The following is a 57,671-nucleotide window of genomic DNA, read 5'->3' as shown; positions in this document are numbered from 1 at the left end:
ACCAAATCTTTCACTCTTTCGTCTATCACTTCAATTTCGGCATCAGTGGCAAACTTGTTTTCTTTGATGATATCCAAAACCTGCGTAATTGGATCTATTTTTTTGTATTCGTCTACTTCTTCTTTAGAACGGTACAATTGGGCATCTGACATCGAGTGTCCTCTGTAACGGTATGTTTTCATTTCCAGGAAAGTAGGTCCGTCACCGCGACGCGCTCTTTCGATGGCTTCGTGCATGGCTTCGGCTACTTTTACAGGGTTCATGCCGTCTACCGGTCCGCAAGGCATTTCATAACCTAACCCTAGTTTCCAAATATCGGTGTGGTTGGCGGTTCTTTCTACCGAAGTTCCCATGGCATACCCATTATTTTCACAAATGAAAACTACCGGCAATTTCCATAACATGGCCATGTTAAACGCTTCGTGTAGCGATCCTTGGCGTGCCGCACCGTCACCAAAATAGGTAAGGGTTACACCGCCGGTATTAAAATATTTATCGGCAAAGGCCATACCGGCACCCACCGGAATTTGTGCTCCTACGATACCGTGACCTCCGTAAAATCCGTGTTCTTTAGAAAAGATGTGCATGGAGCCTCCCATACCTTTAGAGGTTCCGGTTACTTTTCCGAGTAATTCCGCCATAACCGCTTTGGGGTCAACCCCCATGCCGATAGGCTGAACGTGATTACGATAGGCCGTAATCATTTTGTCTTTAGACAAGTCCATAGCGTGTAAAGCGCCAGCTAAAACGGCTTCTTGTCCGTTGTATAAGTGAAGAAATCCTCTAACTTTTTGTTGAATATATAGTGCGGCAAGTTTGTCTTCAAACTTTCTCCAAAACAGCATGTCTTCATACCATTTTAAATAAACGTCTCTGGTTACTTCTTTCATTTTTTACTTTTTACTAAAGCGTTATTAAGTTCTAAATAGGATTCAACGCAAAATGGTTCACTCACTCACAAATTTGCGAATGGCAAAAGTAAAACATTCCCCGTAAGAAGTAAAATTTAAAACCGTAATTTTTACCTTTTCTACAGGAAGTTTTTATCGAAACTCAACGGGAGTAAATTTTTAATCGAATCCGATTTGTAGACTTCTCCGGTTTCGCCCATAAAATAAATTTCAATTGGAGTATCTTGTTTGAATTCATACTCCGAAATGGATTGTCGGCATGCTCCGCAAGGTGGAATCGGCGATTTGGTTTCGTTGGTGTCTGATGCGGCGGAAACGGCTAACTTCACAATCTTTGCATCAGGATAAATGGCGCCACTTTGAAAAATGGCTACTCTCTCGGCACAAAGTCCGGAAGGATAGGCAGCATTTTCCTGATTGGATCCTAAAACAATTTTGCCGTTATCCAAAAGCAAGGCAGCGCCTACACGAAATTTAGAATAAGGAGCATATGCTTTTTTTCTGATTTCTACAGCTTGCTGCATTAATGCCTGAACTTCCTGCGGCAATTCGGCTGCCGATGAAAATACCGTGAACGAAGTGTTGATGTTTATTTGTTTCATTCGAATTGAGAAATTTTTTTGTTGGTAAACGAAACAACTGTTGTTGCGCTTTGTTTTATGTTGCAAGATTTAAAAAGTTGTTTCATTATTGAGGAAAAAAAATCCAAATTTCAAAAGCAGAAATTTGGATATTGTTTTTTGTATTTATTGACTATTAATAATCATCGTATTTTTCACCAAAATTAAAGGTTAAGGAGAAGCGAAGTGTATTTTCCAGCGGATTTTTCACTTTGGATGCTGAGAACAAATAAGACACATCTACTTTTACCACATTATATTTGAATCCGGCTCCTAAAGAAAAGAACTGTCTGTATCCCTTGATAGGACTTTCGTGAAAATAGCCTAAGCGGAAAGCAAATGAATCTTGGTATAAATATTCGGCTCCTACCGAATAGGTGAATTCTTTAAGTTCTTCACTGAACCCGCCCGGCGCATCATTGAATGATTTGAAGATACCCGAAACCCAGTTGATTTTGTTGTAATCAATTTGCTGTTGTTGGTATAGTGCTGTTTCATCAGCTCCTGAAATCTGGCCATCTCCGTTGATATCGGCACTTTGCGGAGTTGGTACCAATAATTTGGCCAATTCTACGTTAAGCGAAACTTTGTTGTAATCGTCAAATATGAAATCATACCCGGCACCCAGTCTCATGTTGGCAGGAAGGAAGTTGGCACTATTGTCATCAGAGGCTCCGGCATCATAGTTGATTTTCGGACCTAAATTCTGAAAGTTAAACCCAAGTCGTAAACGCCCGTTGAAATCAGACAAAGCAGTTTCTTCACCCTGATAAAAACCGGCAATGTCTACGGCAAATGTTGAGGCCGGTTTGGCATCGCCACCAGCACTGGCATCAGCAATTCTAAGAGCAGAACGAATGTATCGTCCGGCTACAGCCATCGAAAAACGATCACTCAATTTCAAAGAGTATGAACCGTCAAAGGCCAATTCGCTTGGCTTTACTATTTGAGGTATATCATTAGCATTTTGTCTCAACTCTATCTCGCCTAAACCAAAATAACGCAAACTAACGGCAAAGGCACTTCGCTCATTGATGCGATTATAGTAGGTGGCTTGCCCGAGTGAAATGTCATTCACTAAATCGGTCAAATAGGGCGTGTAACTGGCCGTGAATCCTTGCTTGTCAGTAGCGAAAGCATATTTGGCGGGATTCCACTGTTGCGAAAAAGCATCTGATGAAGTAGCTACTCCCTGATCGGCTAAACCTGCCGCACGGGCATCAGCTGCTACTAAAAGGAAAGGAACTCCGGTTGTGATTACTCTGCTGTCCTGTTGGGCGTTGATAGATGGTATTGTGGTTAGTAGTAATAGTACTGCTGCAATTTTTTTCATTATCAATATTAATAAAAGTTAACAAATATAGTATTTTCCTAAAGGATTACAAGTTTTTCTATTTTTTCTGCTTTTTTATTCGACAAAGTGGACTTTACGGTCAGTTTATAGACATAAACTCCTTTTCCGATGCGGTCTCCGAAATCATCTTTTCCGTCCCAGGTTATTTCTCTTGAAAGAAAGCCGTCATTGGTCACGGTTTGGTTTTTGGTCCATACTATTTTTCCGGTTATGGTCATGACTTGTACCTGAACCTCCAGAGGTTCGAAAGGTTTGTTGTGAGAAAACCAAAATTCGGTATAATTCACAAACGGATTCGGGTAATTCAACACATGATCGAGTGTGACATTCTCATCGCCAACCACCACAAATTGTATTTCTGCAGTTATCGGATTATTGTATACATCCCAAGCTTTAAACGTTACAGTATGCAGACCCACTGCTAAATTTCGGAAAGGGAAATAGACGCGGCCTCGGGTGTAATCATTCAGTTCGGTTTGATAGTAATCATTCATGATGTAAGGCTTGGTTTCATCTCCGTCCAGTATGCCTACAATGTCATGTCCAATGCCGCTCGCGGTATTGATTCCGTGTTCGTCTTCCAACAATGCTAAAAGAAATGGGGATTTGTTAGTTATGCCTCCATTGACGAAAGTTTCATCATTCATATACAGTTTTACTCTGGGACCGGTGACATCGGCCACAGCGTTGGTATTGATGCCGCCTATTTTTATATCTGTATTAAAACCGGTGTTGTCCGATAAAGGTTGATTTCTTTTGGCATAAAAGCTGATTCGACCATTGGCCACCGGAATTCGGATGTCTCTCGGTACTACAAATCCAAATTCAAATTTACCGTTGGCAACGGAAGCATTACCTCTGAAAATGGTTTCGCCTAAATTGGTAAAATTAATAGGAGGGCTCATGCCATCATTGTTTAAAGTGGCACGGATGATGTTTTTGTCGAAAATATTTACCGAAAGGTCTCCGTTGTATGTGGGTAAAAGATTGTTGTTTTCATCCCGAACTTCACCCGTCAGTTTGACGTAAGCCAGCGATTGTAAATCATCAATCGGACCGGTAATCGGCATGTCGTTTACTTTGGTTAAAACCACTTTAGGTTTCGGAATGGCCAACATCAAAGCGGGATCGCCTAAATAAAAAACTACGTTTGTGGCGGTGTTAGAACCGGCTGCTTTGGCCAATCGCAGAGCCTCTGCTATGGTAGGGTATTCATTAGAATTATAAGCAAACAGATACTGGGCTATTTTGTCGTTGAAAATCTCTGCGTTCAACTGTCCGATAGACCGTACTGTGGTAATCATGGATATGGCTCCGCCTTTAGGGTTCCAGTAGGTGTATTCACCGGCAGTTGGTCGGTATGGATTATCAAATCTTGAAAAGTCACATGTAATGGTAATGAACAGTGGGTATTTGTATCGGTTGTTCAGGTTTTGTCCGTCTGATTTTTCCCAAATGCGTTCGCCCGACAGTCCGTCTTCACCACCGTGCCCCAAATAGTTAAAAACTAAAGCGCCTTTTTCAAAAGCCGCAAAAATTTCTTCACGGGCTTTTGGGTATCTTTTTCCGCCTGCAGAGGTTTCCTGCTCGTATGAATCTAAAAGGATTTTTTTAAAGTTGATAAATGGCTTTTGGTTGACAATAGTGTCCGTCAGATTGTTTTGTTTGTTTTGCAGTGAAGCATCTGAAGGTTTGTCGGTGTCATCTGCAATGGCCACATAGTTATTGCGCCAACTGCCAAATGATTTTACATCGTGGTATTCTATAACTTTATTAACCATTTCATCAGCTTGTTCCGGACTGCTCACAATCATCCTGCCCACGGCAATGTCGATTCCGCCTATGTCATAAGTAATAGAAATAGTTCCCGAAGCAGGAGTGGAGCCATAGTCGATTCTCCCTTCATCCGAATCCATCATGGTGTAAAAATCATCCGAAGCAAAAGAAGCTTCGCTCTCGGTGTAGCTGTTCAGTGCTTGATAGATGGGTACTATGTTGGTGTTGTTTCTCGTGCGGTCTTTAAAATCGTAAGAGGCATCGCCAAACAAGTTTACATATTTCACTCGCTTGTCGATATCAGAAGCGTTAAAATAAACATACTTGATGAAGTTTCTTATGGCGCCAATGTCTTGTTTGCCTGAGCCGAATTCCTGGTAAATGGTTTCAAGGTTCACCACTTTAACTTTCATATTTGAATGTCCTCTGTGAAAGTTGGCTAATTTCTCGGCCTGTGAATTTAGAATTTTAGGTGTAATGATTAAGTAGTCAATATCCTGAAACTGACCCTGGGCGTTTGTTAAAATTGTGCCTTTCAGATTTTGGTTGTCAACTTTGGTTTTGGAGTCTTTTAGCGGAGTAAAATAATCCTGTTTATCAACAACAATGTATTTTCTTATTTCTCCCAGATTTGATTTGAACGCGAAAGAGTTTTGAGCGGCATTGTCTGTTTTGGTTACATTATAGATGTCGGTGATGTCCCAAATTTGACTGATACTTGCAGCATTTCCAATTTGATATTCTCCAACCCCGAATAACGAAGCCGCCTGATTAAATTGAAATTTAAACTGTTTGCCGTTGCCTAGCAGGTTTCTTTTGGCATTGATGGTAATGTAATCCAGGTAACCGTTTGAGCTTGGAACGCCGCTGTTGTCGTAACTGATTTTTACAGTTATATCTTCTGAACTGACATTGGTGGTTGCCGAAAGATATTGGTCTAAAGCTTCGGTGCCTGAGTTGGCAGATAGTGCTCCGAAATTCATGGTTCCTAACAATTGACTGTTGGCTTCAATTTTAAATTTTGTTGCCACCGAAGCAGCTGTAGCAGCGTGTACGCTAACTGTGATAGGTGAAGAAGTTACAATGTTGGGGATTTTAAATTTGAATTCCTGTTCGTTGTTTATCCCGAATTGTTCACCAAACCAAATTCGTCCTAACTTTACAATATTGATATTGTCTGTTTCGTAAAACTGATAATCATCAAAAGTGTTTATAGTCGTCGTCGTGGCAGCACTTGGTTGAATCATATCGGTCATCCTTTTGCCCATGCCGCCTTGTGCAGTTACGTAGTAATAAGATTTGTCGGCATAAATGTTCAGATGACTTTTGTACTCATCATTCCAATTGTCCATCCCTTCGGCATAAAAGAGAATGTAGTCGGAGCTATCAAATTTGCCATCTTCTTCACCAATAAATTGTATAGCATTTTCGGCTAAATCCATCGGATAATTTTCTGCATTTTGTAAAGGCAGCATTCTTCCTCCGTTTCCGTAAATCTTTATCTTTCTGGGGTCTCCTCCGGTGTCAAGTCCTAAGCTTTCCAAAAATCCCTTGGTGATTTTATACACTCCCGATTTTTGCACATAAAAACGATACCAATTGCCGGTATTTAATACCGAATTTTCAATTGCAGTTACATTATTGGCAGTAATCGTGTTTTTGAAAGACGGACTCGATGAAACGGAATAAGTAAAAGACGTTAATTTCTTAAAAGAATTTCCTTCTCTGACTATTGGGGAGATGGTGATTTGGCCGTAATTTTTATCGCGTGCAGTGCTGTTTTTGAAGGAGTATTTGAACGATGTTGGAATGTCTTTGACTGAAAGATCACCCAGTTGGTTCTCTGTGATAGGTTCAAACACCGGATTACTGATTTGAAATGCACTTTCATTTATGCGATTGTTCAGCGGAATCCTGAGTGTAAATTTTACGGTTCTGGTATAGCTGTCAAAGAAAAAATTCTCACCGTTAAATTGAGGTACAGTAAACGAGTAATCGCCAAAGGATAATTCTTTTTTTTCGGTCCAGTTTACAGTTACAAGCCCATGTTCCTGAGCTATGGTCAGGCCGGTGTATAATAAGAATAGGAAGGTGGTAATTGTCTTTTTCATGTTACAAGTAAACGGATTTTTACTCAAAATAGTATAAGAGCATAAAAAAAATTTTTTTTTAAGTCGAAATACAATAAAACTTTTAATTTTGCGTTTCTATATGAAATCGCCTGCGAATGGCGAATTTAGTATTAATTTAAAAAAGGTGTTGCAATTTAATCGTTAATTCTTATATTGCGCCACGAAATTTATTACCTACTAAGAGTATGAAAGTAAACAAAATTATTGCTGTAAAATTATTGCTGTCATTAGTAATGATTGTTGGTTTTACAAGTTGTAGTAAAAAATCCGATTCTAAAGGCGGTTCAAAGGCTACCGGTTGGAAAATCAACGACAAAAAAGGTGGTTTTCAATACGCTTCTAAATTCAAAAAGCAAGCTACAGGACCTGGTTTAGTAATGGTAGAAGGAGGAACATTTACCATGGGTAAAGTTCAGGATGATGTAATGCACGATTGGAACAATACTCCAAATCAACAGCACGTAATGTCTTTCTATATGGATGAAACCGAAGTAACTAATTTAATGTATATGGAATACTTGGATTGGTTAAAAAGAGTATACCCTCCGGATCAGGAAAATTACAAAAACATCTATGAGGGAGCTTTGCCGGATACATTGGTGTGGAGAAACCGTTTAGGATATAATGAAACGATGACGAACAACTATTTGAGACATCCGGCTTATGCTGAATATCCTGTAGTTGGAGTTAACTGGATTCAGGCTACTGAGTTTTCTATCTGGAGAACAGACCGTGTGAACGAGAAAATTTTAGAAGAGCAACGTTATTTGAAGAAAGATGCAAAAGTTACTGATGTAAGCGCTGAGAAAGTGTTCAGTACTGAGGCTTACTTAGCTTCACCATCAACAGCGATGGGTGGAGATGATAAAATTGTGTTGAAAAAAGGACAAAAACCTGGAGCGGCTCCTAAGGCTTCGGCTTCAGGAAGTACTAATACTCAAGGGAACAGTCCTAGAAACGTATACGCACAAAGAACTTCCGGTTTAATCTTACCGGAATACAGATTGCCAACTGAGGCTGAGTGGGAATATGCTGCGGCAGCAGATGTGGGCCAAAGAGAATATAACGCCTACAAAGGACAAAAGAAATACCCTTGGTCAGGAAGCTACACCCGTTCAGGAAAAAGACAGGTTAGAGGTGATCAATTGGCTAACTTCAAACAAGGAAAAGGTGATTACGGCGGAATTGCAGGATGGTCTGACGATGGTGCTGATATCACTAACAAAGTTAAATCGTATCCGCCAAATGATTTTGGTTTATATGATATGGCAGGTAACGTAGCCGAATGGGTTGCGGATGTTTACAGACCAATTGTTGATGACGAAGCTAATGACTTCAACTACTACAGAGGTAACGTATACATGAAAAACAAAATCGGTGACGACGGAAAAGTGGAGTTAGTTACAGCTGAAACACAAAAATTTGATACGTTGCCAAACGGTAAAATTGTGGCCAGAAATTTACCAGGTCAAATCGCTCAAGTACCGGTTGATGAGAAAGAAACTTACTTGAGACAAAATTTTGACAAGTCTGACAACAGAAACTATCGCGATGGTGATAGACAATCAACAAGATATTTCAAGTTTGGTAACTCTGAAGATGGTGATGAAAAAGGAAAAATGAAAGATGATCAAAGAATGTATGACTCTCCTAAACACAATGTGTCTACAGATAGTTTAGGAAATATGATCAGAAAATATGATAAGTCAAATAAAAGAACGACTTTGATTAATGATGATGTAAGAGTATACAAAGGAGGTTCCTGGAGAGACAGAGCTTACTGGTTGGATCCTGCACAAAGAAGATACTTCCCTCAGGACATTGCAACAGACTACATCGGATTCAGATGTGCGATGTCGAGAGTAGGTCCTAAAGCCGACAAAAAGAAAAGAGCAAGAAACTAAGTTTTAGTTTGTGAATAACAAAAAAGCCCTTATTTTTAAGGGCTTTTTTATTTTAAAACCTTTTGATATATGACTATTCAGGAAATACACGAGTTATTTTTAACGTGTACTAAAGTTTCGATAGATACCCGTAAGATTGAGCCTAATTCATTTTTCGTAGCCCTCAAAGGAGATCGTTTCGATGCTAATACTTTTGCTGCTGAAGCACTTAAGAAAGGTGCTGCTTATGTTATAATTGATAATTCAGATTATTACATTGACCATAGAACCATTTTGGTAGAGAATAGTTTGGTGGCTCTTCAGGAGCTGGCTAAATTCCACAGAAACTACTTGAAATTACCAATCATCGCTCTAACCGGTAGTAACGGAAAAACCACCACTAAGGAATTGATTAATGTGGTGTTGTCAAAAAAGTTTACCACTGTTGCTACTGTTGGTAATCTTAACAATCATATTGGTGTTCCTATGACACTCTTGTCGTTTACCTCAAAAACAGAGATTGGAATTGTTGAAATGGGAGCCAATCATCAAAAGGAAATAGAGTTTTTATGTGAAATTGCTCAACCTGACTATGGCTATATTACCAACTTCGGAAAGGCGCACTTAGAGGGGTTTGGTGGAGTTGAAGGCGTAATAAAAGGGAAAAGTGAAATGTATTCTTATCTGAAGTCAAATCAAAAAAAGGTCTTTGTAAATCTGGATGATGCAATCCAAAATGACAAAACTGCCGGTTTTAATCGAATTACTTTCAGTCAAAAAGATGAAAAGGCCACGGTTTTTATAAAAAGTGTATCGGCTAATCCATTTGTCAAGATTGAGGCTTTGGGTGTTGTTATTGATTCTCATTTAATCGGGTTGTATAATGCTAATAATATCAACGCTGCCATTACCATAGGTGTTCATTTTGGAGTTTTGGTCAATGATATCAAAGATGCTATAGAAAGTTATGTGCCCGAAAATAATCGTTCGCAATTAATGACTAAAGGATCTAACGAAATCATATTGGATGCTTATAACGCTAATCCTAGTAGTATGAAGGTGGCTTTGGAAAATTTTATTCAGTTGGGTAAAACGAATCAAATGGTTGTTGTTGGTGATATGTATGAGTTGGGAGTAGAAAGTCTGGCAGAGCACAAGGAAATAGTCCGGTTTTTAAACGATCACAGTTCGTTTGAATGTCATTTTGTAGGAAAAGATTTTTTTGCAAATGCAGTGGATAACGAGCGTTTCCATTTTTACAGTTCTTTTGATGATTTTGCCCGGTATTTAGCAGACAACAGGATTGAAAATAAAATGCTGCTGATTAAAGGGTCCAGAGGGATGGCTTTAGAACGGACGTTAGATTATTTATAAAAAAGATAAACTCCTCAGGTTACTGAGGAGTTTTTTTATGTGGATAAAGATTTGATAAAAATAAAAAACCTCATCATTACTGATGAGGTTTTGATGGTGGGCGATGAGGGATTCGAACCCCCGACCCTCTCGGTGTAAACGAGATGCTCTGAACCAACTGAGCTAATCGCCCTAGTGCTTTAAGTCATTACTTCCTTATTGCGAGTGCAAAGATACACTAGTTTTTTACTTCTGCAAGGATTTTTTAAAAAAAAATTATAAAATTTCTGCAACGACGAAAGTACTTCCCCCAACATAAATAAAGTCGTCAAGGCTTGCTTTTTTTATAGCGTCCTGATAAGCATTTGATACAGAATTATATATTTCGCCTTTAAGTTTAAATTCTGCTGCTTTTTCTTTTAAAATTTCGGCATCTAATCCGCGAGAAATATTTGGCTTGCAGAAATAATATTTTGCTTTTTTGGGGAACAACGGAAGGATTTCTTCCAAATTCTTGTCGTTTACCATCCCCAAAACGATGTGAAGTTCATCAAATTTTTCTTTTTGCAGTTGGTTGAGTACAATTGAAAGTCCGTGGGCATTGTGTGCCGTGTCACAAATAATTGTTGGATTGCTTCCCAGTTGCTGCCATCTTCCCTGAAGCCCGGTATTTTTAATCACATTCAAAAAGCCATTTTTAATCGCCTTCTCCGGAATCGTTAAGAGTTTTTTTTCATTGAGTATTTTCAATGTTTGCAAAACCGTCTTTTTATTGTGGTATTGGTAATCGCCCAGCAAGGCAGACGGATATGTTTCCTGAATCAAATCAGATGCGAAATAAATTTCGGATTGGAGTTCTTTGGCTTTTGCTTCAAAAACCGGTTTGGTTTCTGGAACATATTCGCCAATCACAACCGGGATTTTACTTTTTATGATTCCGGCTTTTTCAAAAGCAATAGCTTCTAAAGTAGTACCCAGAAATTGAGTGTGGTCTAATCCGATGTTGGTAATAACAGAAATCAAGGGCGTGATGATGTTGGTAGAGTCCAAACGGCCGCCCATGCCAACTTCAATAATATTGATGTCGGTTTGCTTGTTTGCAAAGTAATCAAAGGCCAAGCCAACAGTCATTTCAAAAAAGCTCAATTTGTTGGCTTCAAAAAAAGACAAGTTTTTATTGATAAAGTTGCATACATATTCTTCGGTTATGTGTGTCCCGTTGATGCTGATGCGTTCCCGAAAATCTTTTAAATGAGGTGAAGTGTACAATCCTACACTATATCCGGCTTCCTGTAAAACGGATGCCAATAGGTGAGAGGTAGACCCTTTTCCGTTGGTTCCTGCCACGTGTATGCATTTCAAATGTTGTTCCGGATTTCCTATATGATTAGCTAGTAAAACAGTATTGGTAATGTCTTTTCGATAGGCCGTAGCACCTTGTGTTTGGTACATTGGCAGTTTGTTAAACATCCAATCAAGGGTTTCTTTGTAGTTCATAATTTTCGTAAAAAATTAACCAAGGGTTATACTTTTTTATCTATTTTTTCGTTTATATTGTCAGGCGTATTTGAGGAATACAAAATTGATATTATTTTCAGAATTAATAGCCAAAAAACAGATAAATATGATAAGTACATTTTTGCAGTTACAAGTTGATACTCTTGCACAAACTCTGCCTACAGCGACTCCGGCCAATCAGGCTTTAACCAATGAAGTTTCCGTTTTAGAGTTTATTTTTAAAGGAGGTCTTTTCTTAATTCCGATTGCTATTTTGTTATTCTATACGCTTTATATCATTTTTGAACGCTATTTGTACATACATAAAGCCGCTAAAATTGATGCACATTTGATGTCAGATGTTCGTAATCATTTGAATAATGCTAATATAGAATTGGCGGTCTCTGCTGCGGAAAGAAGCGGGAATGCGCAAGGAACCATTATCAAAGAAGGTGTGCTTACCATAGGAAGACACATCAATGAAATTGAGTCAAACATGGAGCGCGCTGCTAATATCGAAATCGGGTACATGGAGAAGAAATTAGGACAATTAGGCTTGATTGCCGGTATTGCGCCTACATTAGGATTCATCGGTACGATTTCGGGAGTTATTAAAATTTTCTACAGCATCTCAGTAACCGAAGACATCAGTATCGGTAATATCTCAGGAGGGTTGTATGAAAAAATGATCAGTAGCGGTGCCGGACTTATTGTTGGGATTATTGCCTACAGTGCTTACCATTTGTTCAACGGAAAGATTGATAATTTTTCCCTGGCAATTCAAAAACAAGTGTTAGAATTCATCAATATAATTCAAAGACCAAATGGCTATAAAGCGAAATAAACGATTTCACGCAGAAGTCGCTACTTCCTCTTTGAGCGACATTATGTTCTTCTTGTTGTTGTTCTTTTTGATTATTTCAACTTTGGCCAATCCTAATGTTATCCGAATGACATTGCCAAAATCAAAAACAAATGAAAAGACCAACAAACAACTCATTACGTTATCAGTAACAGAAGAAAAGCGGTTTTTTGTAGATAAAGAAGAAGTAGGTTTTGATCAGTTAGAGGCCAAACTTTTGTCGAAAATGGATCCTGCCAAAGATCAAACCGTGGTTATCCGAATTCCGGCCACCATGCAGGTACAGGATTTGGTTGATGTACTTCAAATAGGGGTGAAGAACAAACTTAAATTTGTGATTGCTACCAGTCCGAAATAAACCACTAAAACAGCATACTATGAAATTAAAAGCACTCTTGTTATTGGCTTTTGTCAGCTTGACAACTTTTGCACAGGATACCGAATTTAAATTTGCAAAAGAAGGATTGACCGATTTTATTGTCGGTAAATACGAAGGTTCAGCCAAAGAACTGTACGGCCGTACAATGGGATGGATAAAGGAAAATAAAGGATACAGTGTAGTGTCTTCTGTTGAAAATGAGAAGATAACTTTTAAGGGCAAAAAAGATCCTTTTATTTGCAGCAAAGCAGGCGGAACCAATGTGTGTACAATTGCCACGTTTGTTATCGAAATCACCTTTAAAGAGGGAAAATATAAATTTGACCCGATTAGTTTGGAAGAGTTTGACCGAAAAGAAACTACGACTCCGCAAAATCTGAATGATTTTTCTAATTATTATAATAAAGACGGTTCGTTAAAAAAATACAAAGACAACGTGCCGGCTGCCTATGAAGATTTGTTCAACGGTGTAAATAAAAATTTATTAGACTATATGGACAAAAAGAAGAAAGCTGAAGAATGGTAATGGTCTAAAAAAGCAACAAAAAATCCCGATGTTAATCGGGATTTTTTGTTATGGTTAATTCAAACTGAACGTATAGATTATTTTACCAACTTGTTTTTCCGGTGCATCGGCGTCGGGTTGCCATTTGGTGTTCATGGCTGCTATTCGGGCTTGATCAAGTAAACATTTTGCCGTATTGGTCGTTCCTTGTACTCCGGCCGTTACGCTGATGGTGTTGCCATTTCGGTCAACTGAAACCTGTACTGCTACTCTTCCTTGTTCTTGGCAAGTATAATCGGGTTGAGGTTTACTGAGCGCTTTTCGGTTTCCTAAGGAATAACCTGAGCCGCTGCCGTTTCCGCCACCATTTCCACTGCCGTTTCCTGAACCGCTTCCGCTTCCGGTGCCCGTTCCGTTTCCTGAACCGTTTCCTCCGCCTGTACCTGTTCCGCTTCCGTTACCATAATAGCCTTTGGAGTTTAAATTGCCGTTAGCACTTCCTTTGTTACCGCCTTTATTGTCATCACCGTCTCCACCTTTATTACCCAATAAGCTCGATAAAGCATCGTTGGCATTTTTCGAAACTTTTGGTTTTTCAGGTGTAGGTTTTGGAAGGTCTTTTTTAACCGTTACCGGCGTTTTTTTTACAGTCTCATGTTTGGGAATCACAGCGTCATTTGCATCAGAATTGTCGTCGGCAATAACATCTTCCTCCGGGGTTGGCACCACAGGGGTAGCTTTGGCTTGGTCTTTCACATTTAAAACTTCGCTTTTATAATTGTCGCCCATGCCGTAATCGCTATCGCCGAAATTCATCTCGATGCCACCACCACCGCCACCGCCCATGATTTTCATATCGGCAGGAGGCCAAAAGCGCAAAAAGAAAAGCAACAGAATCAACAAAGCATACACCACGGTTGTGATGCCTAAAGATTTTTTGTCTTCGTTTGACAGTTCAAAACTCATAACTATTCTTTGTTCGTTTACTTAATAACGCTTAAAAATACTAAATATTGTGTAAACTTTGTTGTTAATTGTTTACTAAACTAATTGTTTCAGTGCAATTTCGAATGCTGTAGCACTGATATTTTTTTTATCAGCATTCAAAGCATGAGCTTTATCCAGCGCTTTTTTGATGGTTTCCGATATGTCGTAAAAAATAGCTTCGTCTGTCATTTGTACTTTCTTTTCCATGAAATAAGCAAAAACGCGGGCCATACCGCAATTTGAAATAAAGTCAGGAATCAAGCTTACTTTGCTGTCAGTTTCTTCCATAATAGGTCCGAAGAAAATTTCTTTGTCGGCAAACGGTACGTTAGCTCCACATGAAATAACCTCCAAGCCATTTGTAATCAGATTTTCAACTTGTTCTTGGGTTACCAATCTGGAAGCAGCACAAGGAGCAAAAATATCGGCTCCCAGGGTCCATATTTTTTCATTGATTTCGGCAAAAGGAATCATGTTTTGGGCTACCAATTTGTTGCCGTTTTTATTCAAAAACAATCGTCTGATTTCATCAAAAGTAAAGCCTTCTTCGTTAATAATACCTCCATCACGATCAATAATTCCAACGATTTTAGCGCCCATTTCCGCAAGATAGAAAGCCGCAGCAGAGCCCACGTTTCCGAATCCCTGAACGATGGCTTTTTTGCCGTGTACATCTCCGCCGTAAATGTGGTAGTAATGACGTACGGCTTCGGCTACTCCATAACCGGTAATCATATCGGCTACAGTATATTTGCGCAATACATCGGGAGAGAATTTCGGATTTTCGATTACTTTGATAACACCCTGACGTAATTGTCCTATTCGGTTGATTTTGTCTGCTTCTGTAGGTTTGAAATGGCCGTTGAAAACACCTTCCTGCGGATGCCAAACACCACATTCTTCGGTAAACGGAATTACTTCATGTATTTCGTCTACGTTCAAGTCGCCACCTGTGCCGTAATAACTTTTCAATAAAGGAGAAACAGCTTTGTACCAACGCTGCAAAACTCCCTTTTTACGAGGATCATTCGGGTCGAAATTGATGCCCGATTTTGCTCCTCCAATTGCCGGACCCGAAACCGAGAATTTTACTTCCATGGTTTTGGCAAGCGATAAAACTTCGTTCATGTCCAGTCCTTTTCGCATACGCGTCCCACCACCGGCAGCTCCGCCACGAAGCGAATTGATTACGGTCCAACCTTCGGCTTCTGTTTCTGAATCCTTCCAATTAAAAATTATTTCAGGTTGTTTGTTTTCAAATTTTTTAAGTAAATCTTTCATTTCAGTTGCATGTTGTTTTATTGTTTGGGATAAAAAAGACCGGATTTTAAAGCTGAATTCCTATAGGTCTTTTTGGTGGCGCAAATATAAGAATAAGGAATTAGGATTGAGGAATAAGAATTTGGGAAATTGACTAAAAAAAACGCCACTTATACAGTGGCGTTCGGATTGTTATTTCTTTTTGTTTTCTTTGAAACGTTTGTCAGGAGTTCCGTCTTTTTTGAGCGGACCTTTTGGTTCTTTGTTTTCTTTGAAACGCTTGTCCGGAGTGCCGTCTTTTTTTAGAGGTCCTTTAACTTCTTCTTTTTTCGTTGCCGGCGCTTTAGTTTCTTTGACCGCTTTGTCTGCCTTTTTTGGAGTTTGTTGAGCGTTTGCGGATAGCGTAAATCCTATCAAAGCCATCATGGCTAACATTAATTTTCTCATTTTTATTTTTTATTGGTTTGAATAGCTAAGTTATGTAAAAGTTAAATAAATTCTACTTAATTAATGCTTAAAAATGACGCCAGACGAATGATTTTGAGTAGCTCCGGTTACACTGCTCAGGACATTAATTTCATGACGTAATCTGAGCACACCCAGCAATCCGAAAATCAGAGCCTCTTTGTATTCTAAGGTTTTTAAATCGGGGATGATGAGTTGTAATTGCGGCAAATGATGTTGCATCCTTTCTGTCAAAAAATCATTGTAGGCACCCCCGCCGGTGATGAGCATTTTACCCCTTTGATTGGGCAAAGCCAGAGAAGTTTGTGCAGCAATATGTTCAATAAAAGTACGCATTTTATCTGCTGTTGCTATTGTATATTTTTCCATCAAGGGCAATACAACTGCTTTTACAAATTCAAAACCCAACGATTTCGGGTGGGGTTTACTGTAATAATTCAGTGAGTTCAATTCGTCAAACAAATCCGTATTAACCTTTCCCGAACGGGCGATGTTTCCTTTGTCATCATAATCAAATCCCAACAGATTTGCATAAAAATTTAAAACGGTATTGACCGGAGAAATGTCAAAAGCAATACGCTTTCCGACTTGTTCAAAAGATACGTTTGAAAAGCCTCCCAAATTCAGGCAGTAATCATACTCTGTAAATAGGATTCGGTCGCCAATAGGAACCAAAGGCGCCCCCTGTCCGCCTAATTTTACGTCCTGTACCCGAAAATCACAAACGACAGTTTCACCAACAATTTCAGCAATGTTGGACAGATTGCCTATTTGAAGCGTCAATCCGTTCTGAGGCTGATGCAAAATGGTGTGTCCGTGACTGCAAACCGCATCAAGATTTCGGATGGCGTGTTTTTGAATGAAGTTGTGAATCACAGTTCCTAAAAGCAGTGTGTATTCTTCGTTTAATTTTTTCAGTTGTTCATTAGAAAAATCAACCGCAGTCCTCAGTTTGTTTAACCAATCGGCATCGTACGGAATGGTTTCACTTTCGTGAATGGTGTACCTCCATTTGGCTTCATTAACTGTGAAATGAATATGTGCTAAATCAATGCCGTCCAGGGAAGTTCCCGACATGACTCCGATAACTTGATAGGTTTCTTTAAACATTGGCTAAATTTACGAAAACGTTTGAAATTTTAACTTTATTATCATACTTTTGGGCACCAAAATTAAAGAAACAACAATCATAATTTTTTACAAGTATGGATTTTAATTTAACCGAAGAACAGTTAATGATTCAACAAGCTGCCAGAGATTTTGCTCAGGCCGAATTGTTACCGGGTGTTATAGAAAGAGACGAACATTCAAAGTTTCCGACAGAACAAGTCAAAATGATGGGAGAACTCGGGTTCCTTGGGATGATGGTAGATCCTAAATACGGAGGTGCCGGATTGGACAGTGTTTCTTATGTTTTGGCCATGACCGAAATTGCAAAAGTGGATGCTTCTGCTGCAGTAATCATGTCGGTAAACAACTCTTTGGTGTGTGCCGGTATGGAAAAATACTGTTCAGAAGAACAAAAAATGAAATATTTAGTGCCTTTAGCCAAAGGAGAAGTTATCGGGGCATTTTGTTTGTCAGAACCTGAAGCCGGTAGTGATGCTTCTTCGCAAAAAACAACCGCCAAAGATATGGGCGACTACTATTTGCTGAACGGAACTAAAAACTGGATTACCAACGGAGGAACCGCTTCAACGTATTTGGTAATGGCACAAACCGATGTGGAAAAAGGACACAAAGGAATCAATGCTTTCATCGTAGAAAGAGGTTGGGAAGGTTTTGAAATTGGTCCGAAAGAAAAGAAAATGGGAATCCGCGGAAGCGATACACATTCGTTAATGTTTACCGATGTAAAAGTCCCTAAAGAAAACCGAATTGGTGCCGATGGTTTCGGATTTAATTTTGCCATGAATGTATTGAACGGCGGAAGAATCGGAATCGCTTCACAAGCCTTAGGAATTGCCACTGGTGCTTACGAATTGGCTTTGAAATATGCCAATGAAAGAAAAGCTTTCGGAAAAGAAATTTTCAAACACCAGGCCGTTGCCTTTAAATTGGCTGACATGTATGTAAAAATTACTGCTGCCAAAATGCTAATCATGAAAGCAGCCTGTGAAAAAGACGAAGGAAAAGATATCGCTCATTCGGGTGCTATGGCTAAATTATATGCTTCTGAAATTGCTTTGGAAGTTGCTAATGAGGCCGTACAAATCCATGGAGGTAATGGTTATGTTGCCGAATACCACGTAGAACGTATGATGCGTGATTCTAAAATTACACAGATATATGAAGGAACTTCTGAAATTCAAAGAATCGTAATTTCAAGAGGTTTGACGGTTTAAATTTTTCATATATTTGAATGACATAATTTTAAATTGTAAATAGTATTACTCATTGAACCCTTTCGGCATGAAAGGGTTTTTTGTTTGAAAAATTGCAATGGACTTATGTTGTTGACTCAAGTTCAAAACACTGTGTTTAGTCTAAAGCGGAAAAGCTGATTTCATTTCATGACTTTTAATATCTTTACAACAAGAATCGCAAAATAGAATCACAGATTCATAAACACGAAAACAATCTCTTCAATTGTGAATAAAAATATCATCATCACCGGAACCTCTCGGGGTATAGGTCACGAATTGGCACTGCAATTTGCCAATGCCGGTCACAACGTTTTAGCCGTTTCCCGCAAAACCCCACAAACTTTATTGGGAAATGCCAATATTACCTGTTTAACCGTTGATTTGTCTCAGGAAGATGAATTAGCCGAAGTGGAAAAATTTCTTTCTTCCGCCTGGAAAAAGATAGACATCATTATTCACAACGCCGGGAGTTTAATCCATAAGCCTTTTGCTCAAACTACTCAGGAAGATTTTGAAAAAGTATACCGTGTGAATGTTTTTGGAGTAGCCAATTTGACCCGGACGTGTTTGCCGTTTTTGCCCAATGGAAGCCATGTGGTTTCCATCAGTTCTATGGGAGGTATACAAGGCAGCATGAAGTTTGCCGGACTGGCCGCTTACAGTTCGAGCAAAGGAGCTGTAATTACACTTTCGGAACTTTTGGCAGAAGAATACAAAGAACAAGGCATTGCTTTTAACGTGCTTGCGCTCGGGGCTGTGAATACCGAAATGCTACAGGAAGCTTTTCCGGGTTACGAAGCACCACTCTCGCCCAAAGAAATGGCTGATTATATTTTCAATTTTGCCTTAACCGGAAACAAATATTTCAACGGGAAAGTGCTTCAGGTTTCATCTACTACACCTTAAGTTTTGAGTGAGGTTTTAGCCAAATACCTGCCCGAACACGCGGTTTTGCCTTGCTTTGAGTTAATCAAAGACAATAACGTGCATCTGAAAATTGTCAACGAACGACAAACCCGTCATGGCGATTACCGGAGGGCTGTTGGCGGCAAACATGAAATTACGGTAAATGCTAATTTAAATAAATACCGTTTCCTCATAACACTGGTACACGAAATAGCACATTTGGTAGCCTATGAAAAATACGGTCGCTTAATCAAACCGCACGGCAACGAATGGAAACACACCTTTCAACGGTTGATGGTGCCGTTCATTCGTCCTGAAATTTTTCCGCATTCTGTGTTGCCCTTGGTGGCCAATCATTTCCGAAATCCTACCGCCAGTAGTGATACAGATGCCCGATTAGCCTTTGCCTTAAAACAATTTGACGAAAGAAAAGCCGACATTCATTTCATACACGAGGTGCCCAGCGGTAGTTTGTTCCGAATAAAGAATGGCAGGATATTTCAAAAGAAAGGACTTCGTGTAAAGCGTTATGAGTGTCTTGAAATCAAAACCGGACGACTGTATTTGTTTAACGCAAACGCTGAGGTTGAAATAATTCCGGGATAAATACAAAATAACTTTAGGGCTTTGTACCTTTGCCAGTCAAATCAGATACTGACATTCTGAAATCAATTCAGAAAAGTAATAACAGCATATCATGAATAAAAATTATTACGCAATATTAATGGCCGGCGGTGTGGGTTCACGCTTTTGGCCGGTTTCTACCACCGATTTCCCCAAACAGTTTCACGATATGTTGGGCTCGGGGAGCACATTGATTCAAAAAACGTTTAGTCGTTTGTCGTGGTTAATTCCGGCCGAGAATATTTTTATACTGACCAATGAGCGTTACAACGGATTGGTGTTAGAACAATTGCCTATGGTCAAACAAGAGCAGGTTCTGTTAGAGCCCGCCATGCGAAATACAGCCCCTTGTATTTTATATGCTTCCTTGAAAATTCAGAAGATGAATCCCAATGCGGTGATGGTGGTAGCTCCCAGCGATCATTGGATTGAAGATGAATCCGAGTTTACCAAAGATTTGCAACAGTGTTTTGATTTTTGCCAAAAGGAAAATGCGTTGATGACTCTAGGGATTCAGCCTACTTTTCCTAACACGGGTTTTGGTTATATTGAATTTGATGAAAAAGATGCCAACCCCATAAAGAAAGTCAACCAGTTTCGGGAGAAACCCAATTATGAAACGGCTAAGGCATTTTTAGAAGCCGGTAACTTCCTTTGGAACGGGGGTATTTTTATTTGGAGTGTTCAAGCTATTACTGAGGCTTTTGCCAAATTCCAGCCTCAAATGGAAGCGCTGTTTCGTCAGGGGTTGGAGAGCTACAATACCTCTTCTGAAAAGGAATTCATAGATGCCCATTATGCCAAAGCAGAGAACATTTCTATTGATTATGCCGTAATGGAAAAAGCACAGAATGTATACGTATTGCCAGCCACTTTTGATTGGAATGATTTGGGAACCTGGGGTTCGTTACATGAAAAATTAGATAAAGACGAACAAAACAATGCGGTGGTCAATGCCACGGTTATTTTAGAAAATGCCTCCAATAATATCATTCGTTCAGATGCCAAAAAACTCGTTGTGATTGATGGGTTAGATGACTATATCATAGTAGATAATGAAAATGTGTTGATGATTTATCCGAAAAGTAAGGAACAGGACATTAAGCGAATTACGACCAAAGCCAATGATTTGTAACAGAAAAGGAGCTCAACGAGCTCCTTTTTTATTCTTCTCTGTTTTGCGCTTTTCTGATTTTTTTGAAAAGGTTGGACGAATAGACAAAGTCGGTGATGGCTTCGTTATCCGTTTTGAAGATGTCTTTTTTGGTGCCTTCCCAAGCCAGGATTCCTTTTTTAAGGAAGACAATCTTTTCGCCAATCTCCATAACCGAGTTCATATCGTGGGTGTTGATTACAGTAGTAATGTTATATTCTACAGTGATTTCGTGAATCAGATTATCGATGATGATAGAGGTTTTCGGGTCGAGGCCTGAGTTGGGTTCATCACAAAAAAGATACTTCGGATTGTTTACAATGGCGCGTGCAATGGCTACCCGTTTCTGCATCCCTCCGGAAAGTTCCGAAGGTTTTTTGTGATGGGCATCTTCAAGGTTTACTCTGTGAATAACAAAGTCAACGCGCTCTTTAATCTCAGCGGCCGTTTTGTGTGTAAACATTTTTAACGGGAAACCTACATTTTCCTCTACTGTCATGCTGTCAAATAAAGCACTGCCCTGAAATACCATGCCTATCTCTGTTCGTAACGCTCTTTTTTCGTCATCGCTCAGATTAGAATAAATTCGGCCGTCAAAAGAAATGGTTCCTTTATCCGGTTTGTGAATTCCCAATAAACTTTTGAGTAATACCGTTTTTCCCGATCCGCTTTGTCCTATGATTAAGTTGGTTTTACCGGTTTCGAATACGGTAGAAATTCCTTTTAAAACTTTGCTGTCGCCAAATGACTTTTCTATGTTTTTAACTTCTATCATTAGGTCAATAGTAATTGGGTTAGTATATAATTGCTCAAAATAATAGTAACGGCAGTCCATACAAACGAAACCGTACTGGCTTTCCCTACTTCAAGTGCTCCTCCCTTCATGTAATACCCGTGAAAAGAGGGGATGGTAGCTAATAAAAAGGCAAAAACAAAAGTTTTGATAAAGGCGTAGGTAATGTGAAACGGAATGAATTCCTGCTGAATACCGGTGATAAAATCGTTACTCGATGCAAATCCGCCGTATACAGCTGCCATCCACCCGCCTAATATCCCCAGAAACATACTGATGCCGATAACAAACGGATACAGCAGTAAGGCAATTAATTTGGGGAATACCAAATAGTTCAACGAGTTTACTCCCATTACTTCAAGCGCATCAATTTGCTCGGTAACCCTCATGGTTCCTATACTCGAAGTGATGAATGAACCCATTTTTCCGGCCATGATGATAGATATGAAAGTGGGTGCAAATTCCAGTATGACCGATTGTCTGGTGGCAAAACCGATGAGGTATTTCGGAATCAAAGGGTTGGTAAGGTTCAAAGCAGTTTGAATAGAAACAACTCCTCCCACGAAGAACGAAATAAAACAAACAATTCCAAGTGAATCTATAATCAAATCATCAATTTCTTTGAGAATGAGTTGTCGCATCACCGACCATTTGGTGGGTTTGTTAAAGACTTCTTTCAGCATCAAGAAATATTTTCCTATTTGGGATAAATAGCGAATTAGCATCATGGCATTAAAATATTGTCAAAAATAGGTATAATTAATTTGAAAATGTACCAATTTGAAAATTTGAAAATCACTTGCTGCTGAGCTTTGGTATTTTCAGGTTTTTAAATCTTCAAAGTAGCTTTTCTTTCATTTTTTGCCAACGGTACTTGCGGATGAATCGGGCTTGTTCAGCGGTTACCAACAAAGGTTTTTTTGCCGATTTGGCTTTTAGGAATCCTTTGATGTAATCTATAAAGAGCAGAGGTTTGCCTTTGCGCATGGCCAGTTTTAGTGAGGCAACACAAGTGATGATAAAACCATAGCCCAAGCTGTAAAATGCTTCTCCTTGTTTGTATCGGCTGGCTTTGTTGTAATTGGCTCCGGTGGGTTTGAGGTGTTTTACTTGTAATTGTTCATCGGTTACGACTTTCCAATGGTAAAATTTGCACAACAATTCGTCTACAGTGTCCCAGCCCATAGCCGGTCTTAATCCTCCGATTTGTTTAAAGGCCTCTTTTCGGTAGGCTTTGAAAGCGCCCCGAATGTGGTCTTTATCAGTGAGGTTCTCCAAAATCCAATGACCGTTTTTTTCAATATAGGCAAATCCTCCTGCCATTCCTATTGTTGCATCCGCTTCAAAATGACGGATGATGGTTTCAAAATAGTTGGCAGGAAAAATCAAATCAGCATCTGCTTTTACTATTACATCATAGTTGTCGTCTAAGGTTTCCAATCCTTTTTGAAAAGCCTGAATGACTTTGCTTCCGGGCAGGTGAACAGCATCGGAAGTTTTGTTAACCAAATGAATGAACGGATGCTGTTGGGCGAAAGCCGATACAATCTCGGCCGTTTTGTCAGTCGAATGGTCATTGACCACCACTATTTTTTGAGGCAAAACGGTTTGGTCTATTAACGATTGCAGTGTCAACCCGATAAACTGCTCTTCATTGTGCGAAGGAATGACAATATAATAGTTCATTACTTTACTTTTTCAGCATAAACGATGTAGTATCTGGGGGTGAAAGAGCGCAATAGGGGTCGTAAACCGATTTTTTTGACCGGATGTGTGAATTGCTGTCGGTCGATAATTTTCCAGCCGGTTTTTTCCAGCAACCAGTCGAGCTGCCAATCTTCAAACTCATGGTAGTGCCTGTCCCACATATCGGTTTTACTTCGATACGCTGCAGAAAACCATAAACGGAGCGGGATAGAAATTAATATTTTATCAGCTTTTATGTTTTGCAATACCGTGTAGGGGTTCAATAAGTGTTCAAAAATTTCAAAAGCGGTCACAACACTGTAGTTTTCTTGCTGCAGGTTCGTTTGGTCGTTGTCTAAATCTTCGCCTTTGGTGTTGATTACCGTATAGCCGTTCTCTTCCATGATCTTAGAAAACGGATTGGGAACTCCCAGGTCCAGTATGGTTTCGGTAGTATGGATGTGCTTTTTTAAAAAAGCTAATGTTAAATTGAATCGCTTGCTCGGATAGGTCTTCTCGTACATGGAAACGTCTTATGGTTTTAATGGGTCAAAAGTAACCTTTTTACCGTTTTGATGCTTTAAACTTATACTACATTTTATAGACTATGGCATTTATGTTCATACCGGCTCCGACAGAAGCCAGTAAGATAACATCGCCTTTGTGCAGTTTTTGATTTTCAATTTTGCCCCTTACCAGTAAATCGTATAGTGTAGGAACGGTAGCCACGCTCGAATTGCCCAGTTTGTGAATGCTCATAGGCATGATGCCTTCGGGCGGTACTTGTCCGTAGAGTTTGTAAAAACGATGGATGATAGCTTCGTCCATTTTTTCATTGGCTTGATGAATCAGTATTTTTTTGACAGCATCAATGGGAATACCGCTTTTGTCTAAACACGATTTCATGGCTTTGGGAACCTGGCTCAAGGCAAACTCATAGATCTTTCGACCGTGCATTTTGATATAGCGAACATCAGGGTCGTGTGATTTGTTGAACGAATTGGCAAAATACAAATAGTAAGCCTCATCATAAGTAAAGGAAGCGGTTTCATGAGCTATGATTCCCTCTTCTTCAGAGGTAGCTTCAATTACAGTGGCGCCGGCTCCATCGGCATAAATCATGCTGTCGCGGTCGTGCAAATCAACCACTCTCGAAAGTGTTTCGGCACCTATGACCAAACATTTTTTAGCCATACCCGCTTTGATAAATGCCTGTGCCTGTATGACACCCTCTATCCAGCCCGGACAGCCAAAAAGCATGTCGTAGGCAACGCATTTCGGATTTTTAATTCTTAAGTTGTATTTGACTCTGGCAGCTAAACTAGGGACTAAATCGGTTTGAATGGCTCCTTTTCTGACATTACCAAAATTGTGGGCCATAATGATATAGTCAAGTGTTTCGGGGTCTATACCGGCATCCTCGATAGCGTTTTTTGCAGCTATGGTAGCTATGTCAGAAGTGAGCAGATCATCAGAAACATAGCGGCGTTCTTCGATACCGGTGATGTCATAAAATTTTTCAGTAATTTCCGCATTGGGCAGCGGAAAAGGGGAGCCGTCATCATTCAGGAAAACATGTTGGGCAAAATCTTTATTGGTTACTGTTTCGGTAGGAATATAACTTCCGGAACCGGTTATCTTACTGTTCATGGCGGGGTGATTTTTGACTAAATTAGGAATAAAAATTACAACTTATTTAAAGTGAATTCATAATTCTTGGCGAATTGCAAATATGGCAATAATAGTGGAGCAAAATTTTGAATTTCAAAATATTAAGTATTTTTCTGCTTGATTTTGATTTGCATGATGGTCGACAGGTTATGGGCCATGTTCTTCATGCGTTCACAAGTAATGCCACAAAAGTTCTCGTTGATGGAGGCTTCAAAATGGTGCAGCCAAATGTCAAAATGTTCCTTGGTTAAAGGCGAAAGGGTGTCTACATCAAGATGCATCTGGGTGAGATTGTTGTAATACCCTCCGGTGCCCAATAAGGATTGTGACCAAAACTTAACCAGCATTTGCAGGTGTTCCTCAAGCTTGGTGTGTATAGGGACAATTTCGGTGAATATATAACTGATGCGCTCGTCGGCAAACAACTTTTTATAAAATTCAGCTACAATTGTATAAAGGTCTTCCTGAGTTTGAATGTCGTTCATCTTTTTTATTTGTCACAAAAGTAATCTTCTCTTGCGGTTAAATTCCTGATTAAAGTCAGTTTTTAACTTGAAAAGATGAGAGGTTTACAAGGTGATGGATGTCTTTATAATAGCGTCAGTCTTTATTTTTAGTTAAACTGTTTGGTCTTTTTTAAGAAACGCTGTTTCACTACTTTCAGCAATTCCAGCACCAGCAGTAATACAGATGCTCCGGCAATGGCAGGAATAAAGTGTTGGTAACCCGGAAAGTCAAAGCTGAAAATGTTCTGCAGAAAAGGAACAGCAATAGCCGCCAGCAGTATGACCAAAGCCATAATGGTAATGATAAATACGGCACTGTTTCTTTCAAGGATGACCGAAACAAAATTACGGGTTTCGGACAAAGAGGTGAGGATGACGAATACATTGCCTATGATGAGAGCCGAAAAGGCGATAGCTCTGACCTCGCCTTCGGTGTGGCCTTCTTTTACCGATAAGAAATACACTATGAGGACCATAACAAAAAGGAGAATCCCTTTAAATAGACTGAACGTTATTTTACGCCATCCAAAGAAAAGCTCATCGGGTTTTCGGGGCGGGCGTCTCATGATGCCTCTTTCTTCCTGCTCTGATTCGAAAGCAATGGAACAAATAGGGTCAATAATTAATTCCAGAAAAACAATATGCAGGGGCATTAAAAGAATGGGTAAGGTATTGAAAAATGCAGGCAGGAGTACCAAACCTATGATGGGTATGTGTATAGCTATAATGTAGGACATTGCCTTTTGCAAATTGTCAAAGATTCTTCTGCCCGAACGAATGGCGTGTACTATAGAAGCAAAATTGTCATCCAGTAAAACCAATGAAGAAGCTTCCCGGGCCACATCGGTCCCTTTTAATCCCATGGCTACTCCTATGTCAGCGGCTTTTAAGGCAGGTGCATCGTTTACACCGTCGCCGGTCATGGCTACAATTTCACCATTAGATTTGAGTGCTTTAATGATTTGCAATTTTTGCTCAGGAACTATTCGGGCAAATATAGAAGTGTGTTTGATTTGCTCTTGCAAACCGGCTGCAGTCATTTTTTGAAGGTCAGTGCCTGTCAATACACGGTAATTGTGCGGCAGCCCTATTTGGTTGGCGATGCTGATGGCCGTTGCAGGAAAATCACCGGTAATCATGATGATTCTTATACCTGCTTCGTCGCATTCTTCTATGGCCTGAGGAACTTCGCGGCGAATGGGGTCTTCAAAAGCTACCAACCCCGTTAAGGTAAAAGCAAACTCCTGTTGACTTTCGGGCAGCACATCACCTTGCCATTGGGCTTGTGCGGCGGCCAGTACTCTGTACCCCCGTTCTGCCATTTGGTGTACGGTTCGGGTATAGTTTTTTAGTTCCATTTCCGGTAATTGGCACAACGTGAACAGGGCTTCGGGTGCTCCTTTACAGTAAGCCGTGCAAATGTCCTTAGTTTCCGATTCAAATACCCGGGTCATGGCAAACAACGACCGACTCAGCGGATATTCCCGAAGCAAGTGCGGGTTTGTTGTGGTTGTTTTATGTTTTTCATACACTTGGGCAATCGCTTTTTCCATCGGGTCAATCGAATTGTTTTGCGAAGCGCGGTACAACACTTCTAAAGCCGGAAAGATAGTCTCGCTGTTGGTTTTGAACTCGTATTTTGAGTAGATGGTGTCGTTTACGCGCAGCGCGGCAATTTCCATTTTGTTTTGGGTAATGGTTCCGGTTTTGTCTGTACATAATACAGTGGCTGAACCCAGCGTTTCAATAGCCGACGGTTTTCGGGTGAGTACTTTGTTTTTGGATAATCGCCAGGCACCCAATGCTAAAAAGATGGTGAGTACTACCGGGAATTCTTCGGGCAAGATGGCCATGGCCGCCGAGAGGCCGGTGAGTAATGAATTAAGAATACTGCCGCGGGAGATGTAAAATGCAACCACAACCCCAATGCAAAGCACAGCGCCTCCTATAAACAAATTGCGAATTAGTACTTTCATTTCGCGCTGCAAGCGGGTTGACTCCTGTTCAATGCTTTGCAGGGAAGTACCAATTTTACCAAACTGAGTATTGGTGCCTGTAGCTGTAACTTTTGCCATTCCTTTGCCCTGAACGACTAAGGTTCCGCTGAAAACAGACGGTTGTTGGTTTGTGGCTTCTGATCCGGCATTTTTGAGCACCGGAACAGATTCTCCTGTTAATAATGATTCATCAACGGTTAGATTGTCACTATTTATAACCAATGCATCAGCGGGGACACGGTCGCCCTCGTGCAGAATAATAATGTCATCGGGCACTACCTCTCTGCCTGCTATTCGTATTTCTGTACCATCTCTAATGACTAAAGCGCGGGGGGAGGAGAGTTGTTTTAATGCCTCTAACGATTTTTCGGTTTTTTGATGCTGATAAAAGGTGATGAAAATAATGACCGAAACAGAACATACCATACTGATGCCCTCCAGATAGTCGCCCAAAAGCAGGTAAACCAAACTGCAACCAATCAGCAGGATGAACATTGGTTCCTTAATGACTTCAAAAGCTATTTGCATTATACTCTTGGGTTTTGCCGAAGGCAATTCGTTGTACCCATGTTGTTTCAGTCGTTTGGCGGCCTCTGCGCTCGTTAGTCCCGGTGGTGTCATTAGATTTGATGCTGTTTTGTGTTGTACTGTCTGATGTGCCCTTTTTGTGGGGTTAAGGTAAAGATAATAAAAACTGCTTTGTGTGGGTCTGACAAATAATTGACTTTTGGTTTTTTTAGGGTTGTGTCCGATATGTGTCCGATGTGTATGCGATGTGTGTCCGATATAAACAGTATTTACATCGGATATACATCGCATGTATATGGGTGGTATGTGGGAAACAACTGCTGTATGATTGGGATAGGGCTCAAGTGTAACGGGTAGTATATTAGTCTTTAACTGCACATAATTTCTGTTTAATTGTACGTAAAAACCGAAATAAATATGTAATTTGCAGTATTTAATACGTATCGGTATGGCGCGACTCAATGCAAAACAACAGCTGCAAGGACTTGTAGGCAGTGTGTATATACGGAATATGAACGGTATGAAAGTGCTGCAAACCCGTCCGGTGAAGCCCAAACAAACGAAAGGTACCCGAGCCAGTGCCGCCGATTTTAAATATGCGGTAGCACAATCACAGACCATCCGGAAGGCATTTCAGTCGTTATTGGCACTGGGAACTCATCCGTACACCAGTCAACGCTTGACGGGTGAATTGCACAAAGGGTTTCATATTCCTCAGGGGTATACGAATCATTTGACTTTATTTACCGCAGATTTAGCCCATTTGATTGGGTTTGAGTTTCATAAAACCTGTCCGTTAGAGCTTTTGCTTCCTGTAATTTTTCCTTTTGAGGTGTCGGATGACGGTAGTTTGTGCCTGGCTCCAACATTGGTCCCTGCTGTTCATTCTAAATTGCTGCCCGATAGTAAAGCTTCCTGCGCTTTGGTTTTTGTGGTGGCCTCTTGGCACCCTGACCGAGGACCACAGGCGGATACTGTAGTTTTTAGTTTTGAAATGAAACAACATATTCCAACGCCTATAGCCTTGCAGACGGATGTTTACCCGGCCGGCACCCGACTTATAGTGGCCGCGCAATTACTGGTATGGAACAGCCGTACCGCACTGGGAGACAAGAATTTTTGCAATAACAAACAGTTTAACCCGGTACAAGTGGTGTTTACGGGAGTGGTGTAGGAGAGTTGTTGGTTTTGCAATAAACCGCCTTTGTAGCCGGTTATTTTTCTGTTTTTTAGAGCTCTTTTGTTAAAAAAAGACATAAAAAAAGGTTTCAAATTGTACAACTTGAAACCTTTTGTGGGTGTAGTGAGTAGTTCTTACATGTAAGCCTCGATAGGCGCACACGAGCACACTAAATTTCGGTCGCCATAGGCATCGTCTATACGGCGTACGCTTGGCCAGAATTTGTTGTCGTGAATATAAGCCAACGGATAGGCTGCCTGCTCACGGGTGTAAGGCATGGTCCAAGTGTCTGCCGTTACCATGGCTAAGGTATGCGGAGCGTTTTTCAGTACGTTATTAGCGTCTTCAGCTGAGGCGGCTTCAATTTCTTTACGGATGCTGATCATGGCATCGCAGAAACGGTCTAACTCGGCCAAATCTTCGGATTCGGTTGGTTCTACCATTAAAGTTCCGGCTACCGGGAACGATACTGTAGGGGCATGGAATCCGTAATCCATTAAACGTTTGGCGATATCGGTTACTTCGATGCCGTTTTGTTTGAAGGCACGACAGTCTAAGATCATTTCGTGAGCGGCACGACCCATTTCTCCGGAATATAAAACCGGATAGTGGGCTTCCAATCGCGCTTTCATATAATTAGCATTCAAGATGGCGAATTGAGTGGCGTTTTTCAATCCTTCGGCACCCAACATGGTGATATAACCATACGAAATCAAACACACCAATGCAGAGCCGTAAGGAGCCGATGAAATGGCTGTTATGGCTTGGTCTCCTCCAACATTGATGATAGGATTGGTTGGTAAAAACGGCACTAATTTTTCATTTACACAAATAGGTCCAACACCCGGTCCTCCTCCTCCGTGAGGGATGGCAAAGGTTTTGTGCAGGTTTAAGTGACATACGTCAGCCCCGATGGTGGCCGGATTGGTTAAGCCTACCTGCGCATTCATGTTGGCCCCGTCCATATATACTAAACCTCCGTTTTCGTGGATGATTCTGGTGATTTCGATGATGGAAGACTCGTAAACACCGTGAGTAGAAGGGTAGGTAACCATTAAACACGATAAATCGTCTTTATGCTCAATGGCTTTGGTTCTTAAGTCTTCTACGTCTATATTTCCTTCCGGAGTGGTTTTGGTTACAATGATGGTCATTCCTGCCATGGCTGCCGAAGCCGGGTTGGTTCCGTGGGCCGAGGATGGAATCAAACATACATTTCTGTGGTGGTCACCTCGGGATAAGTGGTACGCACGAATAGCCATTAAGCCGGCGTATTCGCCTTGTGCTCCTGAGTTAGGTTGCAGCGTGGTACCGGCAAAACCGGTGATTACGTTTAATTGTTGTTCTAATTTTTTCAACATGGTCAGGTAGCCTTCCGCCTGCTCTACCGGAGCAAAGGGGTGAATGCTGTTCCAGTTGGCCATGGATAGCGGCAACATTTCGGCGGCGGCATTGAGTTTCATGGTACACGACCCCAAGGATATCATGGAGTGGTTCAACGATAAATCTTTGCGTTCTAATTTTTTGATATAACGCATCAATTGCGATTCCGAATGATGGTTGTTGAATACTTCGTGCTGTAGGAACGCTGAGGTTCTTTGCAGCGAAGCCGGGTAGTTGTTGGTTGTATTTAATTCTGCCACTTTGAATGCTTCTTTACCGGTGGCTTCTGCAAAAATGGCAATGATTTGATTCAGGTCGGCCAATGAAGTGGTTTCGTTTAACGCAATGGTAATCGTATCGGCATCGGCATAGAAGAAGTTTACTTCGTGTTTTTCGGCAATGGCTTTTACTTTGGCAGCATCCGCTTTTACTGCAATAGTGTCAAAGAAAGCGGTATTGGTTTGATATACGCCTAATTTATTGAGGGCATCTGCCAAGGTTACGGCTGAGGCATGTACTTTATCAGCGATGTATTTCAATCCTTTCGGTCCGTGATACACGGCATACATTCCGGCCATAACGGCTAACAATACCTGAGCGGTACAGATGTTAGAGGTGGCTTTTTCGCGTTTGATGTGTTGTTCACGGGTTCCTAATGCCATGCGCAAAGCGCGTTTTCCGGTGGCATCAATAGACACACCGATGATTCTGCCCGGCATAGAGCGTTTGTATTCTTCTTTGGTAGCGAAGTAGGCAGCATGTGGTCCGCCATACCCCATCGGGATTCCGAAACGTTGTGTGGTTCCTACAACCACTGATGCGCCCATTTCTCCTGGAGGAGTTAGGGTGGCTAAAGATAGAATGTCAGCCGCTACGGCTACTTTAATTTCATTTTCGTGAGCTTTGGCGATGAAGGCGCTGTAGTCATTCACCTGACCGTATTTGCCCGGGTATTGTAAAATAGCCCCGAAGAAATCACTAGAGAAATCAAAGGTTTCGTGATTGCCCACTACCAATTCTACCCCTATAGGAGTAGAACGCGTTTGCAATACAGATAGGGTTTGCGGGAGTATTTCTTCGGAAACGAAGAATTTACGGATATTGTTTTTCTTTTGGTCACGCGTGCGGACGTCGAATAAAAGTGCCATAGCTTCGGCTGCTGCCGTACCTTCATCTAAAAGTGAGGCGTTGGCGATTTCCATTCCGGTCAATTCCATCACAGTGGTTTGGAAATTCAGAATAGCTTCTAAACGACCCTGAGCAATCTCGGCTTGGTATGGGGTGTAAGCAGTATACCAACCCGGGTTTTCAAAAATGTTTCTTTGAATTACTGCCGGCACAATAGTGGGGTGGTACCCCAAACCGATGTATGATTTGAATACTTTGTTTTTTTTACCTAATTCCTGAATGTGATTCAAATATTCGTATTCGGTCATAGGCGGGTCTAACTGTAAATCGTTTTTTAAACGAATACCGTCAGGAAATGTTTCATACAGCAGTTGGTCAAAATTCTCAACCCCGATGGTTTTAAACATATGGTTTAGGTCGCTCTCACGTGGACCTATGTGGCGTAATGCAAATGCGTCTGTTTTCATTAAATAGTAAATTCTAAAGTGTGTTCAGTTGTGTTGTTTCGGGCAACCGAAATGAGTTCGGTTTTAACGGCAACAAAAGTAATTATTAAAGTCTGAATTTTTGGTTAAACAGCTGCCAAATTTCGAGAAATTTTTAACCAAAAACGGTTGTTATTAACAGTTTGCGTATTTTTGAAAGATGCGGTACTTACAGAAGCTTCTCGATTTTTATCTCAACAGCAGTCTACACGTCAGTTTGTCGGTTTATGCCCTGGTGCGCATGACCGGTTTTTTGTTTCATATAGAGGCTATTCACGACAGTGCGCTCTTTGCTTTTTTCGGAACGATAGTGGGGTATAATTTTGTTAAATACGATGCCTTGGCACGCACTCAAAAGCTGCAGATGAGGGTTGAACTGAAAGCTATTGCAGTGTTGAGCTTTTTGGCATTGGCAGCCACGGGATACTATTTTTTACAGTTGGGACGAGCCACACAGATTGCGGCCTTCGCTTTTTTGATCTTGACACTGCTCTATACATTGCCTTTTTTTCCTAACCGCAGCAATGCCCGAAACTGGGCGGGGGTAAAAATATACATGGTGGCTTTGTGTTGGGTGGGGGTGACTTTGTTTTTGCCTGTTGTTGAGGCGGGTATTCCGTTTACATCAGCTGTTTTTTGGGTGGCGTTACAACGGTTTATTCTGATTTTTGTTTTGATACTGATTTTTGAAATTATTGATTTGAAGGTAGACGATCCGAATTTAAAAACCGTGCCGCAACAGATAGGGGTCAAACGGACGAAACTGATTGGGGTGTTATTGCTGTTGGGGTTTATTTCAATTGAATTTTTGAATGTTGATTTTACTTCTAAGGCTTTTACTGTCAAATTGGGAATAGCATTGACTGCGGTTCTTTTTTTGATTTTTGCCAATGAAAAACGCTCTAAATACTACAGTGCTTTTTGGGTGGAGAGCATTCCGATAGTCTGGTGGCTTTTGTTGGTTTATGGTTTGAATTTTTCTGTTTAAGTGTTGCGAGAAGTGATTTTTTAACAGTTTTATAAAATAAGCTCTGTATTTAACACATTTAACATATAAGTGATAAATATTAACTAAATATTTTTTAAAATAAAATTAATTAGCGTTAAACCTGAATTAATAATTTTCATTGGCTTTTATAAGCGTTAAATTTCGCCTTATTAACCTAAATCTATTGCCAATGAAAAAAGCTACTTTTTCAACGTATGCCCGTATACCAAAACTTGCGGTCTCGGGGTACAAATTCTGTTTTTTAGTCCTTTCCCTTTTGTTTATAGGACAGTTCACTTACGGACAAACCGTTCTTATCAACCCATCTGCTGAAGGAGGATTTGAGAACGGATCAACTTTTGCCGACAACGGCTGGACTACTGTAAATGCAACTACTAATACTTGGAATGTGGGTACGGCCCCGGGTTGGTTTACCGGAAGCAGAGGAGCCTATGTGTCAAATGACTCAGGAGCAACTTGGGCTTACACCAACAATACGGCCAACCGTTCTGCCTTTTACCGCGACATTACCTTTCCGACAGGAGCCGGTTCAATAGCCCTGAGCTTTGACTGGAGAGCCAATGGGAATGACGGAAACTACGACAACCTGTTAGTGTATGTTATGGATACTTCTATTACACCTACTACAGCAGGACCAACCGGGACTGGTACCACCATTACCGGCTGGAGCGGATATACTAACGGTACAACCGGATATTATTTATTGCAACGCAACGGAGTTGCTGTTCCGACTACTACGACCACCGTTACCTATACTTTATCAGCCGCTCAGTTGGCTTACGTATCAGGAGCCACAAAACGATTGGTGTTTGTTTGGAAAAATGACGGAGGTGGGGGGACTAATCCGCCGGCAGCTGTTGACAATATCTCTTTGATAGCTTACACTTGTCAGTCGCCAACCAATTTAGTCACTTCGGCATTCACTCTTTCTACAGCCACTTTTGGCTGGACGGCACCGGCATCAGCACCAGCTGAGGGTTATGAGTATGAAGTGCGTACCAGTGGAGCAGCAGGAAGTGGAGCTGTTGGATTAGTGGACAACGGAACGACTACTGATTTATCGGTTTCGTTAAGCAATTTGACCGCCAGCACCGCATACACTTATCATGTGCGTTCTAAATGTTCTTCATCGGATCACAGTTTATGGGTTTCGGGATCTTTTTATACCGGATATTGTGTTCCTTCATCAACATCCAGCGCTACTTATATCAATAATTTTTCTACTACCAACGGTACAACCAATATTTCGAATTTGAATTCAGGGTACACTCTGAATGGTTACCAGGACAATTATAACACGGCAACTGTGAGTCAATATCCAACCGGAACCATCAATTTTGCTTCGGATATAGTAGGGGGAACATTAGGTACTGCTATTTGGGTAGATTGGAATAAAGACATGGTTTTTGACAATGCTACGGAAAGAGTTTTTGTAACAACGGCTTTCGGAGGTAATCAAACGGGAAGTTTTACTGTACCGGCCGGTACAGCACTGGGTGATTACAGAATGCGTATCCGAGTGGATTTCAACAGTATTGCTCCTGATGCTTGTTCAAATGCAAACACCAGAACTGAAGCGGAAGATTATAAGTTGACTGTTGTAGCTCAGCCAAGTTGTTTGGCTCCAACAGGACTAACCGTTAGTAATATAACCCCTACGGGTGCTACTTTTAACTGGACAGCATCTGTTTCTCCGACAAATGACGGATATGACTATTATTATTCAACAACGAATACTGCTCCAACAGCACAAACTGCTGCCATGGGAAGTGTGGGACAAGGTATTTTGACCGTTACTGTTTCAGGATTGTTTTCAAGTACTGATTATTTTGTTTGGGTGAGAAGTAATTGCGGTGTTGGGGGAGTTAGTGAGTGGACCTCAGTTGCGGTACCTTTTAAAACCTTATGTAATCCGCCAGTTGTAACTTCAACGACTCCGGGTTCTGTGTGTGGGCAAGGAACTGTAAATTTATCAGCTACTTCAAACGAGGGAACGTTAACTTGGCATGCCGCCCAAGTGGGTGGAGCAACATTGGCTACAGGTGATAGTTTTACGACTCCAAGTCTTAATACCACAACCTCTTACTGGGTTCAAGCTTCAACCGGAGTTACTCAGTCTTCAGGAAAATCAGCTCCGCCTGCATCGGCAACAGGTTCTACTCTTGTGAACTGGGGTATTGTTTTCAATGCAACTGAAAGCGTTAATTTACAAAGTGTATCGTTGTACTCAACCAGTGCCGGTACTGTAAATATTAAAGTTACTAACGCTGCTTTAACGGAATTATATTCTACCGGAGATGTTGCTATCGCGGCCGGTGGAACTACAACTCCTAACGTTGTCCCTCTTAACTTTACGGTGCCTGCCGGAACCGGTTACAGAATTTTGGTTAAAGCATATAACGGTGTTAGCCTTATCAGAGATTCATCAAGTTTGGCCTTCCCTTATGCCGGTACCGATGGTAAAGTGAATGTAACCTCTTCTGAATGGGGAGGAACTACAACGGGAACGTATTATTATTTTTATGATTTGAAATACAATCAAGGGTGTACTTCTGCCCGAACAGAAGTTGTTGCTACAGTAGCTACTGCTCCAACATTAACGGTAAGTACTAACAGTACTGCTGCTGTTTGTGCAGGTCAGTCTTCAAGTCCGGTCATCATTGCAACAGGAGGTTCAGATTATGATACTTATGTTTGGTCACCAGCTACCGGTGTTACCGGCGATGCGGCTACTGGTTGGGTATTTAATCCTTCCGCTACTACAAATTATACGTTAACAGCTACTCAATCTTCAGGCGCATTGTGCTATACTACGACAAATGTAACAGTTAATATTAATCAGAACCCAGTAGTAAATGCTTCTGCTGCTAATGCTAGTATTTGTCAAGGTTCTTCAACGGTTTTAACTGCGTTGACCAATACTTCTGCTGCCGGCTCACTTGATGTGGGGACTGCTACTACTTTAACTTCTGCTACTACTCAACCTACGGCATTTTGTAATCGTTGGGCTCAATACTGGAATCAAACCATTTTTACTGCCGCTGAGTTACAAGCATTAGGATTAAGAGCAGGTAATATAACGTCTATCGCTTATAACATTACTACTTTAGGGTCTGGGACAAATGTTACTAACTTCTCTGTGCGAATAGGTACTACGGCCAGTGCAACAGCAACGGTTTTCACTACAACCGGACTGACTACTGTATATGGTCCGACCACTTATGCTCACCAAGTTGGAGTGAATACCATTACTTTTGATACACCATATTTTTGGGATGGTGTTTCTAATATTGTTATTGATATCAGACAAAATGGAGCAGACAGTACTAACAATGCTATTACCTATTATACCGCTACTACAGGTAATACTACAATATCTGCAGTGACGAGTACTGCGTTTGCCACAAATTCAATTCAAAACTTAGTAACGGCCGGTACTGTAACTCCTTCTACATCAACACAACGTTTGAATGTTGTTTTTGGAGGACAAATTGGTTCAACCGGAGCCGGTGATTTAACATGGACTTGGAATCCGGATGCATTAGCCGGGAATGTTGTGTCTGTATCGCCAACCGCTACTACAACTTACACAGTAAAAGGAACAGATCCTGTGACCGGTTGTTACAGTGAAGCCACGGTAAATGTGAATGTAACTACCACCCCTGCACCAACAGGAGATGCCGTTCAGACATTTACTGTATTTAGTGCAGCCGAAGCTACCGTTGCTAATTTGGCCGCTACAGGTACGAATGTGGTTTGGTATGCTTCTTCAGCGGATGCATTAGCCGGAGTAAATGCTTTGGCTCCAACAACAGAATTGGTAAACGGGGCAGCTTATTACGCGATGCAAACCGTTGACGGATGTCGCAGCATTTCAGCTTTGGAAGTTACCGTGACAGTTACGTTGGGTACTAACAATTTTGATTTAAGCGGATTAAAATATTATCCAAACCCGGTAAATAATGTATTGAATATAGAATTTGCGGGCGGAATCAAATCTGTTGAGGTATACAATGCGATTGGACAAAAAGTGATGGTTCAAAAGGAGAATGCTATATCGGCTACAGTTGATATGACTTCTTTAGCAGCAGGAACTTATTTTGTTAAGGTTGCTTCTCAGAATGGAGCGAAAACACTAAAAGTGATGAAACAATAATTTTTCATTTGCTATAAAAAAGAGCCACCTAAAAGGTGGCTCTTTTGTTTTATGGAAAGGCAGAAAACATAATTATATTATTTGGTTCAATCCATAAAAAAACCGAAGCCATGGCTTCGGTTTTTGAAATTTCTAAATCTGTTTAAATGAGTCCGGCTCTTTTCAACAAAGCTTCCGGTTTGGGTTCCTGTCCGCGGAAACGTTTGTAGAGTTCCATCGGTAATTCGGTACCGCCTTTGGAGAGTACGTTGTCTTTGAATTTAGCAGCGACTTCTTTGTTGAAAATACCTTTCTCCTGAAAATAAGCAAAGGCATCGGCATCCAACACTTCTGCCCATTTGTAGCTGTAATAGCCCGAAGAATATCCTCCTTGGAAAATGTGGGAGAAGGAAACACTCATGCAGTTTTCGGCTACATCAGGATATAAAGCGGTGTCGTCCATGGCGGCTTTTTCAAAAGCTTTTACGTCTTTAATATGATGAGGTTTGGCATGATAGGCCATATCTAAGAGCCCGAAACTCAACTGGCGCAGCGTGGCCATTCCTTCTAAAAAGCTCGCGCTTTCTTTGATTTTATCTACATACTGTTGCGGAATAATTTCTCCAGTTTCATAGTGTTTGGCAAATAAAGCCAAAGCTTCGGGTTCGTAGCACCAGTTTTCCATAATCTGGCTTGGCAGTTCTACAAAATCCCAGTACACAGAAGTGCCTGATAAACTCGGATAAGTGGTATTGGCTAACATGCCGTGCAAGGCGTGCCCGAATTCATGGAATAAGGTGGTTACTTCGTTAAATGTCAGCAACGAAGGTTTGGTTTCGGTGGGAGGTGTAAAATTACAAACGATAGACACGTGCGGTCTATCATTAATTCCATTTTTGATGTATTGCGGTTTGAACGAAGTCATCCACGCGCCGTTGCGTTTGCCTTTTCTCGGAAAGAAATCGGAGTAGAAAACCGCAACCAATTGGCCTTCGAAGTCTACTACTTCAAAAGTCTGTACATCGGGATGGTATTTGTTGATGTCAAATACTTCTTTGAACGTGATGCCGAATAGTTTTTCGGCTACGGTAAAAGCTCCGTTCAAAACATTTTCCAACTTAAAATAAGGTTTCAGAATCTCGTCATCGAGGCTGAATAATTTTTGTTTCAGTTTTTCAGAATAGTAGGCGCCATCCCATTTTTCCAATGTTTCCAATCCGTCGAGTTCTTTGGCGAAGGCTGTCAGTTGAGCAAATTCTCTTTGAGCTGCCGGTTTGGCTTTTGCCAATAAATCATGCAGGAACGATTCTACTTTTTCGGGAGTTTGCGCCATGCGCTCTTCGAGTACAAAATGAGAGTGAGACGAGTATCCCAATAATTTGGCTCTTTCGTGACGCAGTTTTACTATGTTTTTTACATTTTCCTGATTGTCGTATTCGTCTTCCTGAAATGCTTTTTTTCCGGCGGCTATGGCCATTTCTTTGCGCAATTCGCGGTTGTCTACATAGGTTACAAAAGGCAGGTAGCTCGGAAAGTCGAGGGTGAACATCCAGCCTTCTAAATTGTCCGACTTAGCCAGTGAACGCGCCATTTCTTTGGCACCTTCGGGCAAACCTTTTAAATCGGCTTCATTGGTAATATGCAACTTATATCGGTTGGTTTCTGCCAATACATTCTCGCCGAAAGTTAATTTCAGTTTAGCCAAATCGGTATCGATTTCGCGCAAACGGGCCTTTTTATCTTCGGGTAGCAAAGCACCGTTTCGGGTAAAGCTTTTGTATTTTTTGTCTAATAAAGTGGCTTGTTCGGGAGTTAATTGAAGCGTGTCTTTTTGATCGTATACGGCTTTGACTCTTTTGAATAAATCTTCGTTTAGTGCAATATCGTTGCTGAAAGCTGTCAACAAGGGCGATACATCCTGAGCGATTTTTTGCAGTTCGTCGCAGGTTTCAGCCGAATTTAAATTGAAAAAAACAGACGATAATCGGTCCAAGGCTTCGCCCGAAAAGTCCAGCGCTTCAATAGTATTGGCAAAGTCGGGTGCTTCCGGGTTGTTGATGATGGCATCAATTTCGGCACGAGCCGCTTCGATATTGGCTTCGAAAGCCGGTCGGTAATCTTCAATTTTTATTTGACTGAAGGGCGCGGTGTTGTGTTTGGTTTGAAAAGGTGCTGTTAAAATTTTCATGTATAGTTGTCTTTTTTGGGTAATTTAAGAAATGATGTGTTTATTTCTTCATTTCTTCCGAAGCTTTATTTACGGCTTCTTTTAAACTTTCTTTGTAAAGGATGATTTTATCCAGTACCATTTTATTGTGGCTTCCGATGATTTGGGCTGCCAGAATCCCCGCGTTTTTAGCGCCGTTCAATGCTACGGTAGCCACGGGAACGCCTCCTGGCATTTGCAGTATCGAAAGGACACTGTCCCAGCCGTCAATAGAATTGCTCGATTTTACGGGTACACCAATGACCGGTAACGGTGACATGGAGGCCACCATACCTGGCAAATGAGCGGCACCGCCCGCACCGGCAATGATTACCGATATGCCTCGGTTGTGTGCATTTTTGCTGAACTCAAATAATTTTTCGGGAGTTCTGTGGGCCGACACAATGTCGACTTCGGTTTGGATATCAAAGCTTTTCAGGATGTCAATGGCTTCCTGCATGACCGGGAGGTCACTTTTGCTTCCCATGATGATGGCTACTTTCATAATTAATTCATTAACAATGGATAATTGTTGTTATTTTGCGATGACGCGAATTGTATTTTTTACTTCTTCGGCAATTTTACGGGCCTCGGTCATGTTTTCGTTGACGATGGTTACATGTCCCATTTTACGGAACGGACGGGTTTCCTTTTTGCCGTAAATGTGGGGTATTACCCCGTCAATAGCCATGATTTTTTCGATGTTTTCATAAACCACCGGTCCCGAAAAACCTTCTTCTCCTACCAAATTTACCATAATTCCCGCTACTTTGCTCCAGGTGTTCCCTAAAGGTAAATCCAATATAGCCCGCAAGTGGTTTTCAAATTGAGAGGTATAGCTGGCTTCTATGCTGTAATGGCCTGAGTTGTGTGGCCGTGGGGCTACTTCATTGATTAAGATGTCTTCGTCATGGGTTTGAAACATTTCTACGGCCAATAAACCTACATGATTGTATGCTTGGGATACTTGTAAGGCTTTTTCGGTGGCTTTTTTAGCTATGTGACAGTCAATACGCGCCGGACAAATTACGTATTCCACCTGATTGGCTTCGGGGTGAAATTCCATTTCCACTACGGGATACGCTTTTACTTCGCCCGAAACTGAACGCGCGACTATTACAGCCAACTCGTTTTTAAACGGAACCATTTGTTCGGCTATACATTCTACGTTGGGCAGGTTTTCAATATCCTCCGCTGAACGCACTATTTTCACTCCGTTGCCATCATACCCAAATTGGGCACATTTCCAAACAAAAGGCAGGGCAACCCTGTTGTGTTCTATTTCGGTTCTCAAATCAGTGAGTGAGGCAAAGCGTTTGTAGGCAGCTGTTGGGATTTGATTTTCAACATAAAAATCTTTTTGTACGCCTTTGTTTTGTATCAGTCGTAAGGTTTTGGGTGAGGGGTACACTTTGAGGCCTTCAGCTTCCAGTTGTTCCAGTGCTTCGAGATTGACGTTTTCAATTTCAATAGTCAGTACATCGACTTTTTTGCCAAAGTCATATACCGAGTCGTAATCCATCAAATCGCCGATAAAGAATTTGGTTGCTCCGTATTGACAGGGAGCTTCCATACTTGGGTCGAAAACATAAGTCTGAATGTCGAATTTTCGGGTTTCGGCCAAGAGCATTTTGCCTAATTGACCGCCTCCGAGTATACCCAGTTTGAAGTTGGATGAGAAGTAGTTCATAGTGTAGTTGTAGTTGTTGGCACAAAGATACTATTCCGCTGATAATGGACAATTGCTTGTTGGATAATTTTATGTGTTGATTTTACATAAAACTTCTCTGGCCGCGGCTTTATAACCGGCTGATTGATATGTAAAATCTTTATTGATGATGTGGCGCAGTTCATCTTTTATCCAATCATGGGTTTTTGCATGATGGGCCAAGGTATACATGGCGTATACTTTTGGTGCTATTTTGTCATTGCCAATCAATCGGTCCAGGCTGGTTTCTATAATTTTTTCCTGTTGGTCTTTGGATAGTAAAATTTTGTCAGAGAGGCTCAAAAAGAGAAGCGTGCGCTATATTCCTCTGATAGCCGATTCGTGTTTGTATTTTGCAGCGCTATGACAAATCAGTTCGGTAAACGGAGATAGTAATTCCGGATGCGACTCTGCCAGCAATTCGATAATCCAAACGGCTTTGTAATGGTTTTTGTTGGATATGTCGGTTGCTAATTCCACCAAATCAGCCATGTGTTCCGGGTTTTGAACTACAAAATCATGTATTCCTTTGCGGCAATTGGTGCCGGCATTGCTTTGGGCTATTCGGTCTTTAAAAAAAACGTCCATAGCGTAAATATATCAATTTTACAAAAAAGTCTAGGTACTTAGCACTTAATACTTAATACTTCTTTAAATTTGCACCTTATTTTAAACACAACACCATGATACATCTTCACGATAAAACGTTCGAACCATTTATTTCTTCGGAAGAAATTGATTTTGCCATTAAAAATATGGCCAAGCAGATGGATGATGATTTTTTTGATGAAGTACCTGTTTTTGTGGGAGTTTTAAACGGTGCGTTCATGGTATTGTCTGATTTGATGAAACAATACCGCGGTATGTGTGAGGTCGACTTTGTTAAAATGGCTTCATACGAAGGAACCAAGTCTACCAATGAAGTAAAACAATTGATAGGGTTAAGTCAGCATTTAGAAGGCAGAACCGTTGTGATTGTTGAGGATATAGTAGATACCGGAAACACAATAGAAGAATTGAAAGCCATTTTTAAAGAAAAGAAAGTAAAGCATTTGAAAATTGCTACGCTGTTCTTTAAACCCGAAGCTTATAAAAAAGACATTAAAATAGATTACGTAGGGATAAGAATTCCGAATAAATTCATCGTTGGTTATGGTTTAGACTACGACGGTTTAGGAAGAAACCTGCCGGACATTTATCAATTAGCCGAATAACATTCATAACTAACATTCATAACTAAAAAAAATGATTAATATCGTTCTTTTCGGAAAACCAGGTGCAGGAAAAGGCACACAAGCTGAATTTTTAAAAGAGAAATACAATCTGACCCATCTTTCAACCGGGGATATTTTCAGATACAATATTAAAAATGACACTGCCTTGGGGCAATTGGCCAAAACCTACATGGATAAAGGCGATTTGGTTCCGGACGAAGTAACGATCAAAATGTTGGAGAGTGAAGTGGATAAAAACCCGCATTCGGCCGGTTTCTTATTTGACGGTTTTCCCAGAACGTTAGCACAAGCCGCCGCTTTAGACAAGTTTTTAGAATCAAAAGGTCAAAAGATTACCGCTACAGTGGCTTTGGAAGCAGATGATAACATTTTAGTAGCCCGCTTGCTGGAAAGAGGAAAAACATCGGGCAGACCTGACGATCAGGACGAGGAAAAAATCAGGAACCGCTATCAGGAGTACAACGAAAAAACAGCTCCTTTGATGCATTATTACGAAGCGCAAAACAAATTTCATGCAGTTAACGGTATCGGTTCCATAGAAGAAGTAACCCAACGATTAAGTGCGGTAATCGACAAATTATAATTTACGTTTTTGGTTAGCAGTTATATTCATAACGCGTAACTTATAACTCATAACTCAAAATGGAAATACTCATTATTCTTTTTTTAATTCTGCTCAACGGTGTTTTTTCCATGTCGGAAATAGCGCTGATATCGGCACGAAAAAACCGACTGGAAACCGCAGCAAAAAAAGGAAATACCAATGCCAAAGTTGCTTTAGATTTGGCTAATTCTCCCAATAAATTTTTGTCAACAGTACAAATTGGGATTACCCTTATCGGAATTTTGACCGGTATTTATTCAGGTGAAAAAATCACCCACGATATGCAGGCTTTTATTGCTACTTTTTCGGTGTTGAAACCGTATTCGGAAAGCATAGGTGTAGGAGTTGTGGTGGTGATTCTGACCTTTTTTTCGTTGGTTTTGGGCGAATTATTACCCAAGAGAATCGGACTGAACTATCCCGAAGCCATAGCCAAGGGAGTGGCCGTTCCGATGAAGATGATTTCCATCATTACCATGCCGTTCATTTGGTTATTGACCAAGTCTACCGATTTTGTTTTAGATGTGTTTAAAATTAAACCCACGGCAGACGGTAAAGTAACCGAGGAAGAAATCAAAGCCATTATCAAAGAAGGTACCGAGGGCGGTGAAGTTCAGGAGATAGAACAAGATATAGTAGAGCGCGTTTTTCACATAGGCGATCGAAAAATAAACTCCCTGATGACACACCGTCAATCTATTGTTTACCTTTCATTCGAAGATACTATTGAGGAATTGAAAACCAAAATGTTTGACGAATTGCACTCCTTTTATCCGGTGTGTCAGGAAAATCTGGATGATGTGATAGGGGTAGCCTTGCTCAAAGATTTGTTTGTTGGTTTTGAAAAAGGCAACTTTGAATTAAAGTCGATTGTCAAAGAACCGGTTTATATGATAGAACATACTTCGGCGTATAAAGCGTTGGAGAATTTTAAAAAATCAAAAGTGCATTATGCTTTTGTAACCGATGAATATGGGGTGTTTCAGGGAATTATTACTTTGAATGATATCTTGGAAGCTCTGGTGGGAGATGCTGCTGATTTTGACGATGACGAATACCAATTGGTAGCCCGAGAAGACGGAACATGGCTGGTAGACGGATTGTATTCGCTACACGATTTCCTGACGTATTTTGATATGGACGATTTAACCAATGATTACGAAGTAACTACGGTAAGCGGATTAATCATGACTGAAATGGGCAAAATACCGGTTACGGGCGAAAAGCTCATTTGGAACAAATTAGAATTAGAAGTCATCGATATGGATGGCGTGAAGATTGATAAAGTGCTGGTGAAAACAATAAAAGAATAATTAGAATGCGGTATACAGCAGGCAGATTTTAGTACTATGATTTCTGTTTTTGTGTTCTGCCTTCAGCAACCTAAGAGATTATGACAGAAGGGAATTTTGTAGATTACGTAAAAATATATGTTTCTTCCGGAAAAGGAGGGAAAGGCTCTTCGCATTTGCACCGCGAAAAGTTTATTGAAAAAGGAGGCCCGGATGGGGGTGACGGAGGCAGAGGAGGTCACGTAATCATAAAAGGAAACAAAAGCTTGTGGACTTTATTTCACCTGAAATTTGCCCGTCATATCAAAGCCGGTCACGGTGGCGATGGCGGAAGTTCGCGCAGTACGGGTCATGACGGGGAAGATAAAATTATTGAAGTACCTTTGGGAACGGTCGTTCGCGATAAGGAAACCGAAGAAATTTTGTTTGAAATTACCCAACACGGAGAAGAGCGCATCTTGGTAAAAGGAGGAAAAGGAGGGCTGGGGAACTGGCATTTCAGAAGTTCTACCAATCAAACGCCTCGTTATGCTCAACCGGGTATGCCGCCGGAAGAGATGGATGTTATCCTTGAATTGAAAGTTTTGGCCGATGTAGGCTTGGTCGGATTCCCGAATGCCGGCAAATCAACTTTGCTTTCGGTGCTGACTTCTGCCAAACCTAAAATTGCGGATTATCCCTTTACGACTTTGAAACCCAATTTAGGGATAGTGGCTTACCGCGAATTTAAGTCATTTGTTATGGCCGATATTCCGGGAATCATTGAAGGAGCTGCTGAAGGTAAAGGATTAGGACATTATTTCCTGCGCCACATTGAACGTAATTCCACCTTGTTGTTTTTGATTCCTGCCGATGCGGATGATATTCAAAAGGAATACGAAATCCTGTTAGACGAATTACGCCGTTATAACCCTGAGATGTTGGATAAGGATCGATTGATTGTTGTTTCAAAGTGTGATATGCTGGATGACGAGTTGAAATCGGAGTTGAAGAAGGAATTAGATGTAGCTTTCAAGGGCACGCCTTACCTTTTTATCTCTTCGGTTGCCCAGCAAGGGCTGACGGAGTTGAAAGACAAGCTTTGGGAAATGCTCAACGTAGATACTGAAGAGCCTGAAAACAGTCACGGAATATAAAACAAAATCCTCACTAAGGTGGGGATTTTTTGTGTCCTGCTCATTGATTATAAATCTTTAATTTCGGCTGTCTTTTTTACAATTTCCCTGATGACATCATCAAGTTGTTCGGCCGAAACGCTGATGTATTCCAAGAGTTTTTCATCTTCTTTACCGGTTTCAAAATTGCTTTTCAGCAAATTGATGCAACCTAACACATTGGCCAGTGGCGCCCGTACTACATGCGACTGAGTCCATGCTATGTCTTTCAGGGCTTTATTTTGCAACTCTATTTTGCGCATTTTTTCCAACGTTTCGGTCATGTCAATCATGGCTCCTATGGCTCTGATGGCTTTTCCGTGAGCATCTCTCACGAGTATACCTTTATGCTGCACGTGCGCAATAGAGTGGTTGGCTTTGAAAAATCGATATTCAGTATTAAAAAAATGCCGCTGAGGGTCTGCTAAAGCATTTTTCAAATCGGTCAGTACACGTCTGCGGTCTTTAGGATGGATGTTTTTCTGCCAAAAGTACTTGTCGCATAAGGACACATCATATCCCAACATGGTTTGAAAGCCCTCTCCCCAAAAAACGGTGTGGTTGTTAATATCCCAATCGATGATTGCTTCAACCGTTGCTTTAGCCAGTATTTTAAAGCGTTCGTTGCTTTCCCAAATTTCCTGTTCGTGCAATTTTCTTTTGGTAACATCCATAATGACCCCTTCTAGTTTTATCGGTTTGCCCTCATCGTCTTTGATCATGTATATGCGCTCCAATACCCATTTTGTTTTGCCGGATTCGGTTACGATTCTGCGCTCACTTTCGCTGATGGTTTTGTCTTTTGTCTGGATGTAATAGTCCGTTGAAAAATCAGTTTGATCTTCGGGATGGTAATATCGTTTAATGTTGTCAAGATTCAATTGAAAAGTATCGGGATTGACTTCAAAAATTTTGTAAATTTCGTTAGACCATTGTATTTCAGATTGGGTTAAGTCATTGCTCCAATATCCTAAACCGGCAATTTCACTGGCTGCCTGCAGTTTCGAGTTGGTTTCCAGTAATTTGTTTTGAATGTTGATTTCAGCCGTTAAATCGACTACCGAAGCCAATCTCACTTTTTTACCCTCAAATACGGCATAGGTGGTTTTTACTTTTACGTGAATAATTTCTCCGTTCTTTTTTTTATGTCTTATGATTCCGGAAAGGCTTGAGCTTTCGTTTTTGAGAGATTCATGAAGCAATTTTTCCAAAGCCGGAGCGTCTTCTGCAGGTCGAATGTCGTGCAGTGTCATTGCTTTATATTCTTCTTGTGAAAAGCCATAAACGGAACAGGCTGCTTCGTTCACCAGTAAAAAACGAAGGGTTTCTATATCAAACAGCCACATGGGTAACGGACTGTGATCAAACAATGAGGAGTATTCTTCTTGCGATTGTACAGATTGTTTGATGAGTTGTTGCTTCACATCAATTATTTCCTGGTAGTAGGCTGTTGTTTTTACAATGTTTTGTTTGACCAGTATGTAAAGCAGGACAGCCGTGATGAGTATGAATGCCAGTCCTTTGGCTGTTTGTAATTTAGACAGTATTACAACATCGGAGATGAAAATTTCCAAAAGATGATCGGAAGCAAATATGTAAACGGCACTGACTATTGCATAAATCAATACTATTTTAAAAGAGGAATATTTGTTTAGTTTCTCCATTCGATTATTTAATAACGCTACTTTTCAGCTGTTAATGTAAAACTATTTTTTGGCATACTAAAAAAATATGACCAGCATCATGCTAAAAATTATTTGGGAAACAGGAAGTTGTTTACCCTCTTAAAAATGAATGTATTAGTTTTAATTTAACGTCTTTTTTCGGCAAAAGCAATGATGTGTCCGTCCGGATCTGAAAAATAACAAACCCTGTCGCCCCAATCTCTGTCGGTAATCGGACTGATGAGTGTAGCACCGCATTTTTCGGCATTATCAAATTCGAGTTCGATGTTTTTCACATAAAAGCACAATTCACATCTTGGAATGCCGTTTCCTTCTTTGGGATGAGGAGTTTTGTTTTCCAGAATTTTTGCAATTCCGTCGTTTGGCATCAGTCCCAATTTGAAATGTTCAGCCAGTTTGAATTCGGTCATGCCCGGTACGTGCAGGTCTGCTTTTTTGCGAAGCAGTTGTTGATAAAAGGCACAACTTTTTTCCTGATCTTCAACATATAGTATGGTTTCAATGCAAAGGATAGGATTTGGGTTGGTTTTCATCATAGTGGCAAGGTATGAAAATAATCAGAATAAGGGAGGGTTGTTGATGTTGTTTTACTGTTAATTTTCAGGTTTTTCAGGCTTGAAATGTCTTGTTTTTTATTGTTGTTTTTCTGTTAAAAGCACTCTTCTAATGGGTAAAAAAAACTATATTCGCACCGCTTTTGGTCCTGTTTAGTGTAACAATTATAATTTTTAACAGACTAGTAGCATTCAATCTAATAACACAAAAAAATAAAGATGAAAAAAATTATTTTATCCCTAATCGCCGGGATTATGTTGCTTCCTATGAGCATGAAGGCTGATGAAGGAATGTGGTTTTTAATGTTTATTGAACGTTTGAATCACAGAGACATGCAAAAAATGGGCTTGCAACTGACAGCCGAGGAAATTTACAGCATCAACCACCACAGTTTGAAAGATGCTATAGTGCAGTTTAACGGGGGTTGTACAGCCGAATTGATTTCAAAAGACGGTTTAGTGTTGACCAACCACCACTGTGGGTACGACGCTGTTGCCGAATTGTCAACGGCTGATGATAACCTATTGAAAAATGGGTATTGGGCAGAAAACAGAAAAGCAGAAAAGAAACCGTCAAGTTTGTTTGTTCGTTTCTTTGTGCGTATGGATGATTGTACCAAAAGAATTTTGGCCAAGGTAAATCCATCGATGAGTGAAGCGGAAAGAGAAAAAGCCATCAATGCTGAAATTGCCGCTATCGAAAAAGAAAACAACGAAGGAGGAAAATATACCGTTTCGGTTCGTCCGTTTTTTCAAGGCAATGAATACTACTATTTTGTTTACCAAGATTACAAAGATGTACGTTTAGTAGGTGTTCCGCCAGAAAGTTTAGGGAAGTTCGGGGGTGATACAGACAACTGGGAATGGCCGCGTCACACGGCAGATTTCTCTATGTTCAGAGTATATGCTGATAAAGACGGTAATCCGGCTGACTATTCAGAAAACAATGTGCCTTTACAACCGAAACACTATTTGCCGGTTAACTTAAGCGGTGTAAAAGAGGGAGATTTTGCTATGATATTAGGGTATCCGGGTAGAACCAACCGTTGGATGCCGGCGGGCGGAATTGAGCAAAACGTGAAGTTTGCTTATCCTGCTTGGGTTGAAGGAGCTAAAACCGGAATGGACAACATGAAAAAATATATGGATCAAAGTCCTGCTTTGAATTTAGTATACGCCTCAAAATACGCTTCAACAGCCAATTATTGGAAAAACCGTCAGGGAATGATTGATGCGTTGACCAAATTTGGAACAGCCAAAACCAAGGCAGCTCAGGAAGCTAAATTTGAAAAATGGGCTAACAAACCGGCCAATAAAGCTAAGTACGGTAATGTAATTGCCAACATCAACAAGTTTTATGCTTTGACTAACGAAAAGTCAAGACACGATAACTACATGCAACAATTGTTCAGAACCACTTCTTTCGGAACTATAGGAAGAACTTTGGGCAGACAATTGGATTTATATGTAAAAGCGGATGCGGCGAAACGCGCTCAGGTTGCTCCTCAAATTGTAGAAATGGCAGAGGAAATGTATAAAGAATTGTACATTCCGGCTGAGAAAGATTTATTAGCGGCTCAATTGAAATTGTATGCTACTAAGTCTACCGGTTATAAAATTGCTCCCATGGTAGAAAAAATCGGAAAAGAAAACAATAATGATTTTACCGGTTATGTTAATGCTGCCTTTGAATTGAGTATTTTTTCTTCAGTTGATAAAATTAAAGCATTCTTAGCTTTGCCAAGTCAAGGGATGTTGGATAATGATCCGTTGTATGCTTTATCAAATGATATGTTGACGCATTTCAACTCAAAATCGGATGAAATTGCCAAAGCGCAGAACGATTTCAGTGCTTCTTTCCGTTTGTTGGTAGAAGGTTTAAGAGAATCAAAAATAGCTTCTATCAAATATCCTGACGCTAATTCAACGTTGCGTTTGACTTATGGTAAAGTTCGTGCGTTGCCTGCTGATAAGCGCAATGATGCTACTATTAACAACTACACTACTCTTGACGGTCAGGTGAAAAAATACAAAAAAGGCGATCAGGAGTTTGATTTACCGACTAAGGTTATCGAAATGAACAAGAAAAGAGAATACGGTAGATTTGCCGATAAAGACGGAAGTTTACACGTGAATTTCTTGACAGATAACGATATTACTGGAGGAAACTCAGGTTCTCCGGTATTGAATGGTAAAGGAGAGTTGATCGGTTTGGCTTTTGACGGTAATATCGAAGCTATGGCGGGTGATGTAATTTTTGATAGCAAATTGCAAAGAACCATTAATGTAGATATTCGTTATGTATTGTGGGTGATTGAAAATTTCTCAGGCGCCAAACACATTGTTGACGAAATGACATTAGTGAAGTAATTCTGAATTTAGTTATATATAAAACGTCCCGGGAAACCGGGACGTTTTTTTATGCAGTATTAATTCATCAGTTTTTTAGAAACGACGCTACCGTCGATTAAGGTGATTTTGACAATCAAGGCCTGTTGGTTTTGGATTGCCAGGTTGAGGTTGAATTCGGTTTTATTGATGTCTTCCCCATTATATACTTCCCGACCCAGCAAATCGTATAGTTTTACATTTTCGATAGGTGTTTCAAAAGATTGAATGTTGATTTGTTTATTATCTGAAGTTACAATAACTGTGTTGGGTACAGTTTTGTTATAATTGGTATTGTTTCCGTTGCCATTTCCATGCGGATATTTATAACGCAATTTAAACCTTGTGTTATAAGTTCCTGGAACAGCATTGAATACATAAGGAGTTTCGCGTAAGTTGGTTATGATTTTGGTTTCGGTATCTTCCAGTAAAATATTTTTATTTCTGTTTTCAAACAAACCGTCAACGCCTCCGATAGCAATGGTGTATTGCCCTGGAGTTCCTATTTTAACTCCAAGAGGAACTATGTCATTCGGATTAAAAGGTAATGAACGTCCCTGAATCAGGTATTTGTCATTGCCAATAAGGGAGTAAAGTGACATAGGCATCGGTGTAGTAGTGCCGGCGTCAAAAAAACTATCCGCATTCATTGTGGCTCCTTCTATATAGCCCACCAATATACGGTCAGATTGTTGATTGCTGTCCAGTAAATCAAGCCAGATTCGGTTTCGTTCTATATTCGTCAAATTAGTATTGCCGGTTGTTGGGTTGGATGCCTTGTAAAAAGTGCTGTTAGAGTAGCTTTCATTTCGCAGGCCGTTGTTAAAACTAACCGTATCAGAACCTGTAGGCCCGTCAATCATTTGAACAAAAAAGCCTTGTCCTGCACCAATAAATAAATCGGATGCTGCAGCCGGACAACAACTACTACCGCTAAAGTTAAAGGTAAAGTAATCACCCGGATTGTAATTGTAGACAAAAGTGTCGTAAAAAGGGCTGGCAATGGCCGCCGGCAGTGTGCCATGTGTCCACAGTCTTATTTGTCCCATTATTTTGGTTCTGTTGTCAAATAAAAACTGACTGCCCCGAATGGATGAAGGATATGGATTTCCTAACAAGTTCCAGTTGTCGCTGTAATTGTTTATTTCGGTTCCGTTTGTTCCTGTGTGATAATTAGTGTTTTGGTCGGCTCCACGGAAAATAGAAGTTGTTATAACCCCATTATTAGGAGTTCCTGTAAAAGTGCCTAGTAAAGGAGAAGCTACACTTGTACTGAAGCTGTCCGGAGCACGAAGTATATATCCTTTTGCCGGCAGCATAGTGTTTCCGGCAGCGTATTCCCAATTGCCCTGTCCGCCGTTGTTATTGTTTACAGTGGTATTCCATTTAAAAATGCCGCCCGATGTTAACGGAGCTATGATAGAATTCACATTAAAATTAGCCACCGGGGATGACCAGTATACATAATCCAGTTGTCTGACATTGGCCGTTCTTTCCATAGTGATGTTGCCCGAATTTACAGCTGAGTTGTTGATTTGAACCAGGTTTCCACTGTTTTTGATGGTAAATATTCCTCCGGAAACTACTTTAATAAAATCGGTAATGGTAATGTTGTTGGCCGAATTCAGTGTTAGGTTTCCTCCATTTTTTATCGTTAAGTTATATCCGTATGCGTTGTATGCAGTACCCGAAATAATTGGATCATTGGTAACATCAGGAATTACTACGCAGTCGGTATTTGTTGGGACGCCTATAGGAGTCCAGTTGTTGGCTTTATTCCAATCGGTATCAACTGATCCGTTCCATACTTTGCTTCCGGTGACTGTTACGGTGGTTTGGTCGGTTACTTTTAGCGTAGCACCGCCACATAAAGTATAAGTGACTTCGGCAGTGTAAATAGTGGTGGTAGGTGGACAAACGGTAATGGTATCAGTGGTTCCTACAACTGTTCCTGAAGTCCCGGCTCCTTCATACCATTTGATGGATGTGATGGAGTTACCTGAAGGAACAAATCGCCAGGCTTCGCTGCTAGCTGTCCAATTAGTATCCAGTCCGTTTCTGCCGGGTGCCACGACAGCCTGAGTGCCTGCTGCATTTTGAATTCCTACTATGGCATTGCCGCCATTCCAAGGAGATACGTTAAAATCGTCTATTTTTTTCTCTTTGATGTATACTTCAATGATGTTGGTGTTTTCATACAGCACCATCATGCCGGTATATAAAATACTGTTGGTTGAAAACATCGGGACATTGCTCCATGAGGCCACTAAAGCTCTGCATCCTGTGTTCAGGGTTATTAGTTCCCAGCCTACTTCACCGCCAACACTTGGGTCGATGTCGTGATAAACGCCATAAATAGTATTGGCAAATAAGGCTCCGGTTGTACTTGGTAAATTGTTGCTGAAAGCATAACCGGAAGAAGAGCTTGCTCTGGAGGTGTCAAAAGACAACATTCCGTTTGAGCCAATTGTACAGGCATTGTAAGTGTTGCCGTAAAAACAAAAATTGAAAGGTAGGTTAATAACCGGAGACCAAACGTCATCACTGTTTACACTCACAGGATTGGCCAAACAGCTGAATTGATATGGAGGGTCGTACGGAATTGACTCGACGGTATAGTTGGTAGTCTGTCCTAAGCGAAGATAAGTAGCTTCTAAATCGACACAACTTGAATTGGAATGACAATCAATAGGAGTAGGGTCATTGCCGTTTAAGCCTAAACCTCCCGAAATTACAGAAGGACATCCTAAGCTGGTTGTGCCAGTTCCGTTTCCGGCGGTACAGGGAATGTTTGAGGTTACACAAATGGTAAATGTTCCTTGTCCGCTTGAGCTACTGTAGCTGTGAACTCTGACGTAATAAGTATTTCCAATGGTTAATCCGTTTAAAATAGTGGCCTCGTTTGAAGAATAGGTGTCGTCAATGCAATCCATACTGGTTAATGAGCTACAAGAGCCGCTAAATACCTGCATGACGGCATCTGATAAAGTTCCGGGGGTAACGGTTACAGTATGAGATGCAGCTGTTGCAACAAAACTATACCACACGTCATCATCGGCCGTGCCTGTACAGCTGCTTTGTGATTGAGTTGCTCCTACGGTAGTTCCTGCAGTGCTGGTTGAACAATTCAGGTCTGAATTTACGGTTAATGCAATAGCGCCACTGCAATTATCATTTGCAGGAGCAACTACTGGGCAGTTTAATGAAAAACTTATGTTTCCCCCTGTAGAGCTTTCCGGATCGAGCAAAAGATAATATTGAGTTCCGGCTGTTAATGAAAATCCGGGACTGGTTCCGGCTCCTGAAATATCATCTATACAAGTCCAGCCTGAGCTGTTACACCCTAAAGAGGCTGTTTTAAACTGATAGTCAATATAGCCAAAAGAGCTGTTTTGTTGGATGTAATAATTTCCTGTTGTGGTGGGTGTAAATGTATAAATCTGTTCTTTTCCGGGAGTGGTATACCCACAACTTGAAGAACTGAAACCACCGGATCCGGAGGCTATAGATACAGCGTTAGTCGTGCCGCAGGATGCTATGTTGGGAATTGAAGCACAGGGGTCGTAAGGTGTGGTACAAGTTCTTGAAATGGTAAAAGCTCCGGTTGTAGTGCTCGAAGTTAAATAATATGCTATGTATATATAATAAGTTGTGCCCGCAGTTGCGGTGAATGTATAAGTTTCAGCTGCTGACACCGCAAAGTCTTGGCAACTTATGTTGGATAAGCTTCCGCAAGTTCCGCTTGTAATGGCCATTTCAAGGTCAAATCCTGAGCCGGTAGCCGAAATGGTAGTCACATTACCGTCTCCGACAAATGTATACCACACTCCGTAATTGGATAAGCTGCATCCCGTACCATGGGTATAGCTGGAAGCACCAACGGTTGTACCGGCCAGATTAGTAGTGCCGCACGGCAAAGTAATGGCATTGGCGCATTGGTTGTTGGATGGCCCGGGAGGAAGAGCTGCAGAAAGTTCTTTTTTAAGTACCGCTGAATTGATTAAGGTTCCATTACTTGAGAATGAATTTATCGAAAATAATAGCAGAAAATAAAGAGTTAAAATCAGATGAGATTTGGTTTTTTTCTTATTGAATAAAAATGTAATTATTAACGACATTGTAATAGTATTTTAATTGAAATAAAACAATTATTAAATATACATCAATGTTTTAGGTGAATTGATGAGAAGTAGATAAAGTGATTGATAATGTCGATAAAGAACACCTCAAATTTATTTAGGGTTATTATCTCAAATGTTTAGTCATCAAAAACTTATCTTTTTTTGAAATGCAAAAACCCCATTAAACAGTGCTGTTTAATGGGGTTTGTTTTTTGGTGTTGATGAATTAATTGAGTAGTTTCACTGCAGCCTTTTCGCCACTGGTTTTTACTACAGTAGCCAGGTAAACACCGTTTTGGTATGGGAATTCCGTTTCAAAATGAGTTGATTGAACACTAGGTTTGTATTTGGTTATTAATTTACCCGAAATATCATATAGATATATTTCTTTAATAGAATCATCTGTTTTGATATTTAAGATATGGTTAGAAACATAAGCATACGTTGTTGCTAAAGTGTTTTGATTTGTACCCAAAGTGCTGTTTTTATACTTCAAAATGAATCGTTCATTGTAATTACCGGCATTAGCGGTAAAAGTATACGGTGCCAGTCTTAAATTGTGAACGACGTTGAGTTCTGTATCTTCGAGGAAAATATCTTGATTCGCATCGCTGAAAAGTCCGTCAACCTGATTGATTCCTATAGAGTAAGTTCCTGTAGACGGTACAGATGTTCCGATTTTAACGTAATCGTTGTCGTCAAAAGGAGTTGGTCTACCATTGATGATAACGGTTTGATCTTCAATCCAGGAGTATATACCTAAAGTGTTAGAGATTTTATGAGAGGCATCATACAATCTGTCGTAGTCATAAGTGGCATCTGAAACATATCCAACCAAGGTAGTTGCAGCCATTTGATTGGCATTTACCAAACTTAACCAAATTCTGTTTTTCTCCGGCTGTACTGTATTGGCAACAGTGTTTTGTCTGTAGAACTGACTGTTGTCATAAGCCGCGCTTCTCATGCTGTTGTTGAAAGTAACCGTACTGTTACTTGCCGGACCATCATTCATGATAACAAAGAACGCCTGTCCGGCAGCAATTTTACCGTTGAATCCGGGAGGAGTTGAGCCGGTTCCGTTATAACTGATGTAATCGTTTACATCATAATTGGCAGCAAAACTTCCGTAAAAAGGATTGGTATTGCTTGAACTGATAGGAGAGCCATGTGTCCATAGTCTGATATTTCCATTGATGTTGGTATTCAGATTTAAGAAGTCAATTGCATCAACAGCTGAAGGATAAGGATTTCCGATTAGGTTCCAATTGTCATCTAGGCGAGTTATTGTAGCTCCGTTAGTTCCGGTGAAATCAGCTCCAGTGTAGCTACCTCTTGAGATAGTTGCTTTTCTGATTCCGTTGTAAGGTACTCCGTTGAATGTTGCCGTCAGAGGCGCCGCATTAGTATAACTGTAAGAGCCCGGAGAAATAGCTATGTATCCTTTGGCTAAAGCCATAATCTCAGTGCCGCTAACCCAGTTTCCTTGTCCTCCATTACCGTTAGCGATAGTCGGATTCCATTTGAAAACATAGCCACTTGGAGAAGTAGGAGAGATATTGGCAGAACTAAAACTCTTAACCGGGGAACACCAATATACATAATCATAAGCTTTTACATAAGCGGTTCTTTCCATAGAGATTGACCCGGTATTGGTGGCGGTGTTGTTTATTTGTACCAAACTTGAACTGTCTTTCATTTTGAATTGTCCGGTTGATGATACTTTAACAAAATCGGTTACCACTATATTGCTGGTCGAATTGGTTTGTAATGACGAACCTGCAGCAATGGTTAAATTATAACAGTAAGCATTGTATGAAGTTCCTGAAATGACAGGTTTGTTAGGTACATTTTGAATAGTGATACAGTCTGTGTTGGTTGGAACCCCTGCAGGAGACCAGTTGTTTGCATTGTTCCAGTCGGTATCAACCGCACCGGTCCATTTTTTTCCGGTTGAAACAGTTACAGTTGTTTCATCAGTGTATTTAGCTGTTGTACCATTGCAAAAAGTATAAGTTACTTCTGCTGTGTAGTTAGTGGTTGATGTAGGACAAACGGATATATTGTTACTGGTTCCTACAACAGGTCCTGATGTGCCTGAACCTTGGTACCATTTTATACTGGCCACAGAGGCTCCGGAAGGAGTAAATCTCCAAGCTTCTTCATTAACAGTCCAGTCGGTATCGTTTGAATTTCTGTTTGGTGCTACAACAGCCTGGGTTCCGTTTGCATTTTGGATGCCTACTACGGCATTACCGTTATTCCAAGTCGGACAAACATTTTTTTCTTTGATGAACACCTCAATAATGTTACTGTTTTCGTGTAGTACTATCATTCCGGTGTATAGAGAACTGTTGCATACAGAAGAATACATTGGTATATCGCTCCAAGCAGCTACCAAAGCTCTACAGCCACTGCTTAAAGTAACTAATTCCCACCCCACTTCTCCTCCTTTACTAGGATCAATATCGTGATAAACCCCAAAGATTGAATTTAAAAATAAAGATGAACTGGGTAAGTTGTTGCTGAATGACCATCCTGAGTATCCACCCGGGCTGTAAGTGGTAGTATCGAAGGTAAGCACTCCGTTTGAACCTACTAATACTTTGTTGTAAGTGTTGCCATAGTAGCAGAAATTAAATGGTAAAGAAATTGTATTCGACCAAACGTCGTCAACATTAACACTTATAGGGTTGCTCAAGCAGTTGAATTGGTAAGGCGGTGCATACGGAATGTTGCTAACTGTATAACTCGTTGTGTCGTTATAATCCGGGTAAATAGCTTCAAGATTTGTACAAGTGCTTGTAGCAAAACAGGTAACAGGCTCAGGGTCTGCTCCGTTTAATCCGCTGGCACCTGCAACTATGTTTGGACAAGTAGTTGAGGTTGTTCCGTTTCCACTGCCCGGGCTACATGGTGTTGTAACGCAAATGGAGAATGAACCGTTACCACTGGCACTACCCGCACTGTATACTCTCACATAATAAGTAGCTCCTACAGTCAATCCCGCTACCGTTGATACTTCAATAGCACTTCCAGATGTGGCATTGTTACATTGTAAACTGGTTAAACCCGAACAGCTACCGCTGAAAACTTGAAATACAGCATTAGTCATTGTAATCGGGGAGACAGTTATTTTTTGACTGGTTGATACCGCTACAAAGCTGTACCAAATGTCATCATCGGCTGTTCC

43 protein-coding genes and 1 tRNA gene (2 of these 44 cut by a window edge) are annotated in these 57,671 nt (G+C 40.7%); 17 read left to right on the top strand and 27 right to left on the bottom strand.

Annotation, left to right across the window (positions count from 1 at the left end):
- The 4 genes from pdhA to porU form a co-directional block, all read right to left on the bottom strand.
- Nucleotides 1–890: the 5' portion of a pyruvate dehydrogenase (acetyl-transferring) E1 component subunit alpha gene (pdhA, locus tag EZL74_RS09400; protein ID WP_131476354.1), read on the bottom strand. The gene continues 109 nt to the left of window position 1, outside the view; the window shows 890 of its 999 coding nt (coding positions 1–890); it begins with the start codon at nucleotides 888–890; the stop codon falls past the left edge of the window.
- Nucleotides 891–1,030: 140 nt separating this feature from the next.
- A complete protein-coding gene (gene cdd, locus EZL74_RS09395; RefSeq protein WP_131476353.1) occupies nucleotides 1,031–1,513 on the bottom strand; it encodes a cytidine deaminase in 483 nt (160 codons plus the stop codon).
- Nucleotides 1,514–1,667: 154 nt separating this feature from the next.
- The gene (porV, locus tag EZL74_RS09390) at nucleotides 1,668–2,864 is read right to left on the bottom strand and encodes a type IX secretion system outer membrane channel protein PorV (protein WP_131476352.1); all 1,197 of its coding nucleotides are present in this window, start codon (nucleotides 2,862–2,864) and stop codon (nucleotides 1,668–1,670) included.
- Nucleotides 2,865–2,902: 38 nt separating this feature from the next.
- Nucleotides 2,903–6,772, bottom strand: coding sequence for a type IX secretion system sortase PorU (porU, locus tag EZL74_RS09385; RefSeq protein WP_131476351.1), 3,870 nt, complete (start codon nucleotides 6,770–6,772; stop codon nucleotides 2,903–2,905).
- A gap of 206 nt (nucleotides 6,773–6,978) precedes the next feature.
- On the opposite strand from porU, the gene gldJ reads away from it, so the two are divergent.
- Together gldJ and EZL74_RS09375 are read left to right on the top strand one after the other, a co-directional pair.
- Nucleotides 6,979–8,697, top strand: coding sequence for a gliding motility lipoprotein GldJ (gene gldJ / locus EZL74_RS09380; protein ID WP_131476350.1), 1,719 nt, complete (start codon nucleotides 6,979–6,981; stop codon nucleotides 8,695–8,697).
- 69 nt (nucleotides 8,698–8,766) lie between these two features.
- Nucleotides 8,767–10,050, top strand: coding sequence for a UDP-N-acetylmuramoyl-tripeptide--D-alanyl-D-alanine ligase (locus EZL74_RS09375; protein ID WP_131476349.1), 1,284 nt, complete (start codon nucleotides 8,767–8,769; stop codon nucleotides 10,048–10,050).
- 94 nt (nucleotides 10,051–10,144) lie between these two features.
- On the opposite strand, the gene EZL74_RS09370 is transcribed toward EZL74_RS09375, so the two are convergent.
- Nucleotides 10,145–10,222, bottom strand: a tRNA-Val gene (locus EZL74_RS09370).
- 83 nt (nucleotides 10,223–10,305) lie between these two features.
- Nucleotides 10,306–11,526, bottom strand: coding sequence for a bifunctional folylpolyglutamate synthase/dihydrofolate synthase (locus EZL74_RS09365; RefSeq protein WP_131476348.1), 1,221 nt, complete (start codon nucleotides 11,524–11,526; stop codon nucleotides 10,306–10,308).
- 130 nt (nucleotides 11,527–11,656) lie between these two features.
- Here EZL74_RS09365 and EZL74_RS09360 point away from each other — a divergent pair, with 130 nt between their 5' ends.
- Genes EZL74_RS09360 through EZL74_RS09350 form a run of 3 tightly spaced genes read left to right on the top strand, consistent with a single transcriptional unit; the run spans nucleotide 11,657 to nucleotide 13,293 of the window.
- On the top strand, nucleotides 11,657–12,370 hold the full coding sequence (locus tag EZL74_RS09360) for a MotA/TolQ/ExbB proton channel family protein (protein ID WP_394345863.1): 714 nt from the start codon (nucleotides 11,657–11,659) through the stop codon (nucleotides 12,368–12,370).
- On the top strand, nucleotides 12,351–12,746 hold the full coding sequence (locus tag EZL74_RS09355; protein ID WP_131476346.1) for an ExbD/TolR family protein: 396 nt from the start codon (nucleotides 12,351–12,353) through the stop codon (nucleotides 12,744–12,746). The genes EZL74_RS09360 and EZL74_RS09355 overlap by 20 nt, the downstream gene beginning before the upstream one ends.
- 19 nt (nucleotides 12,747–12,765) lie before the next feature.
- A complete protein-coding gene (locus EZL74_RS09350) occupies nucleotides 12,766–13,293 on the top strand; it encodes a hypothetical protein (RefSeq protein WP_131476345.1) in 528 nt (175 codons plus the stop codon).
- 54 nt (nucleotides 13,294–13,347) lie between these two features.
- On the opposite strand, the gene EZL74_RS09345 is transcribed toward EZL74_RS09350, so the two are convergent.
- The 4 genes from EZL74_RS09345 to EZL74_RS09330 form a co-directional block, all read right to left on the bottom strand.
- Nucleotides 13,348–14,238: an energy transducer TonB family protein gene (locus EZL74_RS09345; RefSeq protein ID WP_131476344.1), complete on the bottom strand. Its 891-nt coding sequence runs from the start codon at nucleotides 14,236–14,238 to the stop codon at nucleotides 13,348–13,350.
- Between the two features lie 75 nt (nucleotides 14,239–14,313).
- Nucleotides 14,314–15,540 (bottom strand): Glu/Leu/Phe/Val dehydrogenase dimerization domain-containing protein, encoded by a 1,227-nt coding sequence (locus EZL74_RS09340; RefSeq protein WP_131476343.1) that lies wholly within the window; start codon nucleotides 15,538–15,540, stop codon nucleotides 14,314–14,316.
- A gap of 171 nt (nucleotides 15,541–15,711) precedes the next feature.
- Nucleotides 15,712–15,966 carry a hypothetical protein gene (locus EZL74_RS09335; protein WP_131476342.1) on the bottom strand — a complete coding sequence of 85 codons (255 nt, stop codon included), beginning with the start codon at nucleotides 15,964–15,966 and terminating at the stop codon, nucleotides 15,712–15,714.
- A 60-nt stretch (nucleotides 15,967–16,026) separates the two neighbouring features.
- Nucleotides 16,027–17,094: an anhydro-N-acetylmuramic acid kinase gene (locus EZL74_RS09330; protein WP_131476341.1), complete on the bottom strand. Its 1,068-nt coding sequence runs from the start codon at nucleotides 17,092–17,094 to the stop codon at nucleotides 16,027–16,029.
- 95 nt (nucleotides 17,095–17,189) lie between these two features.
- On the opposite strand from EZL74_RS09330, the gene EZL74_RS09325 reads away from it, so the two are divergent.
- The 4 genes from EZL74_RS09325 to EZL74_RS09310 all read left to right on the top strand — a co-directional run bounded on the left by EZL74_RS09325 (nucleotide 17,190) and on the right by EZL74_RS09310 (nucleotide 21,015).
- Entirely contained in the window at nucleotides 17,190–18,329 is a 1,140-nt protein-coding gene (locus EZL74_RS09325) for an acyl-CoA dehydrogenase family protein (RefSeq protein ID WP_131476340.1), read from the top strand.
- 243 nt (nucleotides 18,330–18,572) lie between these two features.
- On the top strand, nucleotides 18,573–19,256 hold the full coding sequence (locus EZL74_RS09320) for an SDR family NAD(P)-dependent oxidoreductase (RefSeq protein ID WP_131476339.1): 684 nt from the start codon (nucleotides 18,573–18,575) through the stop codon (nucleotides 19,254–19,256).
- 3 nt (nucleotides 19,257–19,259) lie between these two features.
- Complete coding sequence (locus EZL74_RS09315; RefSeq protein ID WP_131476338.1) at nucleotides 19,260–19,862, top strand: SprT-like domain-containing protein; 603 nt, start codon at nucleotides 19,260–19,262, stop codon at nucleotides 19,860–19,862.
- A gap of 91 nt (nucleotides 19,863–19,953) precedes the next feature.
- A complete protein-coding gene (locus EZL74_RS09310; protein WP_131476337.1) occupies nucleotides 19,954–21,015 on the top strand; it encodes a mannose-1-phosphate guanylyltransferase in 1,062 nt (353 codons plus the stop codon).
- A 28-nt stretch (nucleotides 21,016–21,043) separates the two neighbouring features.
- Here the strand turns inward: EZL74_RS09310 and EZL74_RS09305 are convergent, their stop codons facing one another.
- From EZL74_RS09305 to EZL74_RS09275, 7 genes are all read right to left on the bottom strand, one after another.
- Entirely contained in the window at nucleotides 21,044–21,808 is a 765-nt protein-coding gene (locus tag EZL74_RS09305; RefSeq protein ID WP_131476336.1) for an ABC transporter ATP-binding protein, read from the bottom strand.
- On the bottom strand, nucleotides 21,808–22,554 hold the full coding sequence (locus tag EZL74_RS09300) for an MlaE family ABC transporter permease (protein ID WP_131476335.1): 747 nt from the start codon (nucleotides 22,552–22,554) through the stop codon (nucleotides 21,808–21,810). Before EZL74_RS09300 ends, EZL74_RS09305 begins: the two co-directional genes overlap by 1 nt.
- Nucleotides 22,555–22,663: 109 nt before the next feature.
- The gene (locus EZL74_RS09295; RefSeq protein ID WP_131476334.1) at nucleotides 22,664–23,512 is read right to left on the bottom strand and encodes a glycosyltransferase; all 849 of its coding nucleotides are present in this window, start codon (nucleotides 23,510–23,512) and stop codon (nucleotides 22,664–22,666) included.
- Nucleotides 23,512–24,036, bottom strand: a complete 525-nt coding sequence (locus EZL74_RS09290; protein WP_131476333.1) for a class I SAM-dependent methyltransferase — start codon at nucleotides 24,034–24,036, stop codon at nucleotides 23,512–23,514. Before EZL74_RS09290 ends, EZL74_RS09295 begins: the two co-directional genes overlap by 1 nt.
- 67 nt (nucleotides 24,037–24,103) lie before the next feature.
- Nucleotides 24,104–25,162, bottom strand: coding sequence for a 3-oxoacyl-ACP synthase III family protein (locus EZL74_RS09285; protein WP_131476332.1), 1,059 nt, complete (start codon nucleotides 25,160–25,162; stop codon nucleotides 24,104–24,106).
- 122 nt (nucleotides 25,163–25,284) lie between these two features.
- Nucleotides 25,285–25,668 (bottom strand): group III truncated hemoglobin, encoded by a 384-nt coding sequence (locus EZL74_RS09280; protein WP_131476331.1) that lies wholly within the window; start codon nucleotides 25,666–25,668, stop codon nucleotides 25,285–25,287.
- Between the two features lie 128 nt (nucleotides 25,669–25,796).
- On the bottom strand, nucleotides 25,797–28,307 hold the full coding sequence (locus EZL74_RS09275; protein WP_131476330.1) for a cation-translocating P-type ATPase: 2,511 nt from the start codon (nucleotides 28,305–28,307) through the stop codon (nucleotides 25,797–25,799).
- Between the two features lie 331 nt (nucleotides 28,308–28,638).
- Here EZL74_RS09275 and EZL74_RS09270 point away from each other — a divergent pair, with 331 nt between their 5' ends.
- Entirely contained in the window at nucleotides 28,639–29,388 is a 750-nt protein-coding gene (locus tag EZL74_RS09270; RefSeq protein ID WP_131476329.1) for a hypothetical protein, read from the top strand.
- 140 nt (nucleotides 29,389–29,528) lie between these two features.
- Here the strand turns inward: EZL74_RS09270 and gcvP are convergent, their stop codons facing one another.
- Entirely contained in the window at nucleotides 29,529–32,372 is a 2,844-nt protein-coding gene (gene gcvP / locus EZL74_RS09265) for an aminomethyl-transferring glycine dehydrogenase (protein ID WP_131476328.1), read from the bottom strand.
- A 178-nt stretch (nucleotides 32,373–32,550) separates the two neighbouring features.
- On the opposite strand from gcvP, the gene EZL74_RS09260 reads away from it, so the two are divergent.
- On the top strand, nucleotides 32,551–33,378 hold the full coding sequence (locus EZL74_RS09260; RefSeq protein WP_131476327.1) for a UbiA prenyltransferase family protein: 828 nt from the start codon (nucleotides 32,551–32,553) through the stop codon (nucleotides 33,376–33,378).
- Between the two features lie 190 nt (nucleotides 33,379–33,568).
- Entirely contained in the window at nucleotides 33,569–37,555 is a 3,987-nt protein-coding gene (locus EZL74_RS09255) for a GEVED domain-containing protein (RefSeq protein ID WP_131476326.1), read from the top strand.
- 142 nt (nucleotides 37,556–37,697) lie between these two features.
- On the opposite strand, the gene EZL74_RS09250 is transcribed toward EZL74_RS09255, so the two are convergent.
- The 5 genes from EZL74_RS09250 to EZL74_RS09230 all read right to left on the bottom strand — a co-directional run bounded on the left by EZL74_RS09250 (nucleotide 37,698) and on the right by EZL74_RS09230 (nucleotide 42,036).
- Nucleotides 37,698–39,722 carry a M3 family metallopeptidase gene (locus EZL74_RS09250; RefSeq protein WP_131476325.1) on the bottom strand — a complete coding sequence of 675 codons (2,025 nt, stop codon included), beginning with the start codon at nucleotides 39,720–39,722 and terminating at the stop codon, nucleotides 37,698–37,700.
- A 40-nt stretch (nucleotides 39,723–39,762) separates the two neighbouring features.
- Nucleotides 39,763–40,245, bottom strand: a complete 483-nt coding sequence (gene purE, locus EZL74_RS09245; RefSeq protein ID WP_131476324.1) for a 5-(carboxyamino)imidazole ribonucleotide mutase — start codon at nucleotides 40,243–40,245, stop codon at nucleotides 39,763–39,765.
- 30 nt (nucleotides 40,246–40,275) lie between these two features.
- On the bottom strand, nucleotides 40,276–41,430 hold the full coding sequence (locus EZL74_RS09240) for a 5-(carboxyamino)imidazole ribonucleotide synthase (RefSeq protein WP_131476323.1): 1,155 nt from the start codon (nucleotides 41,428–41,430) through the stop codon (nucleotides 40,276–40,278).
- Between the two features lie 69 nt (nucleotides 41,431–41,499).
- Nucleotides 41,500–41,751 (bottom strand): hypothetical protein, encoded by a 252-nt coding sequence (locus EZL74_RS09235; protein WP_131476322.1) that lies wholly within the window; start codon nucleotides 41,749–41,751, stop codon nucleotides 41,500–41,502.
- A 15-nt stretch (nucleotides 41,752–41,766) separates the two neighbouring features.
- On the bottom strand, nucleotides 41,767–42,036 hold the full coding sequence (locus EZL74_RS09230; RefSeq protein WP_131476321.1) for a hypothetical protein: 270 nt from the start codon (nucleotides 42,034–42,036) through the stop codon (nucleotides 41,767–41,769).
- A gap of 95 nt (nucleotides 42,037–42,131) precedes the next feature.
- On the opposite strand from EZL74_RS09230, the gene hpt reads away from it, so the two are divergent.
- From hpt to obgE, 4 genes are all read left to right on the top strand, one after another.
- Nucleotides 42,132–42,662 (top strand): hypoxanthine phosphoribosyltransferase, encoded by a 531-nt coding sequence (gene hpt / locus EZL74_RS09225; RefSeq protein WP_131476320.1) that lies wholly within the window; start codon nucleotides 42,132–42,134, stop codon nucleotides 42,660–42,662.
- A 31-nt stretch (nucleotides 42,663–42,693) separates the two neighbouring features.
- Nucleotides 42,694–43,266, top strand: a complete 573-nt coding sequence (locus EZL74_RS09220; RefSeq protein ID WP_131476319.1) for an adenylate kinase — start codon at nucleotides 42,694–42,696, stop codon at nucleotides 43,264–43,266.
- 59 nt (nucleotides 43,267–43,325) lie between these two features.
- Nucleotides 43,326–44,600 carry a hemolysin family protein gene (locus EZL74_RS09215; protein WP_131476318.1) on the top strand — a complete coding sequence of 425 codons (1,275 nt, stop codon included), beginning with the start codon at nucleotides 43,326–43,328 and terminating at the stop codon, nucleotides 44,598–44,600.
- 80 nt (nucleotides 44,601–44,680) lie between these two features.
- Entirely contained in the window at nucleotides 44,681–45,715 is a 1,035-nt protein-coding gene (gene obgE, locus EZL74_RS09210) for a GTPase ObgE (protein WP_131476317.1), read from the top strand.
- Between the two features lie 47 nt (nucleotides 45,716–45,762).
- Here the strand turns inward: obgE and EZL74_RS09205 are convergent, their stop codons facing one another.
- Entirely contained in the window at nucleotides 45,763–47,397 is a 1,635-nt protein-coding gene (locus EZL74_RS09205) for a PAS domain-containing protein (RefSeq protein ID WP_131476316.1), read from the bottom strand.
- Nucleotides 47,398–47,543: 146 nt separating this feature from the next.
- Nucleotides 47,544–47,954 (bottom strand): VOC family protein, encoded by a 411-nt coding sequence (locus tag EZL74_RS09200; protein ID WP_240034580.1) that lies wholly within the window; start codon nucleotides 47,952–47,954, stop codon nucleotides 47,544–47,546.
- 237 nt (nucleotides 47,955–48,191) lie between these two features.
- Here EZL74_RS09200 and EZL74_RS09195 point away from each other — a divergent pair, with 237 nt between their 5' ends.
- Nucleotides 48,192–50,342 (top strand): S46 family peptidase, encoded by a 2,151-nt coding sequence (locus tag EZL74_RS09195; protein ID WP_131476315.1) that lies wholly within the window; start codon nucleotides 48,192–48,194, stop codon nucleotides 50,340–50,342.
- A gap of 59 nt (nucleotides 50,343–50,401) precedes the next feature.
- Here the strand turns inward: EZL74_RS09195 and EZL74_RS09190 are convergent, their stop codons facing one another.
- Both EZL74_RS09190 and EZL74_RS09185 read right to left on the bottom strand, forming a co-directional pair.
- Nucleotides 50,402–54,478 carry a T9SS sorting signal type C domain-containing protein gene (locus EZL74_RS09190; protein ID WP_131476314.1) on the bottom strand — a complete coding sequence of 1,359 codons (4,077 nt, stop codon included), beginning with the start codon at nucleotides 54,476–54,478 and terminating at the stop codon, nucleotides 50,402–50,404.
- A 229-nt stretch (nucleotides 54,479–54,707) separates the two neighbouring features.
- Nucleotides 54,708–57,671, bottom strand: partial view of a beta strand repeat-containing protein gene (locus tag EZL74_RS09185; RefSeq protein ID WP_131476313.1) — the 3' portion only. 3,624 nt of this gene lie beyond the right edge of the window; the window shows 2,964 of its 6,588 coding nt (coding positions 3,625–6,588); its start codon lies off the right edge, out of view — the gene reads right to left on this strand; its stop codon occupies nucleotides 54,708–54,710.

It is taken from the genome of Flavobacterium silvisoli, from assembly GCF_004329815.1.
Taxonomy (GTDB): domain Bacteria; phylum Bacteroidota; class Bacteroidia; order Flavobacteriales; family Flavobacteriaceae; genus Flavobacterium; species Flavobacterium silvisoli.
Note: the sequence above shows the minus strand (reverse complement) of the source record. Positions and strands in the feature narration are given on the sequence as shown.

Excerpts from the sequence above, each read along its gene's own strand:
- cdd (WP_131476353.1), bottom strand. The coding sequence starts at position 1,513 with ATGAAACAAATAAACATCAACACTTCGTTCACGGTATTTTCATCGGCA.
- porV (WP_131476352.1), bottom strand. The coding sequence starts at position 2,864 with ATGAAAAAAATTGCAGCAGTACTATTACTACTAACCACAATACCATCT.
- porU (WP_131476351.1), bottom strand. The coding sequence starts at position 6,772 with ATGAAAAAGACAATTACCACCTTCCTATTCTTATTATACACCGGCCTG.
- gldJ (WP_131476350.1), top strand. The coding sequence starts at position 6,979 with ATGAAAGTAAACAAAATTATTGCTGTAAAATTATTGCTGTCATTAGTA.
- EZL74_RS09375 (WP_131476349.1), top strand. The coding sequence starts at position 8,767 with ATGACTATTCAGGAAATACACGAGTTATTTTTAACGTGTACTAAAGTT.
- EZL74_RS09365 (WP_131476348.1), bottom strand. The coding sequence starts at position 11,526 with ATGAACTACAAAGAAACCCTTGATTGGATGTTTAACAAACTGCCAATG.
- EZL74_RS09355 (WP_131476346.1), top strand. The coding sequence starts at position 12,351 with ATGGCTATAAAGCGAAATAAACGATTTCACGCAGAAGTCGCTACTTCC.
- EZL74_RS09350 (WP_131476345.1), top strand. The coding sequence starts at position 12,766 with ATGAAATTAAAAGCACTCTTGTTATTGGCTTTTGTCAGCTTGACAACT.
- EZL74_RS09345 (WP_131476344.1), bottom strand. The coding sequence starts at position 14,238 with ATGAGTTTTGAACTGTCAAACGAAGACAAAAAATCTTTAGGCATCACA.
- EZL74_RS09340 (WP_131476343.1), bottom strand. The coding sequence starts at position 15,540 with ATGAAAGATTTACTTAAAAAATTTGAAAACAAACAACCTGAAATAATT.
- EZL74_RS09335 (WP_131476342.1), bottom strand. The coding sequence starts at position 15,966 with ATGAGAAAATTAATGTTAGCCATGATGGCTTTGATAGGATTTACGCTA.
- EZL74_RS09330 (WP_131476341.1), bottom strand. The coding sequence starts at position 17,094 with ATGTTTAAAGAAACCTATCAAGTTATCGGAGTCATGTCGGGAACTTCC.
- EZL74_RS09325 (WP_131476340.1), top strand. The coding sequence starts at position 17,190 with ATGGATTTTAATTTAACCGAAGAACAGTTAATGATTCAACAAGCTGCC.
- EZL74_RS09310 (WP_131476337.1), top strand. The coding sequence starts at position 19,954 with ATGAATAAAAATTATTACGCAATATTAATGGCCGGCGGTGTGGGTTCA.
- EZL74_RS09305 (WP_131476336.1), bottom strand. The coding sequence starts at position 21,808 with ATGATAGAAGTTAAAAACATAGAAAAGTCATTTGGCGACAGCAAAGTT.
- EZL74_RS09300 (WP_131476335.1), bottom strand. The coding sequence starts at position 22,554 with ATGATGCTAATTCGCTATTTATCCCAAATAGGAAAATATTTCTTGATG.
- EZL74_RS09295 (WP_131476334.1), bottom strand. The coding sequence starts at position 23,512 with ATGAACTATTATATTGTCATTCCTTCGCACAATGAAGAGCAGTTTATC.
- EZL74_RS09290 (WP_131476333.1), bottom strand. The coding sequence starts at position 24,036 with ATGTACGAGAAGACCTATCCGAGCAAGCGATTCAATTTAACATTAGCT.
- EZL74_RS09285 (WP_131476332.1), bottom strand. The coding sequence starts at position 25,162 with ATGAACAGTAAGATAACCGGTTCCGGAAGTTATATTCCTACCGAAACA.
- EZL74_RS09280 (WP_131476331.1), bottom strand. The coding sequence starts at position 25,668 with ATGAACGACATTCAAACTCAGGAAGACCTTTATACAATTGTAGCTGAA.
- EZL74_RS09275 (WP_131476330.1), bottom strand. The coding sequence starts at position 28,307 with ATGACACCACCGGGACTAACGAGCGCAGAGGCCGCCAAACGACTGAAA.
- gcvP (WP_131476328.1), bottom strand. The coding sequence starts at position 32,372 with ATGAAAACAGACGCATTTGCATTACGCCACATAGGTCCACGTGAGAGC.
- EZL74_RS09260 (WP_131476327.1), top strand. The coding sequence starts at position 32,551 with ATGCGGTACTTACAGAAGCTTCTCGATTTTTATCTCAACAGCAGTCTA.
- EZL74_RS09255 (WP_131476326.1), top strand. The coding sequence starts at position 33,569 with ATGAAAAAAGCTACTTTTTCAACGTATGCCCGTATACCAAAACTTGCG.
- EZL74_RS09250 (WP_131476325.1), bottom strand. The coding sequence starts at position 39,722 with ATGAAAATTTTAACAGCACCTTTTCAAACCAAACACAACACCGCGCCC.
- purE (WP_131476324.1), bottom strand. The coding sequence starts at position 40,245 with ATGAAAGTAGCCATCATCATGGGAAGCAAAAGTGACCTCCCGGTCATG.
- EZL74_RS09240 (WP_131476323.1), bottom strand. The coding sequence starts at position 41,430 with ATGAACTACTTCTCATCCAACTTCAAACTGGGTATACTCGGAGGCGGT.
- EZL74_RS09230 (WP_131476321.1), bottom strand. The coding sequence starts at position 42,036 with ATGGACGTTTTTTTTAAAGACCGAATAGCCCAAAGCAATGCCGGCACC.
- hpt (WP_131476320.1), top strand. The coding sequence starts at position 42,132 with ATGATACATCTTCACGATAAAACGTTCGAACCATTTATTTCTTCGGAA.
- EZL74_RS09220 (WP_131476319.1), top strand. The coding sequence starts at position 42,694 with ATGATTAATATCGTTCTTTTCGGAAAACCAGGTGCAGGAAAAGGCACA.
- EZL74_RS09215 (WP_131476318.1), top strand. The coding sequence starts at position 43,326 with ATGGAAATACTCATTATTCTTTTTTTAATTCTGCTCAACGGTGTTTTT.
- obgE (WP_131476317.1), top strand. The coding sequence starts at position 44,681 with ATGACAGAAGGGAATTTTGTAGATTACGTAAAAATATATGTTTCTTCC.
- EZL74_RS09205 (WP_131476316.1), bottom strand. The coding sequence starts at position 47,397 with ATGGAGAAACTAAACAAATATTCCTCTTTTAAAATAGTATTGATTTAT.
- EZL74_RS09200 (WP_240034580.1), bottom strand. The coding sequence starts at position 47,954 with ATGATGAAAACCAACCCAAATCCTATCCTTTGCATTGAAACCATACTA.
- EZL74_RS09195 (WP_131476315.1), top strand. The coding sequence starts at position 48,192 with ATGAAAAAAATTATTTTATCCCTAATCGCCGGGATTATGTTGCTTCCT.
- EZL74_RS09190 (WP_131476314.1), bottom strand. The coding sequence starts at position 54,478 with ATGTCGTTAATAATTACATTTTTATTCAATAAGAAAAAAACCAAATCT.